Below are 55,752 nucleotides of genomic sequence, written 5' to 3'. Positions count from 1 at the left end.
TGGGTGGCCAGTGCACCGGCGATGAAGGTACACAACCCTCCGTCGACAGGCCCACAGTAATCGTGAAACGCCAGAACGACATTCGGATCATCGACCACGCCCAAACTGAGCGGCAGACCCAGGATGGCGGGAATCTCGGACACCGCGGGGTTGCCCGGTTCGATGTACAGCGGCGTCGTGGGGTCGACGGCCCGGATGGCGGCGGCCACCTGGTTGTACATCGGCGCCAACTGCTGCTCCCCGAAGAACGTACCGCCCAGCAGCGTCGACAACCACGAGGAACCGGGGAACGGCTCGTTCATGATGTCGTACCCGATGACTGCGGTGTTGCCACTGAAGTGACTTGCGACGTGCTCCCACGCCAGCGCGTAGTTGTCCTGCAGTCCAATTCCGTTCGGCGCTTCTGCGTTGTCCCAGAACGCATCCCAGGCGTGTTGTTGCGCTGGATTGAGGTAGTAGCCACCAGGAAACCCGGCGTCCGGGTTCGGATGTCCGCCGGTGTACGAGGCCCACTCGGGAGCGCCCTCACCGTAGAACGTGGTGCTGTAGAGGTCTTGGTGCATGTCGAGGATGGTGTAGATGCCGCGGTCGGCCAGCAGCTGCACCGTCTGCTCGATCGACGACAGGTAGGCGGTGTCGATGACTCCGGGCTCGGGTTCGACCGCCGCCCAGATGATGCCCAACCGGACCACGTTGAAGCCGTTCTCGGCGAGGAACTCCGCGTCGTCGTCATCGAAACCCGAGACCGACGGGTCGTACGGCGCGAGCTTGTACACCTCGTTGACTCCGTGAAGGATGACCACCTGCCCCTGGCTGTTGGTCAACCAGGTCCCGCTGTTGACCACGAGGGGCAAGCTCGTTTCGGAAGCTGTTGTGGACCATGGGGTCCCGGCATCGCGGCCGGACCGGCCCACTTTTCCGTGCGCGCCGAGCCATCCTGCGGTCCCACCGGCTCCGCCGAGCGCCGGCAAGCTCACGGACTCGCCGCCCACCCCGCTGTTCCCGGCCGCACCGCCGTCTCCACCACTGCCCAAAAGTTGCGCGCCGTCACCACCGTTGCCGCCTCGGCCGCCGTCGGAGCCCGTCCCGCCGTCCCCACCGCGACCTCCGATGCCGAAAACCGCGCCGCGTGCGTCGCCGCCGCTACCACCCGCGCCGCCGGCACCACCGGCGATGCCGTCGCCACCGGTACCGCCGGCGCCGCCGATACCCATGAGCCAGCCGCCGGTACCACCGCTCCCGCCTGCCGCACCCGCACCGCCGCCGCCACCGGTACCACCGTTGCCGAACAGCCCGGCCGCGCCTCCGGCCCCGCCTACGGCGCCGGCTCCGGTGGCGTCCCAGCCGTCGCCTCCGTCGCCGAGTAGCCACCCCGCGGGGCCGCCGTCCGGATGTTCTGCAGTGCCGTCGGCGCCGTCGCCGATCACATACGAACCGGCCAGCGTGTTGACCCATTCGGCGATCTGCTGACCGCCGTCGCTGTGCATCCAGTCCTGCGCGGCGGCGTGAATCGGACTGTACGCCAACGATACCCACGCGGGAGCGGTGGTCGTCTCGCGCCCCGCCGCGGCCAGCGCCGTCGACGTCAGCAACACCTCCGCAGGAACGTCGGGTTCCCGGCGGGCCGGCGAATCCGACGTTGCCGTCTCCTCGGTGGTCGGGTTTGTGGTTCGCTGGGTGATGCGTGGTGCCGATTCGCGTTTCCGCGGTGTGGCCGATTCGTCGGTATCTGGTTGTCGCTCAGCTTGTTTCGATGTACTCCGGTCGCTTCGACCATCCGTCGACGACGCCGCGCTGCGGGTTGTTGTCGATCGGCGCTGAGTACGCTCTGTCCTGTCGGCGCCTGCCGTGGCCTTGGCGGTGCGTGCGGAGTGCGATTCCTGTGGAGTGGAATCACTGTCGGCCCACGCCGTTCCCGAGGTCAGCGCCGCGCCGATTCCGAGCGCGACCGCCAGACCGCTGACTCGACCGACATAGGCAGCTGCCGCCATCGACCATGTATACGGCAGACGTTCATCGACGGGGGGCGGATTCGAACACCTCGACGGCACGCAGAACGGCGGGCAAAGCCTCTGGACTCAGCGCGTGGTGATCCACCGACAGTCCCTCGTTAACTGCTTATTGACGGTTGAACACGGAATTGTGCCGCACCGCAACGCTTTATTGACGTGAGTGTCGGCCGAAATTGGGTCTTGACGCAGGGTCGCCGCAAACTAAAGAATCAGGGCGATTCCTCTCAGGAAACGCTAAGGCAAGCGCCCACCGTCGCGGGTTGGGGCTCTGACGCAAGGGGTTCTACATGTACGTGACGAGTGGACGCCGGCCTGCGCCGCGCACGGCCGGACAGTACTTCACCGCCGGGCTCGCCGGAGCCGCCATGGTGGGCCTGGGCGCCCTGGCGCTGGCCACGCCTGACGCGCCGCCGACCACGCGCACCGCGCAGGTGCACCTCGTCGCCAACGAATGCGACAACCTGGACCCGAATTGTGACGGTGGGCTGGGTACATCCGCGGCCGCTTCGCTGGAAACGCCGGACGCGCTGAGCTTCCAGCCGCTTTTCGGGCCCGGTGGGCTGTTGATCGGCAATGGCCTCGACGCCTCGGATGACTGCACGGGCGAGGCCTGCAACGGCGGGAACGGCGGCATCTTCTTCGGCAACGGAGGTAAAGGCGCCAACGGCGGAACCGGCGGCAATGCCGGGCTCTTCGGTGACGGCGGTGCGGGCGGCAAAGGCGCTGTGGCGCAGGATAATTTGCCCGCCACCAACGGTGGTGCAGGCGGCGCAGGTGGCCTCTTCTGGGGCAACGGAGGCACGGGCGGTGCCGGGGCGGACGCGGTGTACATCGACGGAAAGCTGGTGTCCAAGGCCACCGCCGGCGGCAACGGTGGGAACGCCGGCTGGGGCTTCGGTAGTGGGGGCAGCGGCGGCACCGGCGGTTCGGACGACTCCTCGGAGGCCGACCCGCTGACCTCCGCCGAGGGCGGCGCGGGCGGTACCGGTGGAGCCGGAGCCATCTTCGGCGGAACCGGCGGCACCGGCGGTGCGGGAGGCTCGGCCACCTCCGATGACGGCGACGCCAAGGGTGGTCTCGGTGGGGCCGGAGGAACCGGCGGCGGTGTGTTCGGTTCCGGAGGCAAGGGCGGCCAAGGCGGCGCGGCCGATGCCGCCGAAGGCGACGTGGCCGGGGGAGACGGAGGCTCGGGTGGTTCCGGCGGCATCGGCTTCGGCAGAGGCGGCGACGGCGGTGACGGCGGTGAGGGAACCAGCGTCGGCGGCATCAAGACCGGCGGTGCCGGTGGCTCCGGTGGCTCCGGCGGGTTCGGCGGCCGCAACGGCTCCCAGGGGAACAGCGGCAGCACCTCCGACGACTCCGATTCGGACTGACACACCTCAGGTGTGCCGCGCCCCCGCCGGGGAACCCTCGGGGGCATGGCGCGCAAGCCGTGGAGGTTCATCCACGACCACCTGAGCAGGGCCGACGAACACTTCGGACTGCGCCTCGGTGCAGGTCTGCTCGGCACATTCGTGGCCGCGACGGTCTTTGCGGTGCTGCTGTTGTTGGTTCGGGCCGGTTGGCCGCCGTTGCGTCAGCTCGACATCGGTACCGCCGAGGCGTTCAGGCGCATCGACGCAGCCCACCCCGGACTCGTGACGACGGCCGAAGCTGTCAGCCGCGTTCTGGATCCGAATGTCTTCCGGGCTCTGCTCACGCTGCTGGCGGTGGCGTATCTGGTGCACGGTGAGCGCCGCCATGCGGTGTGGCTGCTCACCACCGTATGGGGCGGTGCCGCCCTCGGGCTCGCGCTGAAGATCGTTGTCGGGCGGGCCCGTCCGGTACTGCCGGAGCCGGTGTCGTCAGCGCCGGGCCTGTCGTTCCCGTCCGGTCACGCGCTCGGCGCATCCATCGGCTGCTGCGTTCTGCTGCTGTTGACACTGCGTTTCCTGTCGCGGCGCGGACGCATTGCGGCCGTCGTCGTGGCGTGCGTCGTGGTGTGTGCCGTTGCGCTCGCCCGGGTGGTGCTCGGCGTCCATTTCCTCAGCGACGTGCTGGCCGGAGTCATGCTCGGCGTGGCGTGGGTGGCCGCGACGACATGGGCGTACGTGGCGTGGCGGCGGGAGACAGGTCAGCCGGTGGAACGGCCCGCGGACGTCGGGACGGCCGAGCATCCTCGAGCTACCCCGCGCGCTTGAACACCGTTGCGACCGGGTACATCCTGAAGATGCGCCCGCAGGGCATTCGCCGCGTCGCACGCGATGTCGGGTGGCTGGTTGTCCCGGCACTCGGCCTCATTGCGCTGATGGTTCTGGTGGGGTATCTGGTCACCGACGTGTTGCCGTCGAGTGCAATAGGTCGATGGGATGCCGACGTGCCCCGGCGGCTTGTCGAACACCGGCAGAACGACGGCATCTCGGAGAGCAAGTTCATCACCACACTGTCGGCGACTCCGACCATCATCACGCTCACGGTGCTGGCCGCAATCGCATTCCGGTGGGCGTTCGGCAGGTGGCGCGAATCGCTGGTCGTGATCTACGCGGTGGCGGGGGAGACCGCGGTGTTCATGGTGACTACGTTGTTCATCGACCGGCCCAGGCCCCGCGTGCCACAACTGGACGTCGCGCCGCCCACGTCGTCATTCCCGTCGGGGCACACCGCGGCGGCCGTGTGCTTCTACGGTGCGATCGCGGCGATCGCGATCTGGCACAGCCGGCACCGAATGCTCACGGTCGCCATCGTATTCATCTGCGCCGCAGTACCATTGGCGATCGCAAGCAGCCGGGTGTATCGCGGTATGCACTATCCGAGTGATGTGCTCGCCGGTGTGCTGCTGGGCGCCATCTGGCTGAGCACCGTCATCGTCTACGTGCGCAAGCACGACGCCGGCGGCCGCCGCGACGCGGCCGTCGACGCCGACAGGAGGCTGGTGAATGACTGATGCGGGCAGCGGTCATCGTCAACCCGGCGAAGTCGGATGTGGCAGATGTCAGGGAGCACGTCGACACGATGCTGTCGGCGGCCGGGTGGACACCATCGTTGTGGCTGGAGACCACAGTGCAAGATCCGGGGCCAGGCATCGCGCGGGCGGCGGTGGACTCGGGTGCGCACCTCGTCGTGGTCTGTGGTGGCGACGGCACCGTGATGGCGTGCCTGGGCGCGCTCGCCGGCAGTGGGCTGCCGGTCGCGATTCTGCCGGTCGGCAGCGGCAATCTGCTTGCGCGCAACCTCGGGATTCCGTTGGAACTCGATGATGCGCTGGCAACGGCCGTAGACGGGGTGGACCGTCGCATCGATCTGGGATCGGCCGGGGGCCAGCTGTTCGCGGTGATGGCAGGCATGGGCTTCGATGCGGCGATAATGGCCGACACCACCGAGGAGTTGAAGCGGATCGCAGGCTGGCCCGCGTACATCGCGAGCGCCCTGCGGCATCTGCGGGACCCGGTGCTGCACGTGCAACTGGGCATCGACGGCGCTACACCGCTGCGCAGGACGGCCCGCACCGTCCTGGTGGGCAATGTCGGTCAACTCCAAGGCGGACTGGAGCTACTGCCCGACGCCGCAGCCGACGACGGGATTCTCGACGTGGTCGTAGTCGCCCCGCGATCTCTGACCGACTGGCTTCACGTCGTCTACCGGATCGCACGCAAACCGCGCACCACCATCCCGCACCTCGAACGCTTTCGAGGACAGTCGATCTCGGTCGAAGCCGACCGCGTGGCACCGCGGCAGATGGACGGCGAGGTGATCCCCGAGGGCCGTCGCATCGACGTGCGCGTTCTACCCGGCGCACTCGTGGTTCGGGTGCCGCCCACGGTGGTTGCGGCCGCGTGACGGGGTAGGAGGCTGCCATGGGCACCGCAAGCCGTGTGCCGGAGACGATCACCATCTCCGGGGACGAACTGTCCGCCGACGACGCTCTGACCGCGCTGCGGCGTTACGGGCGGTGGAACCTGGTCAAGAACTCGTTCATCCGATTCCGATACGCCGACGGCTTCTCGCATGCGCGGGCTTTGGCGTTGCAACTGTGTCTGTCTTTCATCCCACTGATCATCGCCGTGGTCGGGCTGGCCAGCGCCGTGCACGCGGAGAATGTGGCGCAGGTGATCACCCAGACCGTGGCCGGCGTACTGCCCGGCAAGGCGCAGGGGGACATGGTGGAGCAGGCCGCGGCGCGGACCCAGGAGCAGGGCGTGACGGCCGGCCAGGTGGCGTTGTGGCTCGGGTTGATTGCGGCGATCATCGCGTTGACCACGGCGATGGGGCAGATCGAGCGGGGGGCCAACCGCATCTACGGCATCGAGCGTGACCGGCCCGCGGTGAAGAAATACGGCCGGGCACTGCTGATGGCCTTGACCGCCGGCCTGCTGTTGCAACTCGGCTTCGTCGTCATCATCGCCGGTGATGCGCTCGGTGAATCGCTGGCGGCGACATATGGCCTGGGTGAGACCTTCCAGACGTGGTGGACGGTGGGTAGTTGGCCGGTGGGGATCGTCCTGGCGTGGGCGTCGTTCACCGTCCTCATCGAGCGCGGGCCCCGGCGCCGTCAACCGGGCTACTCGTGGCTGGCCTTCGGAGCGGCAGTGGCACTGGCCCTGTGGTTGGTGTTGACCGGAGCGCTCGCGTTGTATGTGCTCGAGAGCGCGTCCTTCGGCGATACCTACGGTCCGTTGACGGGAATCTTCGCGCTGCTGCTGTGGGCCAACCTGTCGTCGGTCGCATTGTTCCTCGGGGTGGCGTTCGCAGCGCAACTCGAGGCCGTCCGTGCCGGCTCGCCCGAGCCCACGACGGGGGACCCGTTGTCAGCCAGCGGGGTGTGAAGGCTGCGCGGGCGCCTGCTCGTCCTCTAAGTGCTCATCGTCGGCCGGCGCCTCGTCCTCGGAAGCGTCCTCGGAAGCGTCCTCGGGAGGCGCCTCACCGGCACGCGCGGCGACCTGCTCGTTGTAGTACCGGAGAATCACCACCGCAGCGGCCGCGACGGGCACCGCCAGGAACGCGCCGATCACCCCGAAGGTCGAGGCGCCCAGGGTCACCGCCAGCAGCACGATCACGGCGTGCAGTTTCATGGACTTCGACTGCAGCCACGGCTGCAGCACGTTGCCCTCGAGTTGCTGCACCGCCAGGATGATTCCCAGCACGATCAGCGCGTTCACCGGGCCGCTGGACACGAGCGCGACCAACACGGCCAGACCGCCGGCGACGAACGCACCGACGATGGGTACGAACCCGCCGATGAAGGTGATGATCGCCAGGGCATACGCCAACGGCACCCCCAGGATCAACAAACCGATCCCGATGAGCACCGCGTCGACCAGGCTCACCAGCGCTTGGGTCCGGATGAATCCGCCGAGAGTGGACCACACGCGGGTGAGGATCTCCGCCACGTGCGGCGCAGCGGGCATCCCGACGGTGCGACGCAACCACGGGATGAACCGGGGACCGTCCTTCAGGAAGAAGAAAGTCACCACCACGGTGGTGAACACGGTGACCAGCGCCGACGTCGCCGCGCCCACACCGGTGAAGACGCCGGAGGCGATCTGAGCGCTGCTCGAGTTCAGCCGGTCGGTGATTGCGGTGACCGCTGAATTGAGTTGCGCCTCACTGATGTTCAGCGGCGGCCCACCGAGCCAGTCGCGCACCTGCACCACCCCCGCCGTCGCCTGTTCGGCCAGCTCGGTGGACTGCTCGACGATCGCCGGGGCCACGGCGGCGACCACACCGGCGATCACCCCCATCGCGACCAGCAGCGCCGACAAGCTCGCTACCGCCGGCGGCAGGCCTTTGCGCAGCAGCCATCGCACCGGTGGCCACAAGACCGTGCAGACGATCAACGCCAGCGCCACCGGCAAGATGATCACCCACGTCTTGCCGACCACCCAGGCGAGCACCCAGAGCGCGGCAGCCACCGCGATGAACTGCGCGGCCACCACCGCGGTCGATCGAAGATGGCCACCGTAGACAGATCCGCGACGGGGAACCGCACTCATTGTGTCCTTCACCCCCCTCAGTTACCCACCGCCGGGCCATTCGAAGTGCCCGGGCCGTCGATTCCCGCTCACATCGGTGTCTGATCGCTCACCTTTGCGGATTGTCGGGCCGGGCGGGGGAACACTCGGAAGTAGCGACAAGGAGGTCACCGATGGCTTACGTGCAGGGATCGGGTGCCGGGCCGGTCTTGTTGTATGACGGGATCTGCGGATTCTGCAACAGCGCCGTGCAGACCATTCTGCGGCTGGACCGACGCAACACTCTGCGATTCGCCGCCCTGGACAGCGACTTCGCCCGAGAGGTGATCGTCCGCCATCCGATCCTGGCCGGCGTGGACTCGGTCGTGTACGTCGACAACCCCGGCGCACCCGACGAGCGGGTGACCGTCCGGTCGGCTGCCGCGCTGCGCGTGGTGGAGTATCTCGGCGGTCCATGGCGCGCCCTGAAATTCGCCGGGCTGATTCCCACGCCGCTGCGAGATCGGCTCTACGACGGCTTCGCCCGAATTCGGTACCGCATCTTCGGGACACACGACACGTGCCCCATTCCGGCGCCCGAGGTGCGGGCCCGGTTCCTGTCCTAGCCGCTCATTCGCCGAGCCCTGCGCAGATCTTGCGCAGCAGGTGGGCAAGCGTTTCGCGTTCGGCCCCCGACAGTGCGGCGATCATCTCCTCGTCATCGGCGAGGCGCCGCGGCATCTCGTCGTCCACCACGGCCTGGCCGGCATCGGTCAACGCCAGCAGTACCACCCGTCCGTCCCGCTCGGATTTCTGCCGGACCAGGAGTTCGCGGCGCAGGAGACTGTCGGCGATCTTGGTGATCGACGCTCCGCTGAGCATGGTGGTGGACACGACTTCACTGGCTCGAAGCGGGCGACCGGCGCGTGCCAGGGCGCTGAGGACACTGAACTCCGACCGGGTGATGCCGTGGCGTTCGAGATGCAGATCGAGCCGTTGATTGCTGATCGAGGCAATCCGGTGCACCCGGCCCAACACCTCGATGGGTGCGGTGTCCAGGTCGGGGCAGGCCTGTTCCCATTCACGGCGGATGCGGTCGACGGTGTCCGTGAGCGCGCGCGCATCTGCGGGTTGAGGCACGCGGCCATGATATCCCCGGAGTATTTTATAAGTAAAATAGTGATAAAGTTCCTTGGGTGATCCTCGAACAAGTCGGTCGCGGCAGCGCGGCCCTGCGTCATGCCGTCGATCCGCAATCCTGGCGCGGCGCTCTTCGGCTGGATCTGCACCGGGCCGCCGTGACGGGACCGCTGTGCGTGGGTGTCGCGGTGACACTGGTGTTCGTCATCGGCGGTCTGGTCCATCAGCGGGATATCGCTGGGTTCGCCGCGCTGGGAGCATTGGTGTCGGCGTTCTGCCGCCCCGACCCCTATCCCGTGCGCTTCGGGCGCCTGCTCGTCCTGGCGGCAGGTATCACGGCGGCCCTCGGCATCGGGGCCCTGCTGGGCGCCGGCGGGTACCCCCTCGCCGTTGTCGTTGCGGTGATCTCGCTCCTCGCCGGAGCGGCAGCGTATCTGGTCTGGGCCCTGCACATCGTCGGCCCTGGTGCTGTGGTGTTCGTGTTCGGCGCAGTGGGTGCCGCCGGCTTCGCCCACGATGCCGGCGATGTGTTCCGAGTGGTGACGGCCACGGTCCTCGGTGCGGTGATCGGTGTGTCGGCGGCGATGACCCCGTGGTGGGGTGCGCTGCTACTTCGCAGGAAACCGAAACAACCCTCCGCGCAACGGGAATCGCTTCGTGTGACGATGGCCCGTGCGCCGCACCGGCGACTGATCGCGCGCGGCGGGTGCATCGCGGTGGCGGGAGCGCTCGGCGCAGCCATCGCGGCCGGCGCCCATCTGGAACATCCGATGTGGGCCACGATGGGCGCGGTGGCAACCATGCAGGGCGTCGGCTACCACGTGGCGGTACACCGCGGTGTGCAGCGTCTGCTCGGCAACATCGGCGGCGCACTGCTGGCGGCGGCCCTGTTGGCGCTACCGCTGGGCTACTGGGGTGCCGTCGCAGCCATCGTCGTCTTCCAGGTGGTCGCCGAGGTGGCCTCGACAGTGAACTACGCGGTCACCTCGTTGGCGGTGACTCCGATGGCGCTGCTGCTCACCGGGCTCGGTGCGGGACTGTCACCGGAGATCGCCCTCGACCGGATCGCTGATACCGGTATCGGCATCGTCGTGGGTATCGTCATCGCCGCCGTGACCATCAGTTCCGCCGAACACCAGAGTCTGCGCGCCACCGCACACTGATCTGGCATTGTGTTTGACTGAGACGGTGAACGCCTCGAGGCAACGATTCGTCGACACCAACGGAGTCACGCTGAGGGTCACCGAGGCCGGCGACCGTGGTGCCCCGGTAGTCGTTCTGGCACACGGATTTCCCGAACTCGCGTTCTCGTGGCGGCACCAGATCCCGGTCCTCGCCGCAGCGGGCTACCACGTGCTGGCCCCCGATCAGCGCGGTTACGGGGGATCCTCGCGCCCCGCGGCGGTCGCCGACTACGACATCGTGAACCTCACCGGCGATATCGTGGGCCTGCTCGACGACGTCGACGCTGACCGGGCGGCGATAGTGGGTCACGACTGGGGTGCGTTGGTGGCAACCAACTTCGCGCTGCTGCACCCGGACCGGGTGTCGGCGTTGGTGGCGCTCAGCGTTGCGCCGGCACCGCGCCCACCTGTACCCCCGACACAACTGTGGCGCAGCGTCTTCGGCGACAACTTCGCCTACGTCCTCTACTTCCAGGAACCGGGGCCCGCCGATGCCGAGCTGAACGCCGATCCGGCCCGCACGATGCGCAGGTTGATGGGCGGAATTCGCTCGGTCAACGGTGAGAACATCTTTCTGGAGATGGCGACGCCCGGTCCTGCGGGCTTCATCGAGCGGTTGCCCGAAACAGAGTGGCCGCAGTGGATCACGCAGGACGAGGCAGACCACTACATCGCCGAATTCACCGCGACCGGATTCACCGGCCCGCTGAACTGGTACCGGAACTTCGACCGGAACTGGGAACTCACCGAGACCACCGCATCCCCGACGATCGCTGTTCCGACGTTGTTCCTCGGCGGCACCGCCGATCCGGCGATGGCGATGTCGCCGCGTGACCGTGTTCGGGAGGTCGTCACCGCCCCCTACCGGGAGGTACTGATCGACGGTGCCGGCCACTGGCTGCAGGAGGAAAGGCCCGGCGAGGTCAATGCCGCGCTGACCGCGTTTCTCGGTGATGTGGAGCCCGCCTGACGGGTGAACCGCCGGGTCACCACATCGACCGTGTGGTCAGTAGTCCCAGACGGTCGGGACGAAACGGAACGCGTTGCCGGCGACCGCCACCCGGCAGACGGAGGGGAACGACAGGTGGGTCGCCACCAGCGCCTCACCCGTCGCCGCCAGTTCGTGCAGCAGACGGACCCGGACCCGCGCCGCTTCCTCGGGGTCATGCTCAAAGCCGTTGTGCCACTCGGGCTTGTCGAAGCCGGGTTGGAACACGGCGTCGCCGGCGAATGTCAGCCGGTCACCGCCGGACTCCAGACGGACGATGCTGTGCCCCGGGGTGTGACCACCCGTACGGCAGACCCGTACGCCCGGTGCCACCTCGTACTCTGTCTGGAACGGCTGCAACTGGCTGCGGTACACATCCAGAAATCGTGATGCGGTGGAGCGCAGCACCTCGGGCACCGGCGCCGGCATGGCGGTGCGGGAGAAATCGGGGGCGGCCCAGAATTCGGCCTCGGCGGTCGCCAGGTGGATCCTCAGGTCCGGGCGCATCCGGCCCCGCAGTCCATCGGCGAGCAGTCCGCCGATGTGATCCATGTGCAAGTGGGTGAGCACCACATCGGTCACCGATGCCGGGGCAATGCCGGCGGCCTCCAGACGCATCGCCAGCTGGCCCGCCCGCGGAAAGCCCGGAAACTCAAGGCCCAGGCCGGAATCGATCAGAATTGTCCGATCACCACTACGGACCACGGCGACATTGAGCGGCCAGTCCAAGACATCCGGGGGCAGGAACATGTCCTCGAGCCAGGCCGCCAACTCCGCCGAGTCGGCGTTGGTGGCCAACGTTTCCGCCGTGATCGGCAGTACGCCGTCACTGATCACCATCACCTCGATCTCACCGACCCGCAGTGCATAGCGCGAGGGCACCAACTCGTCATGTACCGCCTCACCGGAATGTGCGATGTTGACCAAGCTCATGTTCTTCTCCTCCTGGACTCTTCACTCAAAGACGACCTGTCTATCCGGGAGAACACCCGCCGGCGGCAGAACTCATCCAGCCCCTGTGAAGACCTATTAGGGTGGCCGTGAGGCGATGGCGAACCCGAGTCGGTCTCGTACCCTCGGTCGTATGCCCCAGCACATCTCCATTCCTCGTGGAGCCTTTGAACTGTCCGCCGATCTCTACCTCCCGGAGGGCTTCGACTCCGAGGCACCACGCGCCGCCGTCGTGCTCGCCACACCAGGCAGCAGCGTCAAAGAGCAGATCGGTGCCAACTATGCGTCCCGACTGGCCGACAACGGTTTTGCCGCCCTCACCTTCGATCCCGCCTATCAAGGCCGAAGCGGGGGACAACCGCGCGACCTGGAAGATCCCTACCGCCGCGGAGAGGACATCTCCTACGCGATCGATGCACTGAGCACCATCGCCGGCATCGACCCGGAACGGATCGGCGCGCTCGGTATCTGTGCCGGCGGCGGCTACGCCGTCCATACCGCGCGCACCGATCACCGCATCAAGGCCATCGCCACCGTCGTCGCCGGCAACATGGGGGAGTCCTGGCGCAGCCCGGCGTTCGCTCCGGACGGGCCCGTGGCCGCACTCGAAGAGCTTGCCGCTGCACGCACAAAGGAAGTCACCGGCGCCCACCTGGAACGGGTCAACTGGCTGCCGGACACACTCGAGGACGCGGCAGCGGCCGGAATCACCGACCTCGACACCACCCAGGCGATCACGTACTACCGCACGCCCAGAGGCCGAAACGAGTACTCGACCAACCGGCGGCTGCGTCGCAGCGATTCACTGCTCCTCGGATACGACGCCTTCCACCTCGTCGACCAACTGCTCACCCAACCGCTTCAGGTGATCGTCGCGGGGCGCCGAGGGAACACCGGCCAGTACGAGGCGGGGATGAAGCTCCTGAGCCTGGCCCCCAATCCCGTCGAACCGCTCATCGTCGAGGGTGCCGGCCACTACGAGATGTACGACGAACCTGAGTATGTGGGCCAGGCCATTGAACGGTTGTCGGGGTTTTTCGGCCAGTACCTCTAGCGGGTTGCGGATGACACGCTGATCGAGCGCAGACCGAATGTGCGGACCGGGCCGGCGATGGTGGCCCGGCACTGGGAGAACAGCGGCTCGGAAATCGATTCGTTCAGCAGCACCTCCACCACGCCGGTGTCGGCGGTCAGCACCACCCGCGCCTGTCCATCGCCGCTTTCCACGGTGACGGGATGAAGAGTGTCGATCCGGTTGTCCCCGTGGGCAACACGCGCGAAGTGCTGCGCAGCTTGCACCACGTGCGGCACGGAGGTACGGCCGCGGAGAAACCGGTCGTCGAGCCGTCCGTCGAGGTAAAGCCGAACCAGTTCCGCGCCGTCGGTGCTGTCGACGCGGCCGTAGCACAGACCCTCGGGCAGGATCAGCATTGTCGCGGCGAACCGGTCGCCTCCCAAATGTGAACACTCCCAGGTGAATTCGGGGAAATCGGCAGCGATTGCCGCCACAGCTGCGCGGCCGCGGACCGCGCAGCACTGGTCGTGCCTACCGTGTGCGCACACGGCCACCAGCGGGTGGTCTACTTCGGCGCCGTCACTACCGGCGAGATCGAGGTCCAGATAATCGCGAGGCCCTTCGACCTCGCCGTGGAACAGCGCATGCTCTCCGACACCGGATTTCGCCACGAACCACCGCCACCGCGGGGTCTGCACACGACGGCCGTGGCGCCGTATCGCCGCGATGCGCATACCGGCGGCCTCGGCACGGCGCACGATCGCGCGGCCGAGATCGGGGTCGATCGAGGAATGCGACTGCAGGAATGCCGAAGGTCCCCAGGCGCCGTCCAATTCGAGCAGAAGCCACGAGGAGCCGGCGGACGCGGTGGCGTACATGGGTTCGTCGCGCGCCAAGGATTCAGCGCTGCACGGCGGGCGTTTCTCATGGGTCACCAGGTCAGCCTAGAGATTCGCTCACTGGTCAGGGGAGGGCTCCAAAACACCCTCACGGAGCAGCCGCCGCACCAGCACCGTGCCATCGGCAGTATCCAAACCGGGCAGGCCGGCTGCGTCGGCGTCGCGTCCGCTGAGGAGTTCCTGTAAAGCGGCGGCACACAGCGTGGGGAATGTCATCGTCTTGTCCGGCAGGCGCAGACGCACCCGGTCCGCGGATTCCGCTGTGAGGGTGGCGGTCAAACCGCGCCGCCACCGAACTCGCGTCGAGGCGGCATGCTCGACAGCGCGTAACGTCGCGAGCGGACGGACCGCCTCGGGCCGGGTCCGCGAGTCGTGGCGGCGGAGCAACTGCTCGGCGGCGGCGGTGCTGAGCCCGTCCGCGTTGTCACGCAGATGCGCGACGATCTGGGAGATCACTTTGGCTGCTGTTGCTGCTGTTTCGTCCTGGTTGGCCGGGTTGATTCCCAGGGGGAGGGGAGCCCGGAACTCCTCGCAGGCGCTCAGCTGGTCGAGCACTGCGCGCGCCACGTCCAGCGGCGTCGTGGCCGCGACACCGATCGTCAGGTGTATCGACGTGGTATCCAGAGCCTGGGCCGCATGGACCCATCCTCGCGGCACGTAGAGCGCATCGCCGTCGTTCAGCTCGGTGTCGATCACCGGCGCACCGGCAACTCGTTCGGCAATCTGTTCGCGGAAATCTGTCCACGGCTGTGATGGCAGCGGATGGGGGTGCACCGGCTCGTGCACGATCCATCGTTTGGTGCCGGCCACCTGGAGCACGAACACGTCGTGCACGTCGTAGTGGAAATCGAATCCGCGGTTCCCCGGTGGGGTGATGTAGGCGTTCGCCTGCACGGGGTGCCCGATATCGGCCACCAGTTCACGCACGAACTCGATCAGCGGCGGCCACAGCCGATGCAGGCCTTGAAGCACCACCGTGGCGCCGGCATCGAGCTGGCTCAGCACCTTGGCCGGGTCGACCTGATCGGCGATCTCCGCGCCGAACCCGGCGGGGCCCAGATAGGAGTCCTTGGCCAGGAGCTGCCCCTGTTTGGCCAGCCGGATGAACGGCGCGCGTACCCCGCGCTCTGCGATGAGCTCGTCGACCATGTCGGGTGACAGCAGGTCGCAGAAGTCGCGGGGCAGCGCGCCGGAGGAGCTCAGCAGCGGCTTGCGCCCCCAGAAGTCGGAAGCGAAGACATCGGATTCGATGCCGATACAACGGCTGAGCACCACGGGGCCTCAGGCGGTGCCGTCGGCGCCGCCGTCGTGGCCTTCGGGGTTGCTGCCGCCGTCGGCGGGGCCTTCGCCGCTTGCGGTGCCGTCGGCGCCGCCGTCATGGCCTTCGGGGTTGCTGCCGCCGTCGGCGGGGCCTTCGCCGCCCGCGGTGCCGTCGGCGCCGCCGTCATGACCGCCGGGGTTGCTGCCCCCATCGGCCGGTCCCTCGCCGCCACCGGTCGAGGTGCTGATGTCGTCGTCATCGAGAGCCATGCGAGTCTTCTTTCACTGTGATCCCGAAGGAATGGCTTCCGCTTCAGCGTCGTGTGAAGCGTGCGCGGGCTGCGCGCGTCGGGGGATTGCCCCGCCAGCGCGCGATCGAAACGCCAGGTTTGGCTTACCTCGGGGGGTGTTGCTCAGCGGTGGGCGAGCGCGCGGTCGGCCAGCGCTCCGAGCGCCGGCGCCAACAGCTCGGAGTACTCGTGCGTCAGGTGTCCGGCGTCGAAGTACACCATGGTGTTGCCGACGATCGCGGGGCAGCGGTTCGCGGAACAGAACAGTCCGTCGACGTCGGCGTACTGCCCACCGCCGGCTTCGGTTGCGGCGGCCTCCGCCGCAACGCCGGGTGCGTGTTCCACCCCTCGCGCCGCTGCACATGCGGTGGCGTCGTCGAGGTGGCCGGACAGGCACAGCGGCACCGGCGCGGGTGGTTCGGCGGTCGGTCCCAGCACCAGCACCTGTGCACCGGTTGCCTGCAGCTCCTGCACCAGGCGGGTCAGGCTGCTCATCCATGCCTGGTCATAGATCTTCAAACCCGGCCGCAGTGTGTGGGCGCCGGTGGCGTCGTAGGCACGTGCCGAGCTCACCACGATCAGCTGCGGCCGCTCGGCGCGCAACCGGTCCATGATGTGAGTGCGCCACTGCGCGCAGCGGTGGAACTCCTCGGCCAGACCGTTGAAGTACTCGCTCATGGGCAGGTTCGTTATCGGACAGCCCGCCTTGGCCATCATCAACAGCCGCCAGTGCCGCTGCTCGGCGATGCGCTGAAATGCCGGATTGAACATCGCGGCACGGGAATCGCCGATCAGCGCCACCGTGGTCGGGGCGCCGGAATCACCCTCGGCGCATTCGGGATGTCCGGATTCGAAGGGCAGCACACGCAGGCAGCCGTTGGTCAAGATGCCCAGCTGTTGGGCCGTCTGGTCGGTCAGCGGCGGGTTCAGGTTCGACGGAACGGCTCTGAGGTCCACTGATGCCGCGACAGCAGCTTGTACCTCATCGAAGGCGTTCTGCACCGCGGCGTCGTACGCCGCCATGCCAGATCCTGCGGGGGCGGGCACAGCAGTGGTGATCAAAGGGTCAGCCGCCGGGCCCCGGCCCACCGCGTTCGGCACCCAGACCAGGAGAAGCACGCCCACACACACCGCCACCGCGGTGGCGGCACCGCCGACGGTCAGGCTGACCCTGGGAGAGCGGCGCACACGACCGGCGAATCGCACCGGATTCTCGATGTATCGCAAGGTGAGCACCGCCAGCCCCAGTGAGACCAGGGCCGCCGCCAGCTTGGTGGCCAACCCGACGTCCTGGCCCAGCAGTGCCGGAGTGAGCACCAGAACCGGCCAGTGCCACAGGTACCACGAGTACGACACCTTTCCGATCGCACCCATCGTCGACAACCCGAGCAGGCGGCCGCATCCCTGTACCGGTGCGGCGCACCCGGCGCCCAGCACCAGGACCGCGCCCAGAGTGGGCACCAGCGCGGCGACACCCGGATAGCTGGTGGCTCCCGTCATCTGGGTGCACGCCAGCAGGATCAGCGCCAGCCCCGCCCATCCCGCGGCTACAGCAGCTCGGATGGGAAGCCGGCGCCAGTACATGACCGTGAGAGCCACCAGGCCGCCGACGGCCAACTGCCAGGCGCGGGTGGGCAATGAGAAGAACGCCACGGCGGGAATGAGGTAGGTGATCACCACCGACAGCGCGAACGACACGGCGACGATCAAGGCGAGGAGCACCACATAGGGGCGCACCGACGGACCGGTGTTGCGTCGGCGTACCCGTCGGAGGAGCCAGGCCGTGCCGATGATCAGGATGGGCCATACGAAGTAGAACTGTTCTTCGACGCCCAGCGACCAGTAGTGCTGGAACGGCGACGGAGACAACACGCTCTGATGGCCGAAGTACTGCACGCCTGAGCTGATGAACCAGTAGTTGCTGACGTACAGCGCGCTGGTGATCCCGTCGATGGTGACCGACCGAATCTGCAACGGGGGGAGCAGCAACGCCGAGGCGATCATGGTGACAACACCCACCACCGCTGCGGCCGGCAGCAGTCGGCGCGCCCGCGCACCGTAGAAATTGCGCAATCGGACGGTGCCGGTTGTGCTGGCCTCACGCCACAGCAGCCCGGTGATCAGGAAGCCCGAGATGACGAAGAAGACGTCCACGCCGACGAAGCCGCCACTCAGGCCGGGCAGGTCAGCGTGAAACAGGACCACGGCCAGCACCGCTACGGCGCGCAGGCCCTGGATGTCGGGTCGAAACCCGTTGTCAGCCGAGGGCCTCGCAGGTTCCCGGGCCGGGGACGCTGTGGTGGGCAGAGCATCGTGTTGCGAGCGGGCGGTCGTCACGGTTCCGAACCTGCGCAGCCCAAAAGAACCACTGCTTCCCCCACATCTGTGCCTTCCCACCCCGAATCCGCGCAGGCGTGACGCGCGCGGATTTGCTACTTCAGCCGCTATCTATACATCGAAAGCAGCCGCGATCAAACACGAATTCAAAAAAATCGCAGGTTGATGCATTTGAATTCAGATGGTCGTCGGGCAGCCGGCGGGCGGTTGGGCGGCGGCGGTTCGTTGCCGATATCAACGGCAGGGCAGCTGCAACGCCGCGGTCGCCCTAGTTCGGCCAGCGCCGGGACAGCTCCTCGGATGCCCACGCCGGCCACGTCGGCGCGCCGATGACCGTGCCGCCGGTCAGTTGCGCGACGATCCGGGGCCCTTCGAGCCGTGAGTTGTCGTAAATTGTTGCGGTGTCGGTGATTTCGATTGCGTCGGCCACCAATTGCCACAAGCGGCGGTGCCGTTCACGGATCTTGTCTTCAGGCACGTCGTGTCCGCCATGACGGACGCGTCGCTTCACACGTTCCACGGCGAGGTCTTCGGGGATCAGCACCACGTGCAGAGCGATCACGTAGCCCGCCGCGTGAGCGGCGTGAATCAACTCCAGCTTCGACGGATGCGAAAAGACGGTCTCGGCGAGGAACGACATGCCGGCCTCGATCAGCTTGGCGCGGGTGTCTGCCGCGATCCGTGCCGCGTCGTAGGCGTGGGCAGCGGGATTCTCGGGCCAACGCTTTTTTGCGATCTCGTCAGCGTTGACGAAGGCACTGCGCGGCAGCAGCGGTGCCAACGTCACCGCGATGAACGTCGACTTTCCCGCACCGTTCGGTCCGACAACGAGGTCGAGACGCTTCACCTGTCGACGTCAACCACCGAGGTGGTGCCGTCGGGCCGGTATTCGACGATCTCGCCGTCATCGTTGAGTGCCACCGTGGTGATGCCCTGCGCTGCCAGCGTGTCACCGTAGTGGGCGGCGGCCAGGGACTCCTCGATGGCGGCCGAGATCTCCGCGTTGAAGACGAGCCCTTCTTCCTCGGAGAGTCGGTTGGTGTCCACGTCGCCTGCCAGTGCCGCCTCGATGCGGCGCCGCGAGGCGGTCTGATGGCTCGATACCGCCCGGCCCACCCGGGCCCAATGATCGAGTTGCTGCTTGGCGGACCTGCTTTGCCGGGCACCTTCAGCAGCGGCGCTGTCCACCAGGTCCGCGGCAACCCTGGTGACGCGATCGGCTACGTTCGTCATGTCCGCACCTCCTGTAGCAAGATGCTACGCCTTGTAGCGGAATGCTACAGCCGCCGCCCAGGTACCCAGGCAACGTTGCCGTATCGGGCAGGTTTCGGCAGTGTGGAGTGATGAGCGACAACGAGAAGGTCACTGTCGAACGAACCATCACCGCACCCGTGGACGCGGTTTTCGACGTCCTGTCCAACCCTGCGCGACACCAAGCGCTCGACGGCTCCGGGTTCATCCGCAGTGTGGACCACGCTGATCGGATCCAGAAGGTCGGCGAGGTGTTCACCATGAACATGCAGGGCGATCACATGGGCGGGGAATACAAGACCGACAACCACGTGTCCGGTTATGCGAAGGACAAGCTGCTGGCCTGGAAGACCGCGCCCGCCGGCACCGAGCCGCCCGGGTGGGAGTGGCTGTGGGAGTTGGAGTCTCAGGGGCCGAAGGAAACCCTGGTGCGTCACACCTACGACTGGTCGAAGGTCACCGACAAGAAGCTGCTGGAGAAGGTGAAGTTCCCGTTGGTCACCGAGGCTCAGCTGAACGACACGCTGGCGCGACTGGCTGCCGAGGTGTCGTCCTGAGGAGGCCGTTCCGGGCTGGTTGATGGACCGGGGACTACCACGGTCTGGGCTCGACGGGCGGTACGTGCGGAAGACGTTCACCGCCCCGCTCGACGTACGCCGCGCGCGCGGCGTCCAGACTCAATCCCTTGTTGGGCCCACCTCGGACGACGTGGCTGTCGTGGTCGTCTTGTCCGTCGTCCTGCCAACCACATTCGTCGCAGATCTCGTCGCCGCCGCGCTCCGTCAGGGTCACGTGCCCGCAGCACGGGCAAGAGTAGCCGTCCGGGTTCCCCCTTGCCATGACATGCAGCTGCGAGGTGTAGAAGTCGAACCACCGGTTGCGCATGGCGAGAATTTCTTCGTCACTCATCGACGGGTCATCGCCCGGGCCGCGTACAACACCGCTCATCGTCAGCGTCCTCCGAACTCGGACCTCTGCTCGCGTATGGACACACAACGGGACCATCGAGGCCAGCGTCATCGCATTGTCCCAGAGCGCGGCGACGTCCGGGGACGCTTACGCATAGACGACAGAGGTAGTGGACTGCAGGCGGGGCATCGGCCGTGACGTGTCGGTGCGGGCTCACAGCGCACGGCAGGTCCTGAGGTAGCTGAGAAACGATGCCTGTAGGCCCGTCACGTGCGTTTCGTGCAGCATCTCGCTGGTGACCGCTTCACTGCGTGCGGTGAGGCGATGAAGGACGGTGGCGGTGTTCTTCGCGAGGTTTTGGTAGATGGCCAGGTCTCCGAGAAGCTCTCGGTCGTTGAAGGTCACGTGAAGCTTGGCAGCACGCTCACTGTCGCCCAACTGGTGGAGTTGGGCGAAGATCTGACTGTCTTCAGCGACGACGCCGGGGCTGCCCGCTCCGATGCTGTCGAAGAGCGCGGCGCCGCTGAGCCAGGTGTAGAGGCTGAAAAGTCCGCCGTAGGAGTAGCCGAAAAGGCCGTGACCGCTTGCGGCTGCGCCATAGTCGCGTTCGATCCGGGGGTGCAAGTCCGCGGTGAGGAAGTTCAGGAATGCATCGGCGTGGGTGTCGCGTAGCTCGGCGAGGTAGGCGTCGGCTTCCTCGCGTGTGCGCGCGCCCGCTTGCACACCCATCTCCACGGCATCGATGAGCTCCTTGGCGATGGGCTCGCCGGGTGGCACGAAGTCCCTGTTGCGCAGCCGATCCCAGTCCTGTGCTTCCTCGCCCGCGTAGCCGACGCTGACCTGGATGTAGGGCTGGATCCGCTGCATGGGGTCCATTTGGGTGACGATGAGCGGAGCCGTCAGGCCCACAGCCCAGTTCCCGTCGAGCACATACACGACAGGCGCTTGCGTCATTTCGGGGTTGTAGCCCGGCGGCGTGGTGACCCAAACGCCGTAGTCATGCCCACCGCCGGAACGCATTTCGAAATAATCGGTGTCGGCGAGACAGCCATGCCACATGGAGCTCATCAAAATCCTTCACAGCTCGGCGGGCCTCGCAGCGCGGCGCCCACAACGTTTCTTATCCATTGGAAAATTGGTTATCCAATGGATAAACTGCCGGGGTGAGCTTGTCAAGCGCGGAACGCAGAGGCGACGCACGCGACCGTCTGCTGGCTCGGCTTCTCGACGCCTTCGAGGACGACCTTCCCTCACCGGAAGTGTCGCTGCGCGAGGTCGCCGCCCGGGCCGAGACCAGCCACGCTCTGCTGCGATACCACTTCGGTTCACTCTCGGGCGTCTTGGCGGCCATGCTCACGGTGCAACGAGCTCGTGACAACGCGGCGCTGTTCAAGACCGCCCAGCAGGGCACCTTTGACGACCTCGTCGTGGCGATCTGGCGGGCCTATACCCGCCCAGGGCAGCTGTCGCGTGTCCGCGGCTTCTTTCACGTAGTAGGACTCGCCGCGTACAGCCCGGGGGACTTCCGTGAGTTCATCGAGTCGCTCGACGACCTGACCATGATGCTGGCGTCGCTCGCCGAACGCGAAGGGCACGACACCAAGGAGGCGCTGAGTATGGCGACCGTCGCCATTGCTGCTATTCGTGGGCTGCTCTTGCAAAACGTGCTGACTCCTGCGGCCCACTCGAAGGACGCGGTCGCCTTGATCCTGCGGGCCGTGAGCAAGTAGTCACGATTGAACTCTCAGCGCTGTGTTGTGCCCTCGACGTGGCACTGAAACACCGACATACCGTTGTCGCAGCAGTGTCTGATGCTGATGTCATGAACAAGAACGCAAACATGGTGGAGACAAACTCGGCTGCTGCGGATGCGGCGCTCGCGGTGTGGTTGGAGATGTGGAACTCCGATGGTGAGATCGCCCGTCGGATCTGCAGTGAAGATTTCCGGATTCACTTCCTGAACTCCGACACCGACGGGTCGAACCCGGGCGACGATGTGCTGGGCGCGGACAGTTTCGCTCGGTTCCTGGAGTCGTATCACCGACTTCATCCGAGAACGGTGTTCACCGAAGTAGCGCGTGCCGTCGACGGCGCGCACGGGCGGATGCTGTGGAACGTGCAGGACGGGGAACTGGCTGCGGGCGGTGTCGATGTCTTCGACTTCACCGAGCATGGGCTGATCCGCGAGGTGTGGTCGGTGGGCGGGACGCGCGCACACCTGCGCTGAGACCGGGGGAGACTCACATCCATGAGGAGAGCCGAGCGGTTGTACGCGCTGGTGGATCGGCTGCGGGGAGCACGCCGGCCGTTGTCGGCCGCTCGGCTCGCCGACGAGTTCGAGGTGTCGAAGCGCACGATCGAGCGGGACATCTCCTCGCTTCAGCTTGCCGGGGTCCCGATCTATGCCGACCACGGAGTGTCGGGCGGTTACTCGATCCTGCGGGAACACTCCCTGCCGCCGCTGAATCTCACGGTGCCGGAGTCGCTGGCGGTGCTCGCGGGGCTCGGTCTGCTGGAGACCTCGCCGTATGGTGCAGCAGCCCGGCGGGCGCGGGCGAAAATCCTTGCAATCAGCCGCGAGGAACAGCTCGCGCCTGTCGACGAGGCGCTGGCGTCGATGTTCGTCATCGACGCTCAGCCCCCGTCGGAGGCCGCGATCTCACTGATTCCCGAGGCGATCGCCGCGCGCAGAATCGTCCGGTTGGACTACACCTCGCAGGACGGCGAGACCCGCACCACCCGTGACGTGGAGGCGATGGGTCTGCTGCGCGGAGGTGATGCGTGGGTGTTCGTGGGATGGTGCCGGCTGCGCGAAGGCATCCGCGGATTTCACCTCGACCGCATCCGGCACCTGGAGATCACCGAAGAGGTGTTCTCCGAACGGGATTCCGCGGTGCTGGATGCGGACCTGTCGCGGTGGCGCACCCGAAGGCTCGGGTAACGGGGGTCAACCGTTGTCGCGCCAGGAGAGCACCTCTTTCAACGACGCGAGATCGTAACCGTTGTCGGCGGTGAGTTCGGTCTGGAACAACGTGACTCCTGCCTCGCGGAAGGCATCGGCGCTGTCGGCGTTCTCCCAGAGCGTCGAGCGTTCGATATCGGCGCCGTTACGGCCGAACGTCGCTGCCAATTCGTCGACGCGGTCGCTGGACCTGCGGAACGCATCGAGGTCCTGAAACGCGTGCCAGATGTCGGCGTGCCGGGCAACAGCAGGCAACGAGCGCTTGGGCCCCGTGCCGCCGATGAGGATCGGAAGCTTGCGCACGGGCGGCGGAATCAGTGCGGCGAGCCGGTTTTCGATGCGGATCAGACTCTCGTCGAACAGATCGAAGCGAGAGCCGAAGGTGCCGAATTCGTAACCGTAAGTGGTGTAGTCCTTTTCGTACCACCCCGCGCCGAGGCCCAGGATGAGCCGGCCGCCGCTGATGTGGTCGACAGTGCGCGCCATGTCGGCGAGCAGGTCCGGGTTGCGGTAACCGACGCCGGTGACGAGGAGCCCGATCTCGGCGTGTGAGGTGATCTCACCCCACGACGCGAGCGCGGTCCAACCCTCGAAGTTGGCGACGTCGGGCTGCTCGTCGAACATCACGGGCTTGCCGTCGACCAGAGCCTTCATCGCCGGGCGGTGAAAGTGGTCATAGCCGAAGATCACGTCGACGCCGAGGTCGTCGGCGGCCAGGACGGCCTCGCGCCACGTGGCGTAATCGGGCGCGCCGCCGGGCTGGATCTGCACGGCGACGCGGACGGGACGGGTCATGGATGCTCCTGCGTGGGAGGGAGAAGTCACTTCTGAGCCAAGTTCGCCAGTTGCGGGTTTATTCCGTGACCCATCCGGGCGACCCGCGGTTCCGAATGCTCGGTGAACCCCAACGGCGCGACCGAGGAAGGCCATGACACCGACCGAACACGCTCCGCCCACCACTGCTCGATCGACCCGGCCATGGCGTTGGATCGCCATGATCCTGGCGCTGACACAACTCGCCGCACCTGTCGTGGCGAACGCAGTCGCGGGGAACTTCCTGCAGGATGGCGCGACGAACGAGGCCCTGATCACCCCTGCCGGGTACGCGTTCAGCCTGTGGGGACTGATCACGCTGCTCAGTGCGGTGACGATGATCGCCGTGCTGCGGTTCGGCCTGGGCTCGTGGTGGGAGACCGCCGTGCTGGTGGACGCGAGTCTGGTGTTCCTCGGTTTCAGCGTCTGGCTGCTTGTGGCGGCGCAGGAATGGTACTGGGTGAGCGTGGTGGTGTTCGCGGTAATGGGGTGCGGCCTCGTCCACATCATGCGGCTCCTCGTCCGGCGCCGGCATGACCTCAACTGCCCGCCGTGGCTGGCGACGTTGGCCACGCTGACCTTCGGGTTGTACCTCGGGTGGAGCAGCATCGCGGTGTTCGCCAACGTCGCGGCAGCCGTGATCTCCGCCGGAGCGACGCCGACCACCGTGTGGTGGCAGCTGATCGTGTTGATCTCGGCGACGGTGGTCGCAGTCGGGGTGACGAACATCCTGAACGGCACGCCGGGCTATGTCGCCGGAGTGGTGTGGGCGCTGGTGGCGATCACGATCGGTGCATCGCAGCGGGGGAGCGCACCGCTGGCCGCGACGGCCGGCGCGGCCGTCGTCGCCGTCGTGGGCGCGGCGGTGCTGGCCCTGCGCCGTCGACGTGTTGCGCGGTGAGAGCGCCTGCCATACCGCAGGACGTTCTGCGAGCATCGTCGGTTGGCAGGGGACCAAACGACCGGGGTCTGGCACCATGGCTGGGATGGATGCGCGTTCGGTCGAGGATCCGTTCGAGGAGGCCATCGACGATGCCCTGGGCTCCCTGCCGGCCGAACTCCGTGCGGCGATGAGCAACGTCGAGATCGTGGTCGAGGACGAGCCTCCCGCCGGACAACGGTTACTCGGCCTCTATCAGGGCGTGCCGCTGTGGCGGCGAACCAGCTGGTACAGCGGAGCGCTTCCCGACAAGATCAGCATCTTTGCCGGCCCGCTCACGCGACTCGCCGCCGGCGATGCCGAACGTCTGCGCCGCGAGATCAGGCACGTCGTATTCCATGAGATCGCACATCATTTCGGGATCAGCGACCAGCGGCTGATCGAGCTCGACCGCTACTGAGCGCGGACAAGGGGGAGTCTGGCAGTACCCCTACTACGGGGATCTCCTCGGCATGTCGAATTCCGCCTAACTTGCTAGAGGGTCCGACTGACGGAGGAGAGAACCGTCTCTTCAGTGAGCAGGACCGAAGACACGACGGTGGAAGCTGACAATTTCTACGACCAACCAGAAAGGCGCCGCAGGTGACCAACCGATTCGCAACGCATGCAGAGCTTTTCGGCCTTGGTGGAAAGCGTGCCCTGGTCACCGGTGGCACCAGGGGCATCGGGATGATGATCGCGCGCGGGCTCCTCCAGGCGGGCGCCCGCGTGGTCATCAGCTCACGCAACGCAGACGCGTGCGCCCAGGCGCAGGAACAGCTGTCGGAATTCGGTGATGTCTGGGCGGTCCCCGCTGATCTGTCCCGGCACGAGGAGTGTGACCGCCTCGCTCAGCTCGTCACGGTCGATTCCGGGAGTCTCGACATCCTGGTCAACAATGCGGGCGCATTGTGGGACGAGCCGCTGGCCACGTTCCCCGACGAAGCCTGGGACACGGTCCTCGACCTCAATCTGAAGTCGCCGTTTTGGCTGGTGCAGGCGCTGCTGCCGGCACTTCGCAGCGCTGGGACCGCCGACGATCCCGCGCGGATCATCAACATCGGCAGCATCGCCGCCATCCATATCCCGAACCGGCCCAACTACTCGTACTCCAGCAGCAAAGCTGCGCTACATCAACTCACCAGGGTGCTCGCCAAGGAGCTCGGCCCGCAGCACGTCACGGTGAATGCGGTGGCGCCGGGACCGTTCCCGTCGACGATGATGGCGGCAACCCTCGACGAGTTCGGCGAGGCGATCGCGGCATCGGCTCCGCTGCGCCGGATCGGCCGCGACGACGACATGGCGGGTGTCGCGGTGTTCCTCGCCAGCCGGGCGAGCGCTTATCTGACCGGCACCGTCGTCCCCGTCGACGGGGGAATCGCCACGACAGCGTAGAACTTCAGGGTATTGGCGGTACCTCCCTGGGGATGCGGCGCGGGCCTACGGTGAATGTATGGCCGCCACGCTTGATCTGCGCACCGAGATCCGAGAGTTCCTGAGGTCGCGTCGCGCCCGTATCGCCCCCGAGATGGCTGGCCTGCCCGCCTACGGTGGCAAGCGTCGGGTCCAGGGCCTGCGTCGAGAGGAGGTTGCGCTACTTGCTGGGGTCTCGGTCGAGTATTACGTGCGCATCGAGCGCGGCAACCTGGCCGGCACCTCAGAGGGTGTGCTCGACGCACTGGGCACAGCCTTACAACTGACCGACGCGGAGCGCGATCACCTGTTCCATCTCGCACGCCAGTCCGGGGTGTCCGGCGGTCGACGGCACCGCAGGACTTCCGCGACGGTGCGTCCGGCGCTACAGGAGGTGCTCGACGCCATCACCGGTGCGCCGGCGTTGATCCGCAACAGCCGTTACGACGTGCTCGCCATGAATCACGTTGGGCGCGCGTTGTATTCACCACTGCTGGCCGACCCGCGGCGGCCCGCCAACCCAGCACGGTTCGTGTACTTGAATCCCGGCGAGGCGAGGAAGTTCTTTGTCGACTACGACCATGCGGCGCGAAATGCGGCCGCGATGCTGCGTATGGAAGCGGGTCGCAATCCAAACGACGAGGAGCTCATCGCCTTGGTCGGTGAATTGTCAACGCGCAGTGAGCTATTCCGGCAGCAGTGGGCATCTCGGGACGTCCGGCTGAAAGGGCATGGGAGCAAGAAGGTGAACCATCCCGTGGTAGGGCGGCTCGACCTCAACTTCGAGTCCATGGATCTGCCCGCCGAACCTGGCCTGCAGTTGAATATCTACACCACGCCTGCGGGAGGGCCGTCCGCTGACAATCTGGCTTTGTTGGCGTCGTGGGCCAGCCAGGAGACGTTGGCTACCGAGCTTCATGCCCCCAGCGGATAACTCATCCCGTGGTCACTAGGACGGCCACAAGCGACGACGTGACGTCAGCTCCTTCGAAAGGGCCCAGGCGAGGGGATACCTCACCTGGGCCTTCGTCCACCGTGGGCCGCCGCCCACGAGGCGGGTTGAGCAGCTAGGCGCCCGCGTTGCGAGCCGTCACGGCCGCAGCCGTTGTCTGGGCAGTGGACTGCGCGATGGGAACAGCCACGGCATCAGCTTCGTCATGGACGGCCTGCGCCTGCCCATCGAACGCGGACAGATCCTTGATCTTCTGCGCGGCCAGCACCTCAGCGAGTAGGGCCTCGTCGTACTTTGCCTCAGCAGCCTGGGCCCCCTTGCGCGCCTCTTCGGCTTCGCGTTGGGCCTTGCTTCGCGCCTTGCGCAGCGTCTCCCGCTGTTCAGCCGACGACTTGAGCGCGCGCTTGAGTTCGGCCTGCTGGTCGATGGCGGCTTGCAGCGCGGCCTCATCGGCGCTGCGCCGTTCGGCATTTTCCTCGAGCCGTTCCAACACGAGGGAGAGCCGGTTCTCGGCTTGGGCCGCCGCTTCTTCTGCGGCCTGCCACTTGCCGCGCGGCTCATCCAAGGCGGCGTGATCGACCTCCAAGTCGGCGTTGGTGTCGGTAGTCGTGGTGACGGGCTGGTCCCGTGCGTCTGCGGTTGCCATGAATTGACTCTTTTCTCATCGGTGTTGTCGCGTAGCGGGCGCGTGATGTCCCTCGGCTCACCCGTGGATTGACGGGGCCGATGCTAGGGAGTTCCCCATACGCGACGTTGCAACCGTGGGGCCGCGCACAGACGTGCGCCGATCGCCGGTGAAGGCCCATAGGTGTTACACGGCAAAACGGATTCTGCCTATGACTCGGCAATCTTTGATTACGTCGTTCTCATCACGCTGATGGTTCGACACCGGGCGCAAGACTGCTCCAGAGCCGGCGTGTCGGACGGACGCCAAGCCGGCTCGCCAGCATCTGCGCCGCCTGACTGACACCCTCGGTGAAGGTCGGAAACGCGAATTGGAGTTCGGCGACGTCTTCGATGCGCATGCCCGCCGCCATGCAGGCCGCAACCATCTGGATCACCTCGGCCGAGTACTCGCCGACAACATGTGCGCCGAGGATGTGCCTTTCGGTGGTGTCGACGATGAGCTTGCAGAAGCCGGCCGGGTGCCCATCCGCGATCGGGCGCAGCAGATCCTCGTAGCGGGCCACGGCCACAGCACAGTCGTAGCTTGCACGGGCTTGCTCTTCGGTCAGCCCGACGCTGCCGTATTCAGGATTGGTGAAGCTCCCGCCGGGGACGATGTCGTGCAGGATGCGACGTTTCGCGTCGAGCACGGCGTTCTCGGCGGCTACGCGCCCTTCGAGGATTGCGCTGCTGACAACCATGCTGTTCCCGTCGACGTCGCCGGCAGCGAAGATGTGGGGGACATTGGTGGCCTGGAAAACGTCTGCCTTCACGTAGCCACGTTCGGTCACCACGCCGGCGGCGGCCGCGTCGATGAGGTCGGCATTGCCGGGCCAGCCGACGGCGAAGAACACCGCGTCGAAGTCGAGGGTTCTGGACTCGTCGCCGACGCGGTAGAGGATGCGCACGCCGGGCTGGAGGGCCTCGATTTGTTGCACTGCGGCGTCGGTGAACACATCGATGCCGCGTGCCTGGAAAGCCTGTTGGAGCTCTACCGAGACCTCGGCATCGGCTCGCTGAACGATTCGGGGGGCATACTCGAAAAGCGTTACTTGGCAACCGAAGTCCGCGAGGATTGAAGTGAGCTGGCACCCCGTGTCAGCCGCCCCGATGACGCCGACCCTGCGGGGCAACGTGGTCAGCGAGCGCAGGTCTTCGTAGGTCAGGCCGAGTTCGGCGCCAGGGATGGGCAATCTCCCGGCCGTACCGCCGACGGCGATGATCACCCGATCCCCAGTCCACGTTCGGCCGTCGGCGACGGCGACCGTGTGCGCGTCGGTAAACCGGGCGTCACCGGCCTCTTCGATGAGGTCGATTCCGGCGGTACGGATCTGCTCGGCCATCCGCTTGCGTTCATACGCGTAGTCGGCCACCCGCTGGGCGTTGGCCAGGACGGCGGCCAGGTCGACCTCCGGACCCGGCCCGCGCAGCCCGAACCGCTCCCACGAGCTCCAGTCCCGCACCAGCCGCGCCGCCCGCGCCAGCGTGCGCACCGGCGCGGGCCCGTGATTGAGGGCGGTGCCGCCGACGCGTCCTCGCTCGATGAGCGTGACTTCAGCGCCCAACTCCGCGGCGTGCAATGCCGCCGTGACACCAGCGGGACCGCCTCCGATGACAACTACGCGCATCTGTGCTGCTCCCTGATCGTCTTCAGCGCCAGCCGTTCAGGACGAAGTATCTGTCGTGCCGTCGCACAGCGCAGGGGATTGCGGCTCGAAGAGCGCTGCCTTCAGTTGCGTCGATGAACCGCTATCACGGCAGATGAATTCCTGTGGGCGTTTTGTATATACCTGTGGAGGCTGGACAGATGACCAAACGCCTGATCGAACTCGACGATGACCTGCTGGCTGCCGCGCAGCGAGAGCTCAAGACGTCCGGCGTATCCGACACGGTGCGCATCGCCTTGCAGCAAGCCGCAGCATCGTCTGCGCGTGCACGCCAGGTCGCATGGTTACGAGATGGCGGTCTAGGGGAGATGGCTGAACCCGAACCGCGTGGTGACGTGTGGCGTTGATTGCTCGGTACCTCGTTGACACCAGCGCGGCAGCACGGATGACATATCTGGAATCGCCTCGAAGCTTGCCCCACTTATTGAGGCCGGATTGGTCGCGACCACGGCACAACTCGATGCCGAGGCGCTCTACAGCGCCCGCAATTCTGCCGAGTATGAACAACCCTGGTCCGACCGGCGTTTGGCTTACGAATTCCTGCCAACCAAGGGCGAAGATTGGCAGACGGCACTGGGCGCACAACGACAGCTGGCCAGCACTGGCCGCCACCGCGCAGTGGGCATGGCCGACCTCTTGATCGCCACGCTCGCGAATGCTCACGACGTCCACCGCCGGGTGTGCGAATACGCGGGGTGTGTCTTTCTCGGCGAGCACGACATGGTCAACCGGCGAATGGCGCTCTACGCGTTGGCGCGCACCGCTGACGACGCCCCCAAGCCGGTCGGCGCGTAGCCGTCGCACTGGCGGCCCATCCGGCGGCGATCGCGGAGAGGACATGCCATACGCCGTGGTACTGCCAGAGACTGTCGGGCCGGCACATCGGTGAGTCGGAACGCCCCGCGGCGTAGGCGATCAGGCCCACCGCGAACAACCCGGCCGCCGGCGCCCAGACCGAACGCCAGTGCCGACGCCGGCTGCGGGCGAGAAGAGCGACATAGACGACGCCCGTAGCGATGATCGGCAGGTCGTGCGCCGGCTTGGCCCACGACGGCGCAGGCCCGTGGTAGGCGAAGCTGCCGATCCCGACGGCCACGAGCACCACGGCGGCACCCCATGCGAGCGGCGACCTGCCCCACACGGCCCAGCAGAGGACGACCATCCCGGCGGCGACGTAGGCCAGACTGGTGACGGCCAGGACGGGCTGCGCCAGCGCTTCATCGACGATGCGCTCGCAGTCCGATTGGCCGAAACCTGCGGAAGCGGTGAGGAACCGCATGGTCGATCACCGTAGCGTGGGTGGCATCTCAGCGTGGGCGGTTGGTGGTGTGAGCGCATTGTCGTGGAGGTGGGCCTGGCCAGCCCTTGGGGCGGCGTTCGTCGCGGGCGCACTGCCGTCGCTGTCGTTCCCCGCTCCCTCGTGGTGGTGGCTGGCCTGGGTCAGCATCACCCCGCTCCTGGCGGTGGTGCGCACGGCGCCGCGCGCCGGGGCCGCCGCCCTGAGGGCGTGGTGCGGGATGGCGGGCTACATCCTCGCCACCCAGTATTGGCTGCTGCCCAGTGCCGGACCGCTGGTGATCGTGCTGGCCATCGGGCTGGGCGCGCTGTGGGTGCCGTGGGGTGTGGCCGCGTACTTGCTTCTGAGCGAACCGGTCACGGTCCGCAGGACCTTCGCCGCCATCGCGGTGTTGCCGAGTGCCTGGGTCCTGGCCGAAGCGGTGCGCTCTCTGCCCGCTCTGGGCGGTCCGTGGGCACCGCTCGGCGCGACGCAGTGGAACGAACCGGCCACCCTGGCCTCCGCCTCCCTCGGCGGCGTGTGGCTGACCAGCTTTGTAATCGTCGCCACGAACACCGCGATCGTGGGGGCCCTTCTGCATCGGCATGTCGCTGTCCGCGTCGCCGCAGCCGCCGTGGCGCTGGTCTGCGCGGCGCTCGGCCCGGCCTGGTTCTGGCTCGGACCGGTGTCGCCGGCCGGGCAGACCGTCCGGGTGGCGCTCGTGCAGCCGGGCGACATCGACGACGCCGGGGCCCGTCAGGCGGCCAGCGAAGCGCTGACCCGCGACCTGCGGGGCCAGCGCCTCGATCTGGTCGTCTGGGGTGAGAGCAGCGTCGGAGTGGATATCACGGGCCGGCCGGAGGAAATGAGGCGCCTGGTGGACCTCTCGCGGTGGGTCAGTGCGGACCTGCTGGTCAACGTCGACGCCCGCGATCGCACAGGCGCCATCCGCAAGTCGTCGGTCCTGATCGGACCCGACGGGCCGCGCGGTACGTATTCCAAGATGCGGCTGGTGCCGTTCGGCGAGTACGTGCCGCTGCGGCCGGTGTTCGGCTGGGCCACGCGGCACACGAAGGCCGCAGCGGAGGACCGGCAGCGCGGCGGCGGACTCGAGGTGCTGCATACCGGTCGGGGGATGGCCATCGGGCCGCTGATCAGCTTCGAGACCACGTTCTCCGATCTTCCACGCGAGCTGGTCCGGCGCGGCGCCCAGTTGCTGGTGTTTCAGAGCTCCACCTCGACGTATCAAGGGAGTTGGGCCCAGCCGCAGTTGGCCAGCAAGGTCGCGGTGCACGCCGCCGAAGTGGGCCACCCGGCGGTGCACACCGGGTTGTCCGGCGTCAGCTCCGCTTTCGACGCCCGTGGTCGGCGCCTCGGCTGGTATGACGCCACGGACAGTGGCGTGATCGCGGTCGACGTTCCGCTCGGATCCCACACCACGGGGTTCCAGCGGTTCGGCAATTGGGTACTGGCGACGGCGCTTTCGGTCCTCCTCTGCGCTTCCGCAGTGGCGGCCCTGCGGTACCGCTCAGCTCGTCGCGCAACACGCCGGACAGGGTGAGCTGCTGGGAGGTGACCCAGGGGCATGATGTGTCGCTGATGAACCTTTTGCCCTCGGTCGACAGCGCGAATCGGCAATCTGCCGATGACCTGTCGGCCGAAGAGCTGGCCCGGCTGATCGCCATACTGGTCGACGGGCGCACCGATCTCACGCGCTTGTGGTCTGCCGACGGGCGTGACGGGGCAGCAGACGATCCGCGGCTGATGGCCGGGATCCTGTTGTACGGCTTCGCCACCGGAGTCATGTCGTCGCGGACGATCGCGCGGAAATGCGCCGACGACGCCTGCTTTCGATGGCTGGCCGCGGGCCAGATCGTGGATCACCGTGCGATTGCACGATTCCGCAGGGTGCACCTGGACCCGTTGACGTCGCTGTTCGTCCAGGCGCTGGAGCGGTGTCAGACCGCCGGTGTCGTTCGGCTGGGCCGCATCCCGCTGTACGGCATGACGAGGGACGCAATAGTCGAGATAGTCCTGGACCTGATGGACGCCGCCGAGCGAGCCGATGCGGCCGGGGACGGCGCCCGCGAGGGCGTGCGCGCAACGTCGCACGCGCGACGCGGCCTCGTCGGCGCCCTTCTGGTGGCGCTGATCTGCGCCGGCGGCTACACCGTGGCGGCGACCAAGCGTGTGACGCTGTCCGTCGACGGCGCCTCGACGACCGTGTCGACGATGAAGTGGCGGGTGGGCGATGTCCTGCGGGACAACGGCTATTCCGTCGGTGAGCACGACGAGGTCAGCCCGAGCACCGACCAGTCGGTACAGGCGGCCGACACCATCGTGCTCAGACGCCCCCGGCCACTTCAGGTCTCGGTCGACGGGCAACCGGGCGAGCAGGTGTGGACCACGGCGCTGACCGTCGATGACGCCCTCGAACGGCTGTCGATGGACGACGTCGCGCCCGTCGCCGCGTCGCGTGCCGCCAGCGTGCCGCTGACCGGGATGGAGCTGCGGGTGGTGACCCCGAAACAGGTGCAGATCAACGACGGCGGCGTCCTGCACGAGCGGCGGCTGGCCGCAGCAACCGTCGGCCAGCTGTTGGTGGCCGCGGGCGCACCGCTTCAGCAGGCCGACACCGTCACGCCGTCGGCGTCGACGCCGGTCGTCGCGGGTATGCACATCGTCGTGACCCGGATCAGGGTGCACAAGGTCTCCGAGCGCCTTCCCCTCCCTGCGCCGCTACGGCGCATCCACGACCCGACGATCAATCTCAGTCGCCGAATCGTCGATGACCCCGGCGCGCCCGGCGTCCAGGACGTCACGTTCGCCGTGTCGACGGTCAACGGCCGGGTGACCGGACGGCAGGTGCTGGCTCGCCAGGTCGTCTCACCCGCCCGGGCTCAGGTGCAGCGGGTCGGTGCGAAGCCGGGTACTCAGCTGCCGCCGGTGAGAAACGGCCAAACGTGGGACGCGCTCGCCAAGTGCGAATCCAGCGGCAACTGGGGGATCAACACCGGCAACGGTTTCTACGGCGGCGTGCAGTTCACCCAGAGCACCTGGGAGAGCTTCGGCGGACTCCGCTTCGCGCCGCGCGCGGACCTGGCCACCCGTGAGGAGCAGATCACGATCGCCGAGCTCACCCGAGCCAGTCAGGGGTGGGGCGCCTGGCCGGTGTGCAGTAAGAGGGTGAGGCGCTGACGTATGTGCAGTGCCAACATCCGCCACAGCGACACCACTAGCGCAGCACGGTGCACGTCTCCGGGTCGACCACCAGGGTGGCCGTTGAGCGTGGCAATACGCAATGCTCTAGTTGACATAATGTGGCTTATCGGCACTTTACCGACTTGCAGGTACGTGGCCTGGGCGTCTTCGAGCCCCGTGTCGCTCAGTCTGCCTCTGGGTGATCTCCAACTCTCACTCAACGGCCACCGCCTCAGGGCCGTCGGCCCCGGGCAGTCGCCACGCAGACTGAGCGCAATGTGCCCTTCCACCGGTGGCGCGTGATCGACGCCGCGTGCTTGCCGACTGCGACTGCATGATGGCTACGCACCTCCACCAAGGGTCCGCGCGATCCCCATTCGTCACTGTGACGAATTAGGGTGCTCCCGCGAGCCCACTGCGGTTCGCCGCCGGGCCGATGAAATCCATCCCGGCGGTGATAGCTGGACGGTGGCGAAGGATGCGGTAGTGCGCCAGGCGGCCGAGCCCGCGGGTGGTCAGTAAGCGAGCGCCTGTCCACACTGTGGCCAACCGCTGGCTGGCGGCATACGGGCTGTCCGGGTCGTCAGGGTCATGGATGAGAAGTAACGGCGGGTGGTTGATGCGGCGGCCGATCCGGGCCATGTTCGTTTCTTCCAGCGGCATGCCGATCCGTTTTTCCAGGCGGCGGTGCAGGCCGGCCCGGATCCGGCGGCCGAACCCGTGGCGCGCGGCGAACAGGTCCAGATACAGCGGAAAATCGGTCATGGGAGCCAGGAACACCAGCCGTCCGACGCTGGCGCCCCGCGCGATGGCCAATGCGGTGGCGTTTGCGCCGAGCGAATGAGCGACCACCGCATGAGCAGGGCCATGCGCTTTGATCATGGCCGCGATCGCGTCGGCGCACTCGATTGCCGTGGTGCGCCCAGGAGCGAGCTCACCGGGATCGGATGCATTGTGGCTGGGTAAGTCGAATGCAATGGCCCGATATCCAGCCTCCACCAAGGGCTTGACGAACACCGCCAAATGCGCGCGCTGTCCACCCCAGCCGTGCACCAAGTACACCGGTGGACCCTCGCCCCATTCTTCGCCGACAACCCGATGCCCATTCCAGTAGGCGTCAATCGGTGTACCCGGGCCAACGCCGGGCGGCATGCGCAGACTCGACTCAAGGACCGGTGGTGTGCACCACAACTCGACTGCCCACCGCGATCCCACCCAGGGCGCCAACCGCTCGAGCGCCCAGAAAGCACGGCGCACCCGGGTCTCGACTGGAGGAAGTACGCCGGAGCCGACAGGGTCGAGCGGCGGAATGCCGTTCGCCTGGCCTTGCCCCGACGTCGCTCCAGAAGCCTCTTCAGTCACCAAGCCATCATGGCACGCGTCTACCCCACCGCTTTCGGCCTTGTGTCGCGTGGACGGTCAAGCGCAGACGCACCGATAAACGTCACAGTGACGAATCCTGGTAGCCATCGCCCTGTCGCCTCGAATCATGCTGCAGCCGCGCCAGATTGCACATGGTTGATAAGGTGCTCACCCAACTCCCACCCTGAGCCAATTGCTGTTGCGTCATGGGACAAGAGAGTGATCCGGTTCCAATCCTATTCCGTCACAACAAGATGCCCACCTCCGCGGCGCGCGTATACCGGGCTGTCAATACGTCCGTGTTCCAGACGCTGGTTCAACCCACGTCGGAGCAGTGAGCGGCAGGCCGCGTCGGCAGCCCAGGCCTTACACCGCGTTCCGCCTGAGGCGTTCGCTGAGTCACCGGTCGATGTCCACCTGCAATGAGGTAGCCAACTACTTGCTCCCCAAGCGCCTGGGTCGCCTGATACTGGCGGCGTGAGCCCGACTCGAATTCATCAAGGGAGCGCTGTGAACACCAACAATCAGCAGATCACCGCATCGACAACCGTGGTCACCCATGACTGACGCCGCGCCGACGAACGAAGGAACCCGTGACCCTCATGTGGACCCTCCACTCAAGCCGCCCGACGCGACAGCATCCGCCAGTGGGCAACCAGCGCGAAGTCGGGCGCCACGCTCCAACGAGTTCTGGTTGGCGATTGCGGGCATTGCCGCCACAGTGCTCGTCGGCGCTACCGCCAGCGTGTTGGCCTACCGCACGTCGAGTAATCAGATTCGGGCCGACACAGACCGGATGGTTGTTCAGTTCCTGAGGGACGAGCGCATGGCCGCTTACGTTGATTTCCTCACGACGGTAACGGATCTGACCGAAGCCGAGTTCGAGTACATTCATCAAATGCAGAGCGTCGACAACTTCGACATCGACGCTTTGGTCGACAAGACTGCTCATTACAGGGATCAGTCGATCAAGTATCGACAAGCTTCGGCGAAAGTCGAACTTGTTGGTACTCAAGACGTGAGGACAGCTCACGGCGAGATTGTCAGACAGCACAACGAGATCATGGATGAGATTCAGGTGCTGGCCCTTGATATCGCCAAAGCGGGCAGCCCACGCAACTTTTCCTGGAGGGTCGCCCACGCGCGCGACTCGGTGAGCAAGTCTCAGCGCGATGATGAAGGTCTGCGCAGCAGGTTTATCGCGGCCGCACAAGAGGACTTGGGGTTCACAGGTTGAGCGCCGCCCTCCCCTATGTGCTGATCCCATCGAAACTTTGAGGCTGCGCCGTCATGCGGGAGCCGGAACCGTGACCATGCGTCACGGTTGCCGGGCTGCTGAACGCCACACGGGCGACCACACATTGGCGCCACCTGGATGCGCCGGCGACGCGGCACCTTGCGGCGATCATCGAGCACGAGTCGATCTACACCCGCGATGGCGTCGTACGGACGTCGGCCCCGGCGGCAGCCGGGATCGACCTTGCGCTGGCGTTGGTCAGCGAAGATCATGGCGCCGCTGTCAGTGCGGAAACGGTCCCGGTACGTTCCCGGCGAGACCCCGAGTTTGCGGCGCGAGGCCGTCGTTGCTGACCGTCATCTCGACTTAGGACACGCTGTCATCGGCTAGGAGGTCGTCGATCAGCTTCCCGACGTCGGCCCCACTGGCCGCGGCGAGCATCCCGGTCCTGCCGATCGGGAACGAGTTGAGCATCCGCCCGATGTCCACCCCGTCGGGCATGACGGCGGCCGCACTCGAGGTGTCGCCCATCACTTCAGCGACCGCGGCCTGCAGCTTGGGTCCGGCAATCGGATGGGCGAGCACCTCACCGATGGTCGAGTTTCGTGAAAGTGGCAGTACCACTGGGTCTCCTGTGATCTCCACGGTGAGCGATGTGCGGATGTCGCGGCTCGAAGCGGCCACGTCCAGGCTGTAGGTGCCGCCTTCGACGATCCATGCATCGACTCGGGTGTCCCAGTAGGCGAGGTCTTCACGACGGACAGGCAACAGCACCTCTCGCCTTTCGCCGGGTTCGAGGGCAACCGACGCGAACGCCTTCAACTCATGTGGTGGGCGCTGGATCGTGCTCTCCGGCACGGAGGTGTAGACCTGCACGATCTCGCGACCTGAGACGGCACCGGAATTGGTCACCGAGACCCGGATCTCGATGTCTCCGTCGGCGTTCACCACGGCTGCACCGTCGCTGTAGTTGAATGTCGTGTAGGACAATCCGTGACCGAACGGGAACGCGACATCGAGGCCGCGGGCGTCATACCAGCGGTAGCCGACGAACAACCCCTCGCCGTAGCGGACGTGGGAGTGCTCGCCGGGGAAGTCGAGGTAGGCGGGGCTGTCCGACAACCGCAGCGGAATGGTCTCGGTGAGTTTGGCCGACGGGTTCACCTCTCCGAAAAGGACGTCGGCGACGGCGCCACCACCGGCCTGACCGAGTAGCCACCCTTCGAGAATCGCGGGCACCGTCTCGGCGAACGGGACGGCCACGACGCCACCGTTGGACAACACCACGACCGTGTTCGGGTTGGCATCGAGTACCGCATCGAGCACCGCCAGCTGCTCGGCCGGCAGATCGATATCGTCGCGGTCGTAGCCTTCTGATTCCAGCGCTGCGGGCAATCCCAGGAAGACGACAGCGACATCCGCCCGGGCGGCGGCAGCGGCAGCGTCCTCGCGCAATCCGTCGGCGCCGTCCGAACTGTCGATGGTGAATCCCTGCGCATACGTGACCTGTCCGGTGGCCAGTGAGCGGATCTCGTCTAGGGCGTTGTCCAGGCGGGTTGGTTTGATCAACGACGAACCCGCGCCCTGATACCGCGGTTGGGCAGCGAAAGCGCCGATCACCGCGATATCGGCGTCCTTGTCCAAGGGCAGGACAGCGCCATCGTTCTTCAGCAGGACGATCGACCGGCCGGCGGCTTCCCGCGCCAGCAGGTGGTGTGCATCGACGTCCAGCGGCCCGGGAGCCGGGTCGGCCGGCTGAGCCCGGCGCACCAGGGCGAGCACCCGTGCCGCCGAGGCGTCCACCACCGACTCGTCGAGAAGTCCGTTTTCGACGGCGGCGACGATCCGGGCATCGGTGACACCGTTGGACGACGGCATCTCCAGATCCAAGCCCGCCGCGATGCCGGCCACCCGGTCGTCGACGGCGCCCCAGTCGGAGACGACGAGACCGCCGAAACCCCACTCGTCACGCAGCACCGTGGTCAGCAGCCAGGGGTCCTCCGAGGCGTACACACCGTTGATGCGGTTGTAGGAGCACATGACCGTCCATGGCTGCGCCTCCTGGACCACCCGCTGGAACCCGCGAAGGTAGATTTCGCGCAACGGACGGGGATCGACGTCGGCGCTCACGCGCATGCGGTCCGTCTCCTGGTTGTTGGCCGCGAAATGCTTGAGCGAGGCGCCGACACCCTGAGACTGGATGCCTGACACCATGGCGGCGCCGAGAACCCCTGCGATCAGCGGATCTTCGGAGAGGTATTCGAAGTTGCGGCCGCACAGTGGTGACCGTTTGATGTTGACGCCGGGGCCGAGCAGGACCCCGACGTTCTCGATGGCCGCCTCTACCCCCAGCGCCCGGCCCACCCGCTCGACCAGTTCGACGTCCCAGGAGGACCCGAGGCCTACCGCAGGCGGAAAGCACGTGGCGGGCACGCTGTCACCGAGTCCGAGGTGATCGCCGCCCTCGCGTTGCTTGCGCAGTCCGTGTGGCCCGTCGGTGAGCATGATGGACGGAACGCCAAGGCGGTCAATCGGTTTCGTGTACCAGAAGCTGGCGCCGCTGGTGAGCGAGGCTTTCTCCTCGAGGGTCAGCTCGGCGACGCTCACATCGTCACTATCCACGGTCTCACACCCATCGTTCGATCAACTATCTACCGAATGGTAGATTACCCGGTGTTGCTGAGGAGCAACCCTGTGAAAGGAGTCACGGTGGCATCGCAGACGCCTACGTCCCGCCCCGCGCGCACCCGACTGGCCCCGGAGGCGCGCCGCCACCAGATCGTTGCCGAGGCGACCAGGCTCATTTCCCGCTCCGGGTTCAATGCCGTCTCGTTGGCGGACATCGCGGAAGCCTGCGATATCCGCAAATCCTCGGTACTGCATTACTTTCCGACCATGACCGATCTGCTGACCGCGGTGCTGGCGCAGCGCGACCGCGACGAATACGAATCGGCTGCCGTCACCAGTGCTCCGGTGAGCCGGGCACAGCTGCGGGCACATCTGCGCCTGGTGGTCGAACGGAACCTGGCGATGCGGGAGATCGTCACGTTGTTCACCGTCCTGGGCGTCGAAGCCATCGATCCGCAGCACCCGGCCCACGGTTACTTCGCCGAGCGCACCCGCACCGCACTGGACACCATCAGCGGTCTTCTCGACTGGAAACCCGACCCGCCACTCGCCGCCCGCCAGCTCCTCGCGTTCTGGCAGGGCCTCGAGGCGTTGTGGATCGCCGACCCGCAGACGGATTTCCTCCAGGTCTGGGATTCCTTCTGCGACGACTTCTTCCGCTAGCGTCGCGACCCGACGGTGTGAGTACGAAGGCACCACACTGCGCGGTCACCTCGGATTGGCGCGCCCGCACTGATGAGGGCGCCGTGGCATGCTTGGGTGGCAGCCAAACGAGGGAGTCTCGAGTCGCGATGTGGAACTCATTCGACACCGGCGGAACTGTCGGTGTCTCAGCACAAATCGTCACCTACCCCAGCGGCGGCGAGGACATCCACGCCTACGTCGCCCAGCCGGCCTCGTCGGAAGGGCCGCGGCCGGGCATCGTGTTGATCCACCATCTGCCGGGCTGGGACGAGTTCTACCAGGAATTCGCCGAGCGGTTGGGCCGCCACGGCTACACCGTGATCGCTCCTGACCTGTACTGCCGGGCCGGGCATTCCACCCCCGATGACGTTGCGGCCAAAGTGCGCAGCGAGGGTGGTGCTGCCGACGACCAGGTGGTCGCCGATCTGGCCGCGGCGCGCGCCTGGCTGCTGGACCAGCCGACCAGCAACGGCAAGGTCGGCATCATGGGAAGCTGCTCCGGCGGCAGGCACGCCGTCCTGACGGCGTCCCTTGTTCCCGGCTTCGACGCCGTGGTCGACCTGTGGGGCGGGGCCGTGGTGGCCGGGCCCGATCAACTCACCGACAAGAGGCCGGTCGCGCCGATCGATTACACCGCGGATCTGCAGGCGCCGCTGCTGGGCATCTTCGGCAACGACGATCAGAGCCCCTCGCCGCAACAGGTCGACATCCACGAGGCCGAATTGCGGAGGCTGAACAAGGATTTCGAGTTCCACCGGTACGACGGTGCCGGCCACGGTTTCTTCTACTACCACACGCCGCGGTATCGGCCCGAGCAGACCATGGACGCGTGGGCGAAACTCTTCACTTTCCTCGACCATCGACTCGCGGCCTGAATCAAGGAGTTTGACAAATGTGCACCCACATCACTACGACGGCCGCCATCAGCGGTTCGGGCATGAGCGGCGCGGGCTGGTTCCCGGTCAAACAGGTCAGCGTGGGGTACGACCACGCCACCCAGGGGACAGACGAGCACGCACTGCTGTTGGACTTCGTCAACTACGACATCGGTCTCGGGGCGCGGGTGGCGCTGGAACTCGACCTGGCTTCCGGACGGGAGCTACTGAAGACGTTGCAGGCTGTCATCGCCGAGGCGGACGCGGCCGGCGTCTGAGCCCGGGAGTCGACAATGGCCAAACCTGAACTCGAGTTCCACATACCTTCGGCCGAATGGACCCGCGCGAACGCCGATGGGCCCGGAATCTGGGATCGGCACCTGTCCCGCGATCCCGAGACCGGGGACACCACAAGCCTGCAGCGCTACGAAGCGGGTGCCGAGTCCGCACCGGGCATCATCACCCATGACTACTGGGAAGAGGTCATCCTTCTCGACGGCGACCTCCACGACCTCACCGCGGACCGCACGTTCACCGCTGGCATGTATGCCTGCCGCCCGCCCGGCATGCCACACGGGCCCTACCGCAGCACCGGCGGGTGCTCGATGTTCGTCACCATCCGATACCCCGATTGATCCCGATTGGCGGCGGCCCGCTGAGCTGAGCCGCATGGCTGCTGCACTCACGTTCCCCGGCTCCGGCTCCGAGGACTTTCGAGTAGAGCACTACTCGTGCCCTGAGCGGAGGTCGCCCGCACCCTGGGTGCACGCCCGCACCAGGAGGAAATCATGGCGAAAGAGCATTCGTGCGAATACAACTCGGGACCGGTGGCCGGCACGGCTGTCGTGTCGGGGGTTACGTTCACCGACAAGAAGCTCCAGTACGCGAACGTCGACGGTATGGCGGTGTTCGAGGGCGACATCGTCCTGGGCACTGTCGAGGACGTGCAGGCTCTGCAGGTCGAAGCGATCGGCATCACCGGCGAGAAATTCCGGTGGCTGCATGCGACCGTGCCGTTCGAGATCGACCCGGCGCTGCCCAACCAGGCGCGCGTCACCGGCGCGATCGCGCACTGGGAGGCCAACACCAGGCTGAGGTTCGTGCCGCGTACGGGGGCGAATGCCGACCACTTCCCGAACTTCATCCGGTTCCAGCCGGCGGGCGAATGTTCGTCACCGGTGGGAAAGCGCGGTAACCGGCAGAACATCAATATGGGCCCAAACTGCACCAGGGGCAACATCATCCACGAAATCGGACACGCCATCGGCCTGTGGCACGAGCAGAGCCGCGAGGACCGCGACGATTTCGTCACCATCAATTGGCAGAACATCGACGCCGACGACCGGCACAACTTCGAACAGCACATCTCCGACGGCGACGACATCGGCGCATACGACTTCGGCTCGATCATGCATTACAGCGGCACCGCGTTCTCGAACAACGGCAACCCCACCATCGTGCCGAAGGTGCCCTTGCCACAGGGAGTGGTGCTGGGCCAACGCACGGCACTGTCCGCAAGTGACATCGCGGCGGTTGAGGTGCTGTACCCACGGGCCGGCCGATTGGTCGATCGCACCGCTGAGTTCGGCACGCCGGCCGCGGCAAGCCCGCCGACGGCCTGTGTGATCCCGGGAATGAACGTGCACAACATCGCCTACCGCGACACCTCAGGACGCCTGCACGAGTTGTGGCGGGACGGGCAGGGCGGGACGGGCACCACGAATCTGACCGCGAATGCGGGTGCCCCGACGGCGTCCGGCAACCCGTTCGCTTACGTGGATACGGCGCGCAACACCGAGATCCTGCTGTTCCGTGGCGGCGACGGGACCGTGCGCAGCCTGTATTGGTCCACCGGCGCGGTGGGGCACGACAATCTGGGTGGCACCGCAGGCGCACCGAAGGCTTCCGGCGACCCGGTTGGTTACTACGATCCCGCGACCGACAGCCATCACGTGGTGTACCGCGGCGGCGACGGGCATCTACACGAGCTGAACTGGTTCAACGTCGCTCCGGTGGTGTACGGAGGCAACCTGACCGGTGCCATCTCTGCGCCTCGCGCAGCAGGCAACCCGTCCGCGTACAGCGGTGGCGGCTTCAACATCGTCGTTTACCGGGCCACCAACGGACGCATCATGTCGGTGTACTGGAACAACGGTCCGAGCGGACTCGACGATCTGTCCGGTACCGCGGGCACTCCCCTGGCCGCCAGCGACCCCGCCGCCTACTACACCGCGCACAACGACGCCCATCAGATCGTGTACCGCGCCGGCAACGGGCACTTGTACGAGCTCTACTGGGTCGGCGTAGCTCCGGTGGCCGGATGGGATCTGACCGCGGCGGCGGGCGCACCGGCGGCGGTGGGCAATCCGTCTGTGTACTACGTGGCCGCGGAGAACACCAAGCACGTCATCTACCGCTCGTCGGACGGCCGACTACACGAGATCTGGTGGTATCCGGGTGCGGCGCCGGGTTACAGCGACCTCACCGCGTTCGCGGGGGCGCCGCTGGCAGCGGACAGCCCGGCGGGATTCACCGAGAACGGCCGGCAGCATGTCGCCTACCGCGGCACCGACAACCGGATCTACGAGGTGCGCTGGGGCTGACGCTCAGACGATGCTGACCGGTACGTCCAGGCTGACATTGCCCTGAGCCGGCACCGGGACGGATTGAGTGGTGACGAGGTCACCGGCGGCGAGGATGGGGCCGCCGGTGACGTCGATATAGCACTGAAGTGAAAACTCTTGGCCTGCTCCGGCTTCTGGAGCCTCGAGCTCAAAGGGAATACGCCGGTTCGGCTGCACGGCGACGTTGGTCAGCGCAACGCTGGCGACAACCGGCGCGGGAGCGTCGGCATAGGTCACGTCGCGCACCTCGACGATCACCCTGGCCACCGTCGTCGGCGCATCGGGAGGCAGGACAACATTGCCCTGGATTCGCCTCGACACACCGATCACGGTAGTCGCGTAAGCGGCCCTCTCAGTCGCAAAGGCCTCGGCTCCCGTCCACAGGACGACTGCGCCGGAAGCCTGACGGGGATGGGTGAGGCGGTGTCTGGCGGCGCTAACCGGCGCACGCCGATACCAAATTTTGGTAATATGCGTTCCATGGGGAAGAACACCTCGTTCAGCTTGGATGCTCACTTCAGGGAGTTCATCGACCGGGAGGTCGCCTCGGGCCGGTACGGCTCTGCCAGCGAGGTGGTACGCACCGCGCTGCGGCTCCTCGAGGATCGCGAAACACGCCTCGACGCGCTGCGCCAGGCCTTGGTACACGGCGAAAGTAGCGGCGAGGCAACGGCCTTCGATTTCGACGCGTTCGTCGAGCGAAAGAGCGTGGATTCGCGCGCACCACAGTGAATCGTGTCGTCTTCTCACCGGCGGCCCAGGTCGATGTGGAACAGATCTGGGATTACACCTGCGAACGGTGGGAGTTCGCCCAGGCGGAAAGATACATCCGCTCAATTCAGCGCGCCGCAGAGCGTGTCGCGGACAACCCTGCTATCGGTCGCGCGTGTGACGAGGTTCGGGCCGGGTACCGCCGGCATGCCGTGGGGTCGCACACCTTGTACTACCGCGTCGAAGGCGACCTCGTCGTCGTGGTCCGCGTGCTACACAAACGTATGGACGTCGATCTGCACCTCGACTGACTGCCTGCGGCGCGCGCCTGGAGCGTCCTTAGCTACCGACTTTTCGCTCACCGGGATTAAAACCGGCACCCCGTACCCGTAGGTGGCGCAATACCCGCGCCACCGCGGCGAACGCCAGCTCACCGGCTTACAGAAGCGGCGCATTCCGTACTGTCCCGTCCTCTTCACAACGCCGCGGCCAACGCACCTGCGATACCCCGATACCTTCCTGAGCAGGTCAGTCCCACACCGAACAGCCCTCAGGAGGTGACCGTGGCCGAACACAACGTCGCCCAGAATGCCGACAACGAACCGACACCGATCCGGCGGCCCCGTGCTGATCAGGCGCGGCTGGTCGCCGATGTCCTGCGGCACCAGATCCACGCCGGCGGCTACGCCGACGGTCTGCCCACCGAGCAGGAGCTGGCCGAGGAGTTCTTCGTCTCGCGTAACACCGTGCGCGAAGCGCTGGCCACGCTCAAAGGCGAAGGCCTCATCGACCGCGGCCCACGCACCGGCACCCACGTCGCCATCCGCAAATACGACCACGGGCTCGACGCGCTCACCGGCCTCAAGGAGACGTTCAAGGGCTACGGCGAGATCCGCAACGAGGTCCGCGCCACCATGACCGTCGCCGCGCCGCCGTCGGTGGCCGCCAAACTGAAACTGGCACCGGGCGAGCACGTCGTTTTCATCGAGCGGCTGCGCTACCTGGGCGAGCTGCCGCTGTCGCTGGACATGACCTACCTCGCGCGCGACGTCGGCGACCAGGTGATCGAGCATGACCTCGAAACCAACGACGTCTTCGCCCTCATCGAGCAGGTCACCGGCCGCCGGCTCGGCAACGCCACCCTGGCCGTCGAAGCCGTTCCCGCCGAACCCCATTCGGCGGCCATTCTGCAAGTGCCGGACACCGCGAGCCTGCTTCTGCTGGAACGCCTCACCCATCTGGACGACGGCCGGCCCGTCGATCTCGAATACATCCGAATGCGCGGCGATCGAATCACGTTGCGCGGCAACCTTGTCAGGGGAATCTGATGGCCCAGGTCAATCAACGTGTCGACGTACCCGTCACCATCGACGAGTCGCTGTGCATCGAAGGCTGCACACTCTGCGTCGAGATCTGTCCGCTCGACTCACTGGCCATCAACCCGGACAACGGAAAGGCGTTCATGCACGTCGACGAGTGCTGGTACTGCGGCCCCTGCGCGGCGCGCTGTCCCACCGGCGCCGTCTCCGTCAACATGCCCTACCTCCTTCGATGACCCAGGACCCACCATGAAACGCACCCTCGCTGTAGTCCTCAGTGCCGCCACCGCGATATCCCTGGCAGCCTGCTCTCTCGACGCCCAGACCCAGTCCGAGGACACCGTCAACGTCGTCATCGGGTACCAGTCCAAGACCATCAACACCGTCACCGCCGGAACACTGTTGAAGGCAAAGGGTTTCCTGGAAAAGCGCCTCGACGACCTGTCGAAATCCAACGGCACGACGTACCGCGTGGAATGGCAGGACTACGACACCGGGGCCCCGATCACCGCGCAGATGGTCGCCGAGAAGATCGACATCGGCTCCATGGGTGACTACCCCATGCTCATCAACGGCTCCAAAACCCAGGCCAACGAGCGCGCCCGCACCGAACTGGTGGCGGCCACCGGATACAGCCCCACCGGCTCGCTCAACATGGTGGTCGTGGCCCCGGACTCCCCCGCGCGCAGCATCACCGACCTCAAGGGCCAGAAGGTCTCCGCCAGTGTGGGATCGGCAGGACACGGCACCCTGGTGCGCGCCCTCGACAACGCCGGCATCGATCCCGCGAACGGTGTCGAGGTGCTCAACCAGCAGCCTCAGGTCGGCGCCTCAGCACTGGAATCCGGTCAGGCGCAAGCGCTCTCGCAGTTCGTGGCCTGGCCCGGCCTGCTGGTGTTCCAGAACAAGGCCAAACTGCTCTACGACGGCGCCGAGGGTGACTATCCGACCTGGCACGGTGTGGTGGCACGCCGCGACTACGCCGACCAGCACCCCGAGGTGCTCGACGCCTTCCTGCAAGCCCAGCTGGACGCCACCGAGTTCCTCAACGACAACCCGCTGGAGTCGGCCAAGCTGGTCGCCGACGGCAGCGGGCTGCCCCAGGAAGTCGTGTACCTCTACAACGGTCCCGGCGGCACCAGCTTCGATACCACACTGAAGCCGTCATTGATCGAGGCGCTCAAAGGCGATGTCCCGTACCTGAAGTCGATCGGTGATTTCGCCGACCTGGACATCGACGGTTTCGTCAACGCCGACCCGTTGAAGAAGGCTTTCGCCGACCGCGGCCAGAACTACGAGGAGGCGGTCGCAGACACCACCAACCCGTCGGCGCTGCGGGGCCAGGATCCGGTCTGCGACATCGCCGTCACCGACGCCAAGCTGGCCGGCGAACTGTGGATCGACGGCCAAGACAGTACCCAGGCCGCCGCCAACCCCGACTGCCTGCTGCGCGCCATCCGCGAGGCCACCGCCGACGGCGAAACCGTGCGGGCCGCCTATGTTCCCGACGCCGAGTTCGGCACCCGCTGGTTCGCCGACAAATCGATCTGGGTGAGGGACGGCCAGCGTCACCTCCCGTTCGACACCACCGCGGGAGCCGAGCGCTACACCGCGGCGCACCCCGGCGCCAGCGTCGTCGACTATCAGCAGGCGCTGGCGGGTGCGGTATGACCACCGCACCCGCGGTGCTCTCGCCCGCCGAACCCGCCGTCGCCGTCGCGCCGATCGCCAGGCCGCGCACGAAGACGTGGCCGTCCTGGCTGGTGCGCATCGCCTCGGTCGCCGCGTTCATCGGGCTGTGGCAGCTGTTGACCGCCAACGACGTTCGGTTCTGGTTGCGCTTCGACACCCTGCCCACCGTGACGGAAATCGTCGCCGCGTTCGGCAGCAGGCTCGGCACCCAGAATTACTGGCTGGACCTCGGCCAGTCACTGATCCGCATCCTCACCGGCTTTGCGCTCGCCGCCGTCGCGGGCGTGGTCACGGGAATCCTGCTCGGCCGCTCGGGCAAATTCGCCAACGTTTTCGGCCCGCTGACCGAGCTGGCGCGGCCCATCCCGGCCATCGCGATCGTGCCCGTGGCGATCCTGCTGTTCCCCACCGACGAGGCGGGAATCGTGTTCATCACGTTCCTGGCCGCGTACTTCCCGATCATGGTCAGCACCAGGCACGCCGTGCGCGCACTGCCCACGCTGTGGGAGGACTCGGTGCGTACGCTCGGCGGCAACCGCTGGGACGTCATCACCCGAGTGGTGCTGCCCGGCATCCTTCCCGGTGTGTTCGGCGGATTGTCCGTCGGCATCGGCGTCGCGTGGATCTGCGTCATCTCCGCCGAGATGATCTCCGGCAGGCTCGGTGTCGGCTACCGCACCTGGCAGGCCTACACCGTGCTGGCCTATCCCGACGTGTTCGTCGGCATCATCACCATCGGCATCCTGGGCTTCGCCACGTCCGCGGCCGTCGAACTGATCGGCCGCCGCGTCACCCGGTGGCTGCCCCGCGGCGAGGAGAACAACCGATGACCGGGATGACGCTGACCCTCGACGGCCTGGTCCTGTCCTACGGCGGCTCCCCCGTCGTCGACGGCCTCGACCTCGAGGTGCAGCCCGGCGAGATCCTGGTGCTCACCGGTCCGTCCGGATGCGGCAAGTCGACGGTCCTGCGCGCGCTGGCCGGTCTGCTGACGCCGGACGCCGGTGAAGTACGGGCCGACGGCGCCCGCGTCACCAGCACCTCGCGCGATCGCGCCATGGTGTTCCAGGACAACGCCTTACTGCCGTGGCGCACGGTGTTGTCCAACGTCGAACTCGCCCTCAAGCTCGCCGGACGCCCGCGCCAAGGCCGCCGCGACGAAGCGCTCAAGTGGATCCGCGACGTCGGCCTGGCCGGCTTCGAGAAGTACCTGCCGAAAAGCCTGTCCGGCGGTATGCGGCAGCGTGTCCAGCTGGCCCGCGGCCTGGCCGGAGCGCCCCGCGCCGTCATGATGGACGAACCGTTCGGCGCACTCGACGCCCAGACCCGGGCCACCATGCAGCGGCTGCTGATCGACACCTGGCGCGCCCATCCCACGACGGTCGTCTTCGTCACCCATGACGTCGACGAGGCACTGCTCATCGGCGACCGCGTGGCTGTCCTGGGCCGCGCCGGGCAACCTCTGCGCGCGCTGCTCGACGTCCCCTCCCCTCGTGAGGCAGGAGTCAACCGCGCCACCCTGCGCGCCGACGTCCTTGCCGCACTCGACCACACGGAGCTGGTCCACTGATGCAGATCCCCCCGATCGAGGACGCCACCCGCCTGGACTGTGACGTCCTGGTCATCGGCGGCGGCACCGCCGGTACCATGGCCGCGCTGACCGCTGCCGAGAACGGCGCCCAGGTGCTGCTGCTCGAGAAAGCCCACGTCCGGCATTCCGGCGCACTGGCCATGGGGATGGACGGTGTCAACAACGCGGTCATCCCCGGCAAGGCCACCCCCGAGGACTACGTCGCCGAGATCACCCGCGCCAACGACGGAATCGTCAACCAGCGCACCATCTATCAGACCGCCACCCGCGGCTTCGCCATGGTGCAGCGTCTCGAGCGATACGGCGTCAAATTCGAGAAGGACGAGCACGGTGAGTATGCCGTGCGCCGCGTGCACCGCTCCGGTTCCTACGTGCTCCCCATGCCCGAAGGCAAGGATGTCAAGAAGGCGCTCTACCGGGTGCTGCGGCAGCGGTCGATGCGCGAGAAGATCCGCATCGAAAACCGCCTGGTGCCCGTCCGCGTGCTCATCGAGGACGGGAGGGCCGTCGGCGCCGCTGCCCTGAACAGCCGCACCGGCGAGTTCGTCGTCGTCGCCGCCAAAGCCGTCATCCTGGCCACCGGACCCTGCGGCCGTCTCGGCCTGCCCGCTTCGGGCTACCTGTACGGCACCTACGAGAACCCCACCAACGCCGGTGACGGGTACTCGATGGCGTTCCACGCCGGCGCCGAGCTGTCCGGTATCGAGTGCTTCCAGATCAACCCGCTGATCAAGGACTACAACGGACCGGCCTGCGCGTACGTCGCCAATCCTTTCGGCGGGTATCAGGTCAACGCCCATGGGGAACGGTTCGTCGACTCCGATTACTGGTCGGGCCAGATGATGTCGGAGGTCAAAGAGGAGATCGAGTCCGCCCGCGGGCCCATCTACCTCAAGGTCAGCCACCTGCCCGACGAGACCTTGTCGACGCTCGAGGGCATCCTGCACACCACCGAACGGCCCACCCGGGGCACCTTCCACGCCAACCGTGGCCATGACTACCGCACCCACGACATCGAGATGCACATCTCCGAGATCGGCCTGTGCAGTGGGCATTCCGCGTCCGGGGTATGGGTCGACGAGTTCGCCCGAACCACCGTCCCTGGTCTGTACGCGGCCGGGGACCTGGCCTGCGTGCCACACAACTACATGATCGGGGCGTTCGTCTACGGGGAGCTGGCCGGCGAGCACGCCGCGTCAACACTTGATGACGTTGCCGCACCGGAGACCCTGCCCGCCGACCAGATCGCCGAGGCGCACGAGCTGATCTACCGGCCCCTGCGTCACCCCGACGGCCCGCCGCAGCCGCAGGTCGAGTACAAACTGCGCCGCTTCGTCAACGACTACGTGGCCCCACCGAAAACCGCCGCCAAGCTGTCGCTGGCGGTGCAGACGTTCGAGCGGATGCGCGACGAGGTGGCCGGCATCGGTGCCACCACACCGCACGAGCTGATGCGCGCGGTGGAGGTGTCCTTCATCCGCGACTGCGCCGAGATGGCTTCGCGTTCCTCGCTGACCCGCACCGAGTCCCGGTGGGGGCTCTACCACGAGCGCAGTGACATCCCGGAGCGCGACGACGTGGACTGGCGCTACCATCTGAACCTGCGCAAGACCGCCGACGGCGGGATGGAGTTCCTGAAACGGCCCGTCGACCCGTACTTCGTGCCGGTACCCGGGCTTGACGAATTGCCCAGCGGCGAAAGCGAACCCATCCGTGTGCAGCAGCCTCCGCTGGTCGGAGGGCAGGCACCGGCGTCGGAGGTGTCGCGCATCGACAGCACCCCGGCCGCGCAGCCGCCCTCACCGCGTATCGCGGCCGTGCTGGCACTCGACGAGCCTTCTCTCGAAGACCTGCGCCAGTATCTGAACGACGACGATTCCGCAGTGCGCCGCACCGCCGTCGACGTGGTCACCGAGCACCTGCCCGACGGCTACGGCCATGCGCTGCTGGCCGCCTTGTCCGACGTACACCCACAGGTGCGTCACGTCGCTGCCGACGGCATCCGGGAGTTGGTGGAGGTGCTACCGGATGCCGCCGGCGTTCGGGCCCATATTGATTCGACGGACCCCGTCGTGCGCGGCGCCGCCATCTACGTCGTGAGTGCCCGACGGGTGGGTGACCCGGAGCAGTACCGGCACGCGCTGCAAGACCCGGACCACCGGGTCCGCATCGAGGCCGTCCGCGCGCTGGTGTCGGTCGACGACGCCCACGGCGTCGCGGCCGCCTGCGGTGACGTGAACCGCGAAGTGCGCATCGCCGTCGCCAACGGGCTCGGGACATTACGCAGCGGCGCCGACGCCGTGCGCACGCTCACCGACGATCCTGACCCGCTGGTGCGCGCCGCCGCGTTGGCCGCGATGGGCGCGGTGGGATGGGACGACGCCGACGTCACCACCGTCGAAGGCGCGTTGGCCGCGTCGGCATGGCAGATCCGGCAGGGGGCGGCGCGGGCGTTGGCGGGTGCGCCGTCGCCCGCGACTGCGGTGCCACCGCTGTCGCGTGCCCTGGCCGACCCGCATCTCGATGTCCGCAAGGCAGCCGTGTTGAGCCTGACCCGTTGGGCCGCATCTGCCGACAGCGCCCGCGAGGCCCTGACCGGCGCTCTGGACGACGGGGACGCCGACGTCCGGGCGTATGCGCGGCACGCGCTTGCCGGGGTGAGCTGAGGTTCAGCGCAGACCCAATTTGCGCAGCGGTCGTTCCAGCTCCCACCACACCCGATCCAGCGCACGCAGCGGCGCGAGGATCGGCGGCTCCTGCAGTGGCCAGAGCTGACACCGCGACGCAGTGGAGCCGGTGGCAGCGAGGATGCCGTTGACGGCTCGGCGGGCGGCTTCGTTGGCGCCTTCCATGCTGGCCAGGTCGGTGTGAGTGCGTACAAAATCCGAAGCCAGGAAGAGGTTTTCGATCCCGGTGCAGGCCTCCGGCCGGTCCGCCCACGAACCGGCAGTGTTGATGAGCAACGGCTCGCTGTTCGTGGCCACGACTCCGGTCGCGGGATCGAACGGCTTCACGGCGGGATCGAGAAAACGGGCAACGATGTCGTCCTCGCGCAGTGAGCCGTCATCGATATGGTCGGTCAGTTGTCGCCAAACCTCGTCCAGAATCTCCTCCCTGGTCGACTGCTTGGCCGTCTTACCCGTGACCCTGCTGGGCCGGTCCCAATCCGAGATGTCCACCGACAGAATCCCGTCGACCTCGCCGTCACCGTAGCCGTCGAGGTCGATGGTCTTCCAGAACTGTGCCTGCGAAATGGCGGTCAGCGCCCAATCCGAGTCGGTGAAGATGGTGTGACCCCGCTGCAGCGGCACGTCCCGCTTGAGGTAATACTGCGCTCCGGTCATCCACCGGGTCTGCAGCCGCGCCAGCCGGCTCAGGCTCCGATCGGCGACGGTCATGTCAGCGTTCAATGTGGGGATCAGATCCTCGATCGGCAGCGCCGCCATGTAATGGTCCGCGTGGATGGTCATCGGAGCGCCGTGCTGGACAGCGCAGGCACTGATGATCCTGTGTCCGGCCAGATCGAAACCTGTCACGGTGCAATCAGTCTCGAAGTCAACGCCCTGCTTGGTCAGCCAGTCGACCCACGGGTTTATCCAGACATCGCTGGTGGGGCCGTCGAGCAATCGATCGGTGCGACCGCCCATCCGGGCCACATCGAACAGCAACTGGCACAGGATCAATCCGCCGGTGCGCGCCGAGACCTCCTGCGCTCGCGCGGCTACCAGCGTTCGGGTCAAACCATCTGCCAGGAACTTCCGATAGTTGGGCGAGAGATGTTCCCCGAACGAGAACCGCCACCAGCTGGTGTGCTCCCACTGCGCGTAGCGGCGATCATCGCACGACGTGAGCAAGGCCAGGAGCCGCTGCCCGAAGAATCCGAGTTCCCAGAACGGAATACCGAGTTTCACGCCGAAGTCGTAAGCGAACTGGATCGCGACGGCGAGATCGCCGAGATCACCGGGGAGTCGCAAGGGAGCTATCAGCTCATTGGCTTCGCCCACCTGCGCCAGCAATACCCGGTGTGCGTCGACAAGGTGACTGGCCGCGGTCCCCGGTGGGGACGGGATGCGCTCCATCGTGTCGACCAGGTGTTTGTAGAACCCCGGGAAGAAGCGGAATCCGTGTTCGCCGGGCAACGGTTTCCGGTTGCCCTGCGCAGTGGCAGGCACGTCGATGGATCGCGCCTTGCCGCCGAAAACCTCGAGCGCCTCGTACACGGTGACGTCGAAGCCGCGCTCGACCAGTTCATGCGCGGCGCTGAGCCCTCCGACGCCGCCGCCCAGGATTGCAACGGAAGTCATCTGATCCCCCGCGGCAGCTTTTTGCGTAGACCACGGCGCAGCGGCGTGGCCGCGGTTCGCAGAGACCTCATCACAACGCGCCGAGGAAATCCCAGGTTCACCTCACGCGGCGGCCATTCCCCTGCCAGAAGTGCTTGGACCCAGATGCTGTCCGAGTTCAGCGGCCGAACCAGCGTCCAGAGTGTTGCCTCCAATTGGCGCAACGCTTCGCCGCCATCAGCGGCGGCCATCTCGTCGATGAGGTCTTTACCAGATTTGTCGTATATGTCTCGGGCGCCTGCGGCGACCTCGTCGGCCGAGATCCCCTCGGAGGCCAGGATCTCGTTGATCAGTGCGAGCCGCAGCGCTTCCGCCTCGTCGCGCGGCACATCCCTCAGAAGCTGTCGGCTCAATTCGCTGGCCCCGTCCAGCCGGCCCCACAGCCAGTCGTGGCGACGACCGCTTTCGCTGGCGAATGCTCCGAAGTGGTTGAGCCGCTCGCCGTACAGCTTCTTCGTCGGCCAGTCGTCTCGGTTGTCGAGAGAGTGCAGGTCGATCCCGGGCGGCGTCTCCACCGCGGGGGTCACGTTCTGGAAGCGGAACGTTGGCACGTCATACTCACCGCCGCGCCAGGAGAACACGCCGCTGACCACCTCGACGGCCAGAGAAAGCTCTACCAGTGTGTGCGCATCGACGCCGGGAACAGCGTCGGCGATGGCCTGCGCCGTCGGAATCATCGCTGCGGTCAATGCCTCGCTGAGTCCGCCGTCATAAACGGCGCGCATCGCCGTGAGCTGCCCGCCAATCTCCACCGGCGCGGAGGTGTCTCCACTGACCGCTGCTTCGAGGGGTTTCCAGAGTGCGGTGACTTCGCGTTGCGCCGCCGCAATGGTCTCCATGGCCTCCAAAACGTTGGTTGCCTGGTTGTTCAGCCGCGACAGCGCCCGACCCCACCACCTCAGGATCCGGTCGGCGGCCGACCAGCCCCAGGTCCAGGTGGTGCCGTCGAAAGCCGGGAAGGAGTCAGTCGGAATCCCCGGAACCCCCGTGACTTTTGGCTCATCGTCGCCTGGCGGGGCCAGCACGACAGGAAACCCAGACCGTGACTGCAGCCATCGCAGTGTGACCTCGGTGCGCGTTTCGCGGTATTCCTCGAGTAGCGCATCGGCGGCCTGGAGCAACGGTGCTTCCTTTCCGCCATCAGGGTCGCCGAGGTAGTCCTGGACCTTCCGAAACGCCTGTGATTGGGCATATCTCATCTGGCGAAAGATGTCCTTCAGCGCATCCGCATCGAGTCGTTCGTCGGGCTCACGGGTGGCGGACAGGACGAGTCCAAGAGTTTCCACCAGCGCCGGAGGAGTCTCCGACCGCTTCGAGTCCTCACCCTTGCTGGTTCCGGGGGTGACGTAGAGCAGCACGCGCTCGAACGGTTCGTTGATCGGGCGTTCCCGAAGCACCTTCAGTAGCGGCTCGAAGGGGGCGTTGTCGAGAATGCCGCCGTCGGCGAGCCACCTGGCCGCTTGCGCACTGTCCTCCGACCGCTCCAGAAGCGCAGCCGTTTCCCACTCCGGCGTGAAGGCCACCGGGAACGATGCCGACGCGCGAGCTGCCTGTATCAGGGCGGCAGTACAGCCGTTGGTCGCGCTGAAGTCGTCGGTCAACGACGAGCCGCCACTGGCCGGGCCGACAGTGCGTTTGAACGTGTACACGCGTCGGCCATCCCGGCTGAACATGGAACTGCCGGTCTCCAGGGGCGAGGGGCGGGGCTGACTGCCGAGTGCCGTGGACGTCACCAGGAGGGTGCATTCGCGCGGGGCGATGCCGTCGTGCGGCTGGACCTGCCTGAGGACGGAGCTGACCTGGCCCTCGAAGTAGTCGCCGTCGAGCATGGAAGTCGCCCCCTGCACGCTCTTCCGCGTGAGCTTGCCGACGTCCAGGGAGGCGACGTCTGCCCATACGTCACGCATCGGTGGCAGGTCTCCGCCGCGGGCCACGGCGGTGGCCAGCAGGGTCCCGTTGAGTCCACCGGCACTGGTGCCCGCCACGATGTCGATGATCGCGGTCCGCTGGCAGGCCTCCAGGATCCGATCCCACGCCGCCGTGCCGTTGGTTCGTCGCGTGTCGGAGGCGAAGCGCAGGCGATTGAGCTCATGGGTCACTCCGCCCATCCAGACGGCGAGGCTGACGCCTCCGTTCAGGACAACCGCATACCGGGTCTGTCGCTTGAACTGCTTCTCGTCCCCGGGCATGGATCCAGAGTCCCTCTGGCGGTGCCCGGGGGCAGGGGTAGTCCGCTACTCGATTTCGACGGTCGTTCACAGCAATGCGGTCAGGCTGCTCCGGCTGGAAACGGTCTTGGGATGTTCTGCCCCCAGAGAGTCTTCGAATGTCTGCACTGCCTGTGTCAGGAGGTGCCGCGCCGCCTCGTCGTCGCCTTGTTGTAGGGCAAGCATGGCCAGGTTGTGCATGGTCACAGCCGTATCGGGGTGACCTTTCCCGAGCAGGTGTTCCTTGATGTCGAGTGCTTTCACGTAGAGGGCTTCTGCCCCGGCGAGATCACCTCGCGCTCGACACAGCGCGGCAAGATTGTTGTAGCTTACGGCGAGTTCGTAATGACCTGGCCCATAGATGTTTTCGAAGACTCGAATACAACGGTTATACAGCGCTTCAGCTTCGTCGTATCGATGCTGCTCCTGAACCAGCGCCGCGAGCGC

General features: G+C 66.7%; 56 protein-coding genes and 2 pseudogenes (2 of these 58 running past the window's edge). 36 read left to right on the top strand and 22 right to left on the bottom strand.

The genetic code is table 11. The features are described 5' to 3' along the window. Positions 1–1,991, bottom strand: the 5' portion of a protein-coding gene (locus AC3A6P_RS25315) for a cellulase family glycosylhydrolase (protein WP_487694712.1). It extends 535 nt beyond the left edge of the window; only the first 1,991 of its 2,526 coding nucleotides appear in the window; its start codon is at positions 1,989–1,991; the stop codon falls past the left edge of the window. Between the two features lie 308 nt (positions 1,992–2,299). Here AC3A6P_RS25315 and AC3A6P_RS25310 point away from each other — a divergent pair, with 308 nt between their 5' ends. The 5 genes from AC3A6P_RS25310 to AC3A6P_RS25290 are packed head-to-tail and all read left to right on the top strand — an operon-like array spanning position 2,300 to position 6,814. Next, on the top strand, positions 2,300–3,385 hold the full coding sequence (locus AC3A6P_RS25310) for a PGRS repeat-containing protein (RefSeq protein ID WP_487694711.1): 1,086 nt from the start codon (positions 2,300–2,302) through the stop codon (positions 3,383–3,385). Between the two features lie 45 nt (positions 3,386–3,430). Continuing rightward, positions 3,431–4,192, top strand: coding sequence for a phosphatase PAP2 family protein (locus tag AC3A6P_RS25305; protein WP_487694710.1), 762 nt, complete (start codon positions 3,431–3,433; stop codon positions 4,190–4,192). Continuing rightward, positions 4,189–4,935: a phosphatase PAP2 family protein gene (locus AC3A6P_RS25300; protein WP_487694709.1), complete on the top strand. Its 747-nt coding sequence runs from the start codon at positions 4,189–4,191 to the stop codon at positions 4,933–4,935. The genes AC3A6P_RS25305 and AC3A6P_RS25300 overlap by 4 nt, the downstream gene beginning before the upstream one ends. Continuing rightward, complete coding sequence (locus AC3A6P_RS25295) at positions 4,935–5,828, top strand: diacylglycerol/lipid kinase family protein (protein WP_487694707.1); 894 nt, start codon at positions 4,935–4,937, stop codon at positions 5,826–5,828. Before AC3A6P_RS25300 ends, AC3A6P_RS25295 begins: the two co-directional genes overlap by 1 nt. 17 nt (positions 5,829–5,845) lie before the next feature. After that, positions 5,846–6,814, top strand: coding sequence for a YihY/virulence factor BrkB family protein (locus AC3A6P_RS25290; protein WP_487694705.1), 969 nt, complete (start codon positions 5,846–5,848; stop codon positions 6,812–6,814). Here AC3A6P_RS25290 and AC3A6P_RS25285 read toward each other — a convergent pair. Beyond that, the gene (locus AC3A6P_RS25285) at positions 6,797–7,981 is read right to left on the bottom strand and encodes an AI-2E family transporter (protein ID WP_487694703.1); all 1,185 of its coding nucleotides are present in this window, start codon (positions 7,979–7,981) and stop codon (positions 6,797–6,799) included. The two genes, AC3A6P_RS25290 and AC3A6P_RS25285, sit on opposite strands and share 18 nt — an antisense overlap. 152 nt (positions 7,982–8,133) lie before the next feature. Here AC3A6P_RS25285 and AC3A6P_RS25280 point away from each other — a divergent pair, with 152 nt between their 5' ends. Beyond that, on the top strand, positions 8,134–8,565 hold the full coding sequence (locus tag AC3A6P_RS25280; RefSeq protein WP_487694702.1) for a thiol-disulfide oxidoreductase DCC family protein: 432 nt from the start codon (positions 8,134–8,136) through the stop codon (positions 8,563–8,565). Positions 8,566–8,569: 4 nt separating this feature from the next. Here the strand turns inward: AC3A6P_RS25280 and AC3A6P_RS25275 are convergent, their stop codons facing one another. Then, positions 8,570–9,079 carry a MarR family winged helix-turn-helix transcriptional regulator gene (locus AC3A6P_RS25275; RefSeq protein ID WP_487694701.1) on the bottom strand — a complete coding sequence of 170 codons (510 nt, stop codon included), beginning with the start codon at positions 9,077–9,079 and terminating at the stop codon, positions 8,570–8,572. 59 nt (positions 9,080–9,138) lie between these two features. On the opposite strand from AC3A6P_RS25275, the gene AC3A6P_RS25270 reads away from it, so the two are divergent. Then, a complete protein-coding gene (locus AC3A6P_RS25270; RefSeq protein ID WP_487694775.1) occupies positions 9,139–10,242 on the top strand; it encodes an FUSC family protein in 1,104 nt (367 codons plus the stop codon). A 25-nt stretch (positions 10,243–10,267) separates the two neighbouring features. Beyond that, positions 10,268–11,233, top strand: a complete 966-nt coding sequence (locus AC3A6P_RS25265; protein ID WP_487694699.1) for an alpha/beta fold hydrolase — start codon at positions 10,268–10,270, stop codon at positions 11,231–11,233. A gap of 36 nt (positions 11,234–11,269) precedes the next feature. Here AC3A6P_RS25265 and AC3A6P_RS25260 read toward each other — a convergent pair whose 3' ends face one another. After that, complete coding sequence (locus AC3A6P_RS25260) at positions 11,270–12,184, bottom strand: MBL fold metallo-hydrolase (protein WP_487694698.1); 915 nt, start codon at positions 12,182–12,184, stop codon at positions 11,270–11,272. A 151-nt stretch (positions 12,185–12,335) separates the two neighbouring features. On the opposite strand from AC3A6P_RS25260, the gene AC3A6P_RS25255 reads away from it, so the two are divergent. Further along, positions 12,336–13,256: an alpha/beta hydrolase gene (locus AC3A6P_RS25255; protein WP_487694697.1), complete on the top strand. Its 921-nt coding sequence runs from the start codon at positions 12,336–12,338 to the stop codon at positions 13,254–13,256. Here the strand turns inward: AC3A6P_RS25255 and AC3A6P_RS25250 are convergent. The 6 genes from AC3A6P_RS25250 to AC3A6P_RS25225 form a co-directional block, all read right to left on the bottom strand. Beyond that, complete coding sequence (locus AC3A6P_RS25250; RefSeq protein ID WP_487694695.1) at positions 13,253–14,152, bottom strand: ferredoxin family protein; 900 nt, start codon at positions 14,150–14,152, stop codon at positions 13,253–13,255. The genes AC3A6P_RS25255 and AC3A6P_RS25250 overlap by 4 nt on opposite strands. Before the next feature lie 21 nt (positions 14,153–14,173). Further along, the gene (locus tag AC3A6P_RS25245) at positions 14,174–15,388 is read right to left on the bottom strand and encodes a cupin domain-containing protein (protein ID WP_487694774.1); all 1,215 of its coding nucleotides are present in this window, start codon (positions 15,386–15,388) and stop codon (positions 14,174–14,176) included. 9 nt (positions 15,389–15,397) lie between these two features. After that, positions 15,398–15,646 (bottom strand): BatC protein, encoded by a 249-nt coding sequence (locus AC3A6P_RS25240; protein WP_487694693.1) that lies wholly within the window; start codon positions 15,644–15,646, stop codon positions 15,398–15,400. A 143-nt stretch (positions 15,647–15,789) separates the two neighbouring features. Further along, positions 15,790–17,973, bottom strand: coding sequence for an acyltransferase family protein (locus tag AC3A6P_RS25235; RefSeq protein WP_487694772.1), 2,184 nt, complete (start codon positions 17,971–17,973; stop codon positions 15,790–15,792). Positions 17,974–18,271: 298 nt separating this feature from the next. Further along, positions 18,272–18,850 carry an ATPase gene (locus AC3A6P_RS25230; RefSeq protein ID WP_487694692.1) on the bottom strand — a complete coding sequence of 193 codons (579 nt, stop codon included), beginning with the start codon at positions 18,848–18,850 and terminating at the stop codon, positions 18,272–18,274. Further along, positions 18,847–19,236, bottom strand: coding sequence for a TA system antitoxin ParD family protein (locus AC3A6P_RS25225; protein WP_487694691.1), 390 nt, complete (start codon positions 19,234–19,236; stop codon positions 18,847–18,849). The genes AC3A6P_RS25230 and AC3A6P_RS25225 overlap by 4 nt, the downstream gene beginning before the upstream one ends. A 110-nt stretch (positions 19,237–19,346) precedes the next feature. Between AC3A6P_RS25225 and AC3A6P_RS25220 the strand changes: the two genes are divergently transcribed. Then, positions 19,347–19,811, top strand: a complete 465-nt coding sequence (locus AC3A6P_RS25220; protein ID WP_487694690.1) for an SRPBCC family protein — start codon at positions 19,347–19,349, stop codon at positions 19,809–19,811. Positions 19,812–19,845: 34 nt separating this feature from the next. On the opposite strand, the gene AC3A6P_RS25215 is transcribed toward AC3A6P_RS25220, so the two are convergent. Then, positions 19,846–20,202 (bottom strand): CPCC family cysteine-rich protein, encoded by a 357-nt coding sequence (locus AC3A6P_RS25215; RefSeq protein ID WP_487694689.1) that lies wholly within the window; start codon positions 20,200–20,202, stop codon positions 19,846–19,848. Positions 20,203–20,376: 174 nt separating this feature from the next. Continuing rightward, on the bottom strand, positions 20,377–21,231 hold the full coding sequence (locus AC3A6P_RS25210) for an alpha/beta hydrolase (RefSeq protein WP_487694687.1): 855 nt from the start codon (positions 21,229–21,231) through the stop codon (positions 20,377–20,379). Between the two features lie 95 nt (positions 21,232–21,326). Here AC3A6P_RS25210 and AC3A6P_RS25205 point away from each other — a divergent pair, with 95 nt between their 5' ends. The 3 genes from AC3A6P_RS25205 (at position 21,327) to AC3A6P_RS25195 (ending at position 23,104) form a co-directional block, all read left to right on the top strand. Continuing rightward, a complete protein-coding gene (locus AC3A6P_RS25205; protein ID WP_487694686.1) occupies positions 21,327–21,893 on the top strand; it encodes a TetR/AcrR family transcriptional regulator in 567 nt (188 codons plus the stop codon). A gap of 92 nt (positions 21,894–21,985) precedes the next feature. Continuing rightward, complete coding sequence (locus AC3A6P_RS25200) at positions 21,986–22,390, top strand: nuclear transport factor 2 family protein (RefSeq protein WP_487694685.1); 405 nt, start codon at positions 21,986–21,988, stop codon at positions 22,388–22,390. A gap of 21 nt (positions 22,391–22,411) precedes the next feature. Further along, entirely contained in the window at positions 22,412–23,104 is a 693-nt protein-coding gene (locus AC3A6P_RS25195; RefSeq protein WP_487694684.1) for a helix-turn-helix transcriptional regulator, read from the top strand. A gap of 6 nt (positions 23,105–23,110) precedes the next feature. Here the strand turns inward: AC3A6P_RS25195 and AC3A6P_RS25190 are convergent, their stop codons facing one another. Beyond that, positions 23,111–23,920, bottom strand: coding sequence for an LLM class F420-dependent oxidoreductase (locus tag AC3A6P_RS25190; protein WP_487694682.1), 810 nt, complete (start codon positions 23,918–23,920; stop codon positions 23,111–23,113). Between the two features lie 133 nt (positions 23,921–24,053). Here AC3A6P_RS25190 and AC3A6P_RS25185 point away from each other — a divergent pair, with 133 nt between their 5' ends. The 4 genes from AC3A6P_RS25185 to AC3A6P_RS25170 all read left to right on the top strand — a co-directional run bounded on the left by AC3A6P_RS25185 (position 24,054) and on the right by AC3A6P_RS25170 (position 27,204). Beyond that, positions 24,054–24,839: a hypothetical protein gene (locus tag AC3A6P_RS25185; protein WP_487694681.1), complete on the top strand. Its 786-nt coding sequence runs from the start codon at positions 24,054–24,056 to the stop codon at positions 24,837–24,839. 85 nt (positions 24,840–24,924) lie between these two features. Next, positions 24,925–25,278, top strand: a complete 354-nt coding sequence (locus tag AC3A6P_RS25180) for a metallopeptidase family protein (protein ID WP_487694680.1) — start codon at positions 24,925–24,927, stop codon at positions 25,276–25,278. Positions 25,279–25,460: 182 nt separating this feature from the next. After that, positions 25,461–26,252 carry an SDR family oxidoreductase gene (locus AC3A6P_RS25175; protein ID WP_487694679.1) on the top strand — a complete coding sequence of 264 codons (792 nt, stop codon included), beginning with the start codon at positions 25,461–25,463 and terminating at the stop codon, positions 26,250–26,252. A 58-nt stretch (positions 26,253–26,310) separates the two neighbouring features. Next, entirely contained in the window at positions 26,311–27,204 is an 894-nt protein-coding gene (locus AC3A6P_RS25170) for a helix-turn-helix transcriptional regulator (RefSeq protein WP_487694678.1), read from the top strand. 133 nt (positions 27,205–27,337) lie between these two features. Here AC3A6P_RS25170 and AC3A6P_RS25165 read toward each other — a convergent pair whose 3' ends face one another. Then, entirely contained in the window at positions 27,338–27,868 is a 531-nt protein-coding gene (locus AC3A6P_RS25165) for a hypothetical protein (RefSeq protein ID WP_487694676.1), read from the bottom strand. A 223-nt stretch (positions 27,869–28,091) separates the two neighbouring features. Next, positions 28,092–29,516 (bottom strand): dihydrolipoyl dehydrogenase family protein, encoded by a 1,425-nt coding sequence (locus AC3A6P_RS25160; RefSeq protein WP_487694675.1) that lies wholly within the window; start codon positions 29,514–29,516, stop codon positions 28,092–28,094. A gap of 179 nt (positions 29,517–29,695) precedes the next feature. Here AC3A6P_RS25160 and AC3A6P_RS25155 point away from each other — a divergent pair, with 179 nt between their 5' ends. Both AC3A6P_RS25155 and AC3A6P_RS25150 read left to right on the top strand, forming a co-directional pair. Then, complete coding sequence (locus AC3A6P_RS25155) at positions 29,696–29,902, top strand: DUF2191 domain-containing protein (protein WP_487694674.1); 207 nt, start codon at positions 29,696–29,698, stop codon at positions 29,900–29,902. Between the two features lie 325 nt (positions 29,903–30,227). Then, positions 30,228–30,308, top strand: a pseudogene (locus AC3A6P_RS25150) (acetyltransferase); the annotation flags it as partial. Here AC3A6P_RS25150 and AC3A6P_RS25145 read toward each other — a convergent pair. After that, the gene (locus tag AC3A6P_RS25145) at positions 30,280–30,834 is read right to left on the bottom strand and encodes a hypothetical protein (protein ID WP_487694672.1); all 555 of its coding nucleotides are present in this window, start codon (positions 30,832–30,834) and stop codon (positions 30,280–30,282) included. The pseudogene AC3A6P_RS25150 and the gene AC3A6P_RS25145 sit on opposite strands and share 29 nt — an antisense overlap. Between AC3A6P_RS25145 and lnt the strand changes: the two genes are divergently transcribed. The 3 genes and pseudogenes from lnt (at position 30,833) to AC3A6P_RS25130 (ending at position 34,029) form a co-directional block, all read left to right on the top strand. Further along, positions 30,833–32,392 carry an apolipoprotein N-acyltransferase gene (gene lnt / locus AC3A6P_RS25140; RefSeq protein ID WP_487694671.1) on the top strand — a complete coding sequence of 520 codons (1,560 nt, stop codon included), beginning with the start codon at positions 30,833–30,835 and terminating at the stop codon, positions 32,390–32,392. The two genes, AC3A6P_RS25145 and lnt, sit on opposite strands and share 2 nt — an antisense overlap. Positions 32,393–32,430: 38 nt before the next feature. Continuing rightward, positions 32,431–32,727: pseudogene (locus AC3A6P_RS25135) on the top strand (transposase); the annotation flags it as partial. A gap of 147 nt (positions 32,728–32,874) precedes the next feature. After that, positions 32,875–34,029 carry a resuscitation-promoting factor gene (locus AC3A6P_RS25130; protein ID WP_487694771.1) on the top strand — a complete coding sequence of 385 codons (1,155 nt, stop codon included), beginning with the start codon at positions 32,875–32,877 and terminating at the stop codon, positions 34,027–34,029. A 396-nt stretch (positions 34,030–34,425) separates the two neighbouring features. Here the strand turns inward: AC3A6P_RS25130 and AC3A6P_RS25125 are convergent, their stop codons facing one another. Further along, positions 34,426–35,394 (bottom strand): alpha/beta fold hydrolase, encoded by a 969-nt coding sequence (locus AC3A6P_RS25125; protein WP_487694669.1) that lies wholly within the window; start codon positions 35,392–35,394, stop codon positions 34,426–34,428. A gap of 559 nt (positions 35,395–35,953) precedes the next feature. On the opposite strand from AC3A6P_RS25125, the gene AC3A6P_RS25120 reads away from it, so the two are divergent. Then, entirely contained in the window at positions 35,954–36,631 is a 678-nt protein-coding gene (locus tag AC3A6P_RS25120; protein ID WP_487694668.1) for a hypothetical protein, read from the top strand. Between the two features lie 366 nt (positions 36,632–36,997). On the opposite strand, the gene AC3A6P_RS25115 is transcribed toward AC3A6P_RS25120, so the two are convergent. Beyond that, positions 36,998–39,253 carry a glycoside hydrolase family 3 C-terminal domain-containing protein gene (locus AC3A6P_RS25115; protein ID WP_487694666.1) on the bottom strand — a complete coding sequence of 752 codons (2,256 nt, stop codon included), beginning with the start codon at positions 39,251–39,253 and terminating at the stop codon, positions 36,998–37,000. Positions 39,254–39,340: 87 nt separating this feature from the next. On the opposite strand from AC3A6P_RS25115, the gene AC3A6P_RS25110 reads away from it, so the two are divergent. From AC3A6P_RS25110 to legP, 5 genes are all read left to right on the top strand, one after another. Further along, positions 39,341–39,922 (top strand): TetR/AcrR family transcriptional regulator, encoded by a 582-nt coding sequence (locus tag AC3A6P_RS25110; protein ID WP_487694665.1) that lies wholly within the window; start codon positions 39,341–39,343, stop codon positions 39,920–39,922. A 128-nt stretch (positions 39,923–40,050) separates the two neighbouring features. Continuing rightward, positions 40,051–40,818, top strand: coding sequence for a dienelactone hydrolase family protein (locus tag AC3A6P_RS25105; RefSeq protein ID WP_487694663.1), 768 nt, complete (start codon positions 40,051–40,053; stop codon positions 40,816–40,818). A 17-nt stretch (positions 40,819–40,835) separates the two neighbouring features. Then, on the top strand, positions 40,836–41,096 hold the full coding sequence (locus tag AC3A6P_RS25100) for a DUF6295 family protein (RefSeq protein WP_487694662.1): 261 nt from the start codon (positions 40,836–40,838) through the stop codon (positions 41,094–41,096). Between the two features lie 15 nt (positions 41,097–41,111). After that, positions 41,112–41,453, top strand: a complete 342-nt coding sequence (locus AC3A6P_RS25095) for a cupin domain-containing protein (RefSeq protein WP_487694661.1) — start codon at positions 41,112–41,114, stop codon at positions 41,451–41,453. Positions 41,454–41,606: 153 nt separating this feature from the next. Continuing rightward, a complete protein-coding gene (gene legP / locus AC3A6P_RS25090) occupies positions 41,607–43,421 on the top strand; it encodes a Dot/Icm T4SS effector Zinc-dependent metalloprotease LegP (RefSeq protein ID WP_487694659.1) in 1,815 nt (604 codons plus the stop codon). 3 nt (positions 43,422–43,424) lie between these two features. Here legP and AC3A6P_RS25085 read toward each other — a convergent pair whose 3' ends face one another. After that, positions 43,425–43,763, bottom strand: coding sequence for a YbaY family lipoprotein (locus AC3A6P_RS25085; RefSeq protein WP_487694657.1), 339 nt, complete (start codon positions 43,761–43,763; stop codon positions 43,425–43,427). Positions 43,764–43,922: 159 nt separating this feature from the next. Between AC3A6P_RS25085 and AC3A6P_RS25080 the strand changes: the two genes are divergently transcribed. The 8 genes from AC3A6P_RS25080 to AC3A6P_RS25045 all read left to right on the top strand — a co-directional run bounded on the left by AC3A6P_RS25080 (position 43,923) and on the right by AC3A6P_RS25045 (position 51,421). Then, the gene (locus AC3A6P_RS25080) at positions 43,923–44,174 is read left to right on the top strand and encodes a type II toxin-antitoxin system ParD family antitoxin (protein WP_487694656.1); all 252 of its coding nucleotides are present in this window, start codon (positions 43,923–43,925) and stop codon (positions 44,172–44,174) included. Beyond that, complete coding sequence (locus AC3A6P_RS25075; RefSeq protein WP_487694655.1) at positions 44,171–44,464, top strand: type II toxin-antitoxin system RelE/ParE family toxin; 294 nt, start codon at positions 44,171–44,173, stop codon at positions 44,462–44,464. The genes AC3A6P_RS25080 and AC3A6P_RS25075 overlap by 4 nt, the downstream gene beginning before the upstream one ends. Before the next feature lie 252 nt (positions 44,465–44,716). Next, positions 44,717–45,481 (top strand): GntR family transcriptional regulator, encoded by a 765-nt coding sequence (locus AC3A6P_RS25070; RefSeq protein ID WP_487694654.1) that lies wholly within the window; start codon positions 44,717–44,719, stop codon positions 45,479–45,481. Continuing rightward, positions 45,481–45,708, top strand: a complete 228-nt coding sequence (locus AC3A6P_RS25065; RefSeq protein ID WP_487694652.1) for a 4Fe-4S dicluster domain-containing protein — start codon at positions 45,481–45,483, stop codon at positions 45,706–45,708. Before AC3A6P_RS25070 ends, AC3A6P_RS25065 begins: the two co-directional genes overlap by 1 nt. A 13-nt stretch (positions 45,709–45,721) precedes the next feature. Continuing rightward, positions 45,722–47,143 carry an ABC transporter substrate-binding protein gene (locus AC3A6P_RS25060; RefSeq protein WP_487694651.1) on the top strand — a complete coding sequence of 474 codons (1,422 nt, stop codon included), beginning with the start codon at positions 45,722–45,724 and terminating at the stop codon, positions 47,141–47,143. Next, positions 47,140–47,994 (top strand): ABC transporter permease, encoded by an 855-nt coding sequence (locus AC3A6P_RS25055; RefSeq protein WP_487694650.1) that lies wholly within the window; start codon positions 47,140–47,142, stop codon positions 47,992–47,994. The genes AC3A6P_RS25060 and AC3A6P_RS25055 overlap by 4 nt, the downstream gene beginning before the upstream one ends. Continuing rightward, positions 47,991–48,734 carry an ABC transporter ATP-binding protein gene (locus tag AC3A6P_RS25050; protein ID WP_487694648.1) on the top strand — a complete coding sequence of 248 codons (744 nt, stop codon included), beginning with the start codon at positions 47,991–47,993 and terminating at the stop codon, positions 48,732–48,734. The genes AC3A6P_RS25055 and AC3A6P_RS25050 overlap by 4 nt, the downstream gene beginning before the upstream one ends. Further along, positions 48,734–51,421, top strand: coding sequence for a fumarate reductase/succinate dehydrogenase flavoprotein subunit (locus AC3A6P_RS25045; protein WP_487694646.1), 2,688 nt, complete (start codon positions 48,734–48,736; stop codon positions 51,419–51,421). Before AC3A6P_RS25050 ends, AC3A6P_RS25045 begins: the two co-directional genes overlap by 1 nt. Positions 51,422–51,424: 3 nt before the next feature. On the opposite strand, the gene AC3A6P_RS25040 is transcribed toward AC3A6P_RS25045, so the two are convergent. The 3 genes from AC3A6P_RS25040 to AC3A6P_RS25030 all read right to left on the bottom strand — a co-directional run. Then, complete coding sequence (locus AC3A6P_RS25040) at positions 51,425–53,059, bottom strand: hydroxysqualene dehydroxylase (RefSeq protein ID WP_487694645.1); 1,635 nt, start codon at positions 53,057–53,059, stop codon at positions 51,425–51,427. Further along, positions 53,056–55,287, bottom strand: a complete 2,232-nt coding sequence (locus AC3A6P_RS25035) for a DUF3376 domain-containing protein (RefSeq protein WP_487694643.1) — start codon at positions 55,285–55,287, stop codon at positions 53,056–53,058. The genes AC3A6P_RS25040 and AC3A6P_RS25035 overlap by 4 nt, the downstream gene beginning before the upstream one ends. 66 nt (positions 55,288–55,353) lie before the next feature. Continuing rightward, positions 55,354–55,752, bottom strand: the final stretch of a protein-coding gene (locus AC3A6P_RS25030) for a tetratricopeptide repeat protein (RefSeq protein WP_487694641.1). The gene runs 687 nt beyond the window's last position; only the last 399 of its 1,086 coding nucleotides appear in the window; its start codon lies off the right edge, out of view; it ends in the stop codon at positions 55,354–55,356.

Source organism: Mycobacterium sp. Soil_C_30 (genome assembly GCF_057656995.1).
This window is presented reverse-complemented; position numbering and strand designations above follow the sequence as displayed.

What these genes read in the sequence shown, in the direction of transcription:
- AC3A6P_RS25310 (WP_487694711.1), top strand. Translation starts at nt 2,300, where the DNA reads ATGTACGTGACGAGTGGACGCCGGCCTGCGCCGCGCACGGCCGGACAG.
- AC3A6P_RS25305 (WP_487694710.1), top strand. Translation starts at nt 3,431, where the DNA reads ATGGCGCGCAAGCCGTGGAGGTTCATCCACGACCACCTGAGCAGGGCC.
- AC3A6P_RS25295 (WP_487694707.1), top strand. Translation starts at nt 4,935, where the DNA reads ATGCGGGCAGCGGTCATCGTCAACCCGGCGAAGTCGGATGTGGCAGAT.
- AC3A6P_RS25290 (WP_487694705.1), top strand. Translation starts at nt 5,846, where the DNA reads ATGGGCACCGCAAGCCGTGTGCCGGAGACGATCACCATCTCCGGGGAC.
- AC3A6P_RS25285 (WP_487694703.1), bottom strand. Translation starts at nt 7,981, where the DNA reads ATGAGTGCGGTTCCCCGTCGCGGATCTGTCTACGGTGGCCATCTTCGA.
- AC3A6P_RS25280 (WP_487694702.1), top strand. Translation starts at nt 8,134, where the DNA reads ATGGCTTACGTGCAGGGATCGGGTGCCGGGCCGGTCTTGTTGTATGAC.
- AC3A6P_RS25260 (WP_487694698.1), bottom strand. Translation starts at nt 12,184, where the DNA reads ATGAGCTTGGTCAACATCGCACATTCCGGTGAGGCGGTACATGACGAG.
- AC3A6P_RS25255 (WP_487694697.1), top strand. Translation starts at nt 12,336, where the DNA reads ATGCCCCAGCACATCTCCATTCCTCGTGGAGCCTTTGAACTGTCCGCC.
- AC3A6P_RS25240 (WP_487694693.1), bottom strand. Translation starts at nt 15,646, where the DNA reads ATGGCTCTCGATGACGACGACATCAGCACCTCGACCGGTGGCGGCGAG.
- AC3A6P_RS25225 (WP_487694691.1), bottom strand. Translation starts at nt 19,236, where the DNA reads ATGACGAACGTAGCCGATCGCGTCACCAGGGTTGCCGCGGACCTGGTG.
- AC3A6P_RS25220 (WP_487694690.1), top strand. Translation starts at nt 19,347, where the DNA reads ATGAGCGACAACGAGAAGGTCACTGTCGAACGAACCATCACCGCACCC.
- AC3A6P_RS25215 (WP_487694689.1), bottom strand. Translation starts at nt 20,202, where the DNA reads ATGAGCGGTGTTGTACGCGGCCCGGGCGATGACCCGTCGATGAGTGAC.
- AC3A6P_RS25210 (WP_487694687.1), bottom strand. Translation starts at nt 21,231, where the DNA reads ATGAGCTCCATGTGGCATGGCTGTCTCGCCGACACCGATTATTTCGAA.
- AC3A6P_RS25200 (WP_487694685.1), top strand. Translation starts at nt 21,986, where the DNA reads ATGAACAAGAACGCAAACATGGTGGAGACAAACTCGGCTGCTGCGGAT.
- AC3A6P_RS25195 (WP_487694684.1), top strand. Translation starts at nt 22,412, where the DNA reads ATGAGGAGAGCCGAGCGGTTGTACGCGCTGGTGGATCGGCTGCGGGGA.
- AC3A6P_RS25190 (WP_487694682.1), bottom strand. Translation starts at nt 23,920, where the DNA reads ATGACCCGTCCCGTCCGCGTCGCCGTGCAGATCCAGCCCGGCGGCGCG.
- AC3A6P_RS25185 (WP_487694681.1), top strand. Translation starts at nt 24,054, where the DNA reads ATGACACCGACCGAACACGCTCCGCCCACCACTGCTCGATCGACCCGG.
- AC3A6P_RS25180 (WP_487694680.1), top strand. Translation starts at nt 24,925, where the DNA reads ATGGATGCGCGTTCGGTCGAGGATCCGTTCGAGGAGGCCATCGACGAT.
- AC3A6P_RS25170 (WP_487694678.1), top strand. Translation starts at nt 26,311, where the DNA reads ATGGCCGCCACGCTTGATCTGCGCACCGAGATCCGAGAGTTCCTGAGG.
- AC3A6P_RS25165 (WP_487694676.1), bottom strand. Translation starts at nt 27,868, where the DNA reads ATGGCAACCGCAGACGCACGGGACCAGCCCGTCACCACGACTACCGAC.
- AC3A6P_RS25160 (WP_487694675.1), bottom strand. Translation starts at nt 29,516, where the DNA reads ATGCGCGTAGTTGTCATCGGAGGCGGTCCCGCTGGTGTCACGGCGGCA.
- AC3A6P_RS25155 (WP_487694674.1), top strand. Translation starts at nt 29,696, where the DNA reads ATGACCAAACGCCTGATCGAACTCGACGATGACCTGCTGGCTGCCGCG.
- lnt (WP_487694671.1), top strand. Translation starts at nt 30,833, where the DNA reads ATGGTCGATCACCGTAGCGTGGGTGGCATCTCAGCGTGGGCGGTTGGT.
- AC3A6P_RS25145 (WP_487694672.1), bottom strand. Translation starts at nt 30,834, where the DNA reads ATGCGGTTCCTCACCGCTTCCGCAGGTTTCGGCCAATCGGACTGCGAG.
- AC3A6P_RS25130 (WP_487694771.1), top strand. Translation starts at nt 32,875, where the DNA reads ATGGACGCCGCCGAGCGAGCCGATGCGGCCGGGGACGGCGCCCGCGAG.
- AC3A6P_RS25120 (WP_487694668.1), top strand. Translation starts at nt 35,954, where the DNA reads ATGACTGACGCCGCGCCGACGAACGAAGGAACCCGTGACCCTCATGTG.
- AC3A6P_RS25105 (WP_487694663.1), top strand. Translation starts at nt 40,051, where the DNA reads ATGTGGAACTCATTCGACACCGGCGGAACTGTCGGTGTCTCAGCACAA.
- AC3A6P_RS25100 (WP_487694662.1), top strand. Translation starts at nt 40,836, where the DNA reads ATGTGCACCCACATCACTACGACGGCCGCCATCAGCGGTTCGGGCATG.
- AC3A6P_RS25095 (WP_487694661.1), top strand. Translation starts at nt 41,112, where the DNA reads ATGGCCAAACCTGAACTCGAGTTCCACATACCTTCGGCCGAATGGACC.
- legP (WP_487694659.1), top strand. Translation starts at nt 41,607, where the DNA reads ATGGCGAAAGAGCATTCGTGCGAATACAACTCGGGACCGGTGGCCGGC.
- AC3A6P_RS25080 (WP_487694656.1), top strand. Translation starts at nt 43,923, where the DNA reads ATGGGGAAGAACACCTCGTTCAGCTTGGATGCTCACTTCAGGGAGTTC.
- AC3A6P_RS25065 (WP_487694652.1), top strand. Translation starts at nt 45,481, where the DNA reads ATGGCCCAGGTCAATCAACGTGTCGACGTACCCGTCACCATCGACGAG.
- AC3A6P_RS25060 (WP_487694651.1), top strand. Translation starts at nt 45,722, where the DNA reads ATGAAACGCACCCTCGCTGTAGTCCTCAGTGCCGCCACCGCGATATCC.
- AC3A6P_RS25055 (WP_487694650.1), top strand. Translation starts at nt 47,140, where the DNA reads ATGACCACCGCACCCGCGGTGCTCTCGCCCGCCGAACCCGCCGTCGCC.
- AC3A6P_RS25050 (WP_487694648.1), top strand. Translation starts at nt 47,991, where the DNA reads ATGACCGGGATGACGCTGACCCTCGACGGCCTGGTCCTGTCCTACGGC.
- AC3A6P_RS25045 (WP_487694646.1), top strand. Translation starts at nt 48,734, where the DNA reads ATGCAGATCCCCCCGATCGAGGACGCCACCCGCCTGGACTGTGACGTC.
- AC3A6P_RS25040 (WP_487694645.1), bottom strand. Translation starts at nt 53,059, where the DNA reads ATGACTTCCGTTGCAATCCTGGGCGGCGGCGTCGGAGGGCTCAGCGCC.
- AC3A6P_RS25035 (WP_487694643.1), bottom strand. Translation starts at nt 55,287, where the DNA reads ATGCCCGGGGACGAGAAGCAGTTCAAGCGACAGACCCGGTATGCGGTT.